General features: G+C 41.1%; 52 protein-coding genes and 4 pseudogenes (2 of these 56 running past the window's edge). 30 read left to right on the forward strand and 26 right to left on the reverse strand.

Going from position 1 to position 57671, the window contains the following annotated elements; translation table 11 throughout:
* The 4 genes and pseudogenes from LZZ98_RS00545 to pgaD all read left to right on the forward strand — a co-directional run.
* Window positions 1-1762 carry the 3' portion of a diguanylate cyclase domain-containing protein gene (locus LZZ98_RS00545; protein WP_442862676.1) on the forward strand. Its footprint begins 101 nt before the window's first position, so 1762 of the gene's 1863 nt are visible here — the last part of the coding sequence; its start codon lies beyond the left edge, outside the window; its stop codon occupies window positions 1760-1762.
* Between the two features lie 376 nt (window positions 1763-2138).
* Window positions 2139-4031 (forward strand): annotated as a pseudogene (pgaB, locus tag LZZ98_RS00550) (poly-beta-1,6-N-acetyl-D-glucosamine N-deacetylase PgaB); the annotation flags it as partial.
* An 11-nt stretch (window positions 4032-4042) separates the two neighbouring features.
* Window positions 4043-5335 (forward strand): poly-beta-1,6-N-acetyl-D-glucosamine synthase, encoded by a 1293-nt coding sequence (gene pgaC, locus LZZ98_RS00555; protein ID WP_237786203.1) that lies wholly within the window; start codon window positions 4043-4045, stop codon window positions 5333-5335.
* Window positions 5325-5738, forward strand: a complete 414-nt coding sequence (pgaD, locus tag LZZ98_RS00560) for a poly-beta-1,6-N-acetyl-D-glucosamine biosynthesis protein PgaD (RefSeq protein WP_237786204.1) — start codon at window positions 5325-5327, stop codon at window positions 5736-5738. The genes pgaC and pgaD overlap by 11 nt, the downstream gene beginning before the upstream one ends.
* 79 nt (window positions 5739-5817) lie before the next feature.
* On the opposite strand, the gene LZZ98_RS00565 is transcribed toward pgaD, so the two are convergent.
* Window positions 5818-6768 (reverse strand): DMT family transporter, encoded by a 951-nt coding sequence (locus LZZ98_RS00565; RefSeq protein ID WP_237786205.1) that lies wholly within the window; start codon window positions 6766-6768, stop codon window positions 5818-5820.
* 74 nt (window positions 6769-6842) lie between these two features.
* A complete protein-coding gene (locus LZZ98_RS00570) occupies window positions 6843-6986 on the reverse strand; it encodes a hypothetical protein (protein WP_237786206.1) in 144 nt (47 codons plus the stop codon).
* Between the two features lie 270 nt (window positions 6987-7256).
* Here LZZ98_RS00570 and LZZ98_RS00575 point away from each other — a divergent pair, with 270 nt between their 5' ends.
* Window positions 7257-7586 (forward strand): hypothetical protein, encoded by a 330-nt coding sequence (locus tag LZZ98_RS00575; RefSeq protein ID WP_237786207.1) that lies wholly within the window; start codon window positions 7257-7259, stop codon window positions 7584-7586.
* A 183-nt stretch (window positions 7587-7769) separates the two neighbouring features.
* Here LZZ98_RS00575 and LZZ98_RS00580 read toward each other — a convergent pair whose 3' ends face one another.
* Both LZZ98_RS00580 and LZZ98_RS00585 read right to left on the reverse strand, forming a co-directional pair.
* Window positions 7770-7910 (reverse strand): hypothetical protein, encoded by a 141-nt coding sequence (locus LZZ98_RS00580; protein WP_237786208.1) that lies wholly within the window; start codon window positions 7908-7910, stop codon window positions 7770-7772.
* Between the two features lie 106 nt (window positions 7911-8016).
* Entirely contained in the window at window positions 8017-8802 is a 786-nt protein-coding gene (locus LZZ98_RS00585) for a crotonase/enoyl-CoA hydratase family protein (protein ID WP_237786209.1), read from the reverse strand.
* Between the two features lie 215 nt (window positions 8803-9017).
* On the opposite strand from LZZ98_RS00585, the gene pnuC reads away from it, so the two are divergent.
* The 3 genes from pnuC (at window position 9018) to LZZ98_RS00600 (ending at window position 10528) form a co-directional block, all read left to right on the forward strand.
* The gene (pnuC, locus tag LZZ98_RS00590) at window positions 9018-9602 is read left to right on the forward strand and encodes a nicotinamide riboside transporter PnuC (RefSeq protein WP_237786210.1); all 585 of its coding nucleotides are present in this window, start codon (window positions 9018-9020) and stop codon (window positions 9600-9602) included.
* A gap of 16 nt (window positions 9603-9618) precedes the next feature.
* Window positions 9619-9894: a hypothetical protein gene (locus LZZ98_RS00595; protein ID WP_237786211.1), complete on the forward strand. Its 276-nt coding sequence runs from the start codon at window positions 9619-9621 to the stop codon at window positions 9892-9894.
* A gap of 136 nt (window positions 9895-10030) precedes the next feature.
* Window positions 10031-10528, forward strand: coding sequence for a DUF2505 family protein (locus tag LZZ98_RS00600; protein ID WP_237786212.1), 498 nt, complete (start codon window positions 10031-10033; stop codon window positions 10526-10528).
* A gap of 38 nt (window positions 10529-10566) precedes the next feature.
* Here LZZ98_RS00600 and LZZ98_RS00605 read toward each other — a convergent pair.
* Window positions 10567-11884, reverse strand: a pseudogene (locus LZZ98_RS00605) (MFS transporter).
* Window positions 11885-12021: 137 nt separating this feature from the next.
* Entirely contained in the window at window positions 12022-12225 is a 204-nt protein-coding gene (locus tag LZZ98_RS00610) for an amino acid transport protein (protein WP_237786213.1), read from the reverse strand.
* Window positions 12226-12444: 219 nt separating this feature from the next.
* On the opposite strand from LZZ98_RS00610, the gene def reads away from it, so the two are divergent.
* From def to LZZ98_RS00630, 4 genes and pseudogenes are all read left to right on the forward strand, one after another.
* Complete coding sequence (def, locus tag LZZ98_RS00615; protein WP_237786214.1) at window positions 12445-12924, forward strand: peptide deformylase; 480 nt, start codon at window positions 12445-12447, stop codon at window positions 12922-12924.
* 84 nt (window positions 12925-13008) lie between these two features.
* Window positions 13009-14217, forward strand: a complete 1209-nt coding sequence (locus tag LZZ98_RS00620) for a GGDEF domain-containing protein (protein ID WP_237786215.1) — start codon at window positions 13009-13011, stop codon at window positions 14215-14217.
* Between the two features lie 23 nt (window positions 14218-14240).
* Window positions 14241-14438 (forward strand): hypothetical protein, encoded by a 198-nt coding sequence (locus tag LZZ98_RS00625; RefSeq protein WP_237786216.1) that lies wholly within the window; start codon window positions 14241-14243, stop codon window positions 14436-14438.
* An 89-nt stretch (window positions 14439-14527) separates the two neighbouring features.
* Window positions 14528-14644, forward strand: a pseudogene (locus LZZ98_RS00630) (DUF559 domain-containing protein); the annotation flags it as partial.
* 60 nt (window positions 14645-14704) lie between these two features.
* On the opposite strand, the gene LZZ98_RS00635 reads toward LZZ98_RS00630, so the two are convergent.
* Complete coding sequence (locus LZZ98_RS00635; RefSeq protein WP_237786217.1) at window positions 14705-15838, reverse strand: hypothetical protein; 1134 nt, start codon at window positions 15836-15838, stop codon at window positions 14705-14707.
* Between the two features lie 365 nt (window positions 15839-16203).
* A complete protein-coding gene (metH, locus tag LZZ98_RS00640; protein WP_237786218.1) occupies window positions 16204-19893 on the reverse strand; it encodes a methionine synthase in 3690 nt (1229 codons plus the stop codon).
* Between the two features lie 469 nt (window positions 19894-20362).
* On the opposite strand from metH, the gene LZZ98_RS00645 reads away from it, so the two are divergent.
* Window positions 20363-21982 carry an inorganic phosphate transporter gene (locus LZZ98_RS00645; protein WP_237786219.1) on the forward strand — a complete coding sequence of 540 codons (1620 nt, stop codon included), beginning with the start codon at window positions 20363-20365 and terminating at the stop codon, window positions 21980-21982.
* A 216-nt stretch (window positions 21983-22198) separates the two neighbouring features.
* On the opposite strand, the gene LZZ98_RS00650 is transcribed toward LZZ98_RS00645, so the two are convergent.
* Both LZZ98_RS00650 and LZZ98_RS00655 read right to left on the reverse strand, forming a co-directional pair.
* Complete coding sequence (locus LZZ98_RS00650) at window positions 22199-23749, reverse strand: hypothetical protein (RefSeq protein ID WP_237786220.1); 1551 nt, start codon at window positions 23747-23749, stop codon at window positions 22199-22201.
* A 237-nt stretch (window positions 23750-23986) separates the two neighbouring features.
* Window positions 23987-24604, reverse strand: coding sequence for a rhomboid family intramembrane serine protease (locus tag LZZ98_RS00655; protein ID WP_086176224.1), 618 nt, complete (start codon window positions 24602-24604; stop codon window positions 23987-23989).
* 158 nt (window positions 24605-24762) lie between these two features.
* Here LZZ98_RS00655 and nfuA point away from each other — a divergent pair, with 158 nt between their 5' ends.
* Complete coding sequence (gene nfuA / locus LZZ98_RS00660; protein ID WP_237786221.1) at window positions 24763-25401, forward strand: Fe-S biogenesis protein NfuA; 639 nt, start codon at window positions 24763-24765, stop codon at window positions 25399-25401.
* Between the two features lie 52 nt (window positions 25402-25453).
* Here nfuA and LZZ98_RS00665 read toward each other — a convergent pair whose 3' ends face one another.
* Window positions 25454-26461, reverse strand: coding sequence for a hypothetical protein (locus LZZ98_RS00665; protein WP_237786222.1), 1008 nt, complete (start codon window positions 26459-26461; stop codon window positions 25454-25456).
* Window positions 26462-26479: 18 nt separating this feature from the next.
* Window positions 26480-27508: an alpha/beta fold hydrolase gene (locus LZZ98_RS00670; RefSeq protein ID WP_237786223.1), complete on the reverse strand. Its 1029-nt coding sequence runs from the start codon at window positions 27506-27508 to the stop codon at window positions 26480-26482.
* Window positions 27509-27809: 301 nt separating this feature from the next.
* On the opposite strand from LZZ98_RS00670, the gene LZZ98_RS00675 reads away from it, so the two are divergent.
* A complete protein-coding gene (locus LZZ98_RS00675) occupies window positions 27810-28424 on the forward strand; it encodes a carbonic anhydrase (protein WP_086176220.1) in 615 nt (204 codons plus the stop codon).
* A gap of 34 nt (window positions 28425-28458) precedes the next feature.
* Here the strand turns inward: LZZ98_RS00675 and LZZ98_RS00680 are convergent, their stop codons facing one another.
* On the reverse strand, window positions 28459-29043 hold the full coding sequence (locus LZZ98_RS00680; RefSeq protein WP_442862678.1) for an arylesterase: 585 nt from the start codon (window positions 29041-29043) through the stop codon (window positions 28459-28461).
* 56 nt (window positions 29044-29099) lie between these two features.
* Between LZZ98_RS00680 and LZZ98_RS00685 the strand changes: the two genes are divergently transcribed.
* A complete protein-coding gene (locus LZZ98_RS00685) occupies window positions 29100-29828 on the forward strand; it encodes an ABC transporter ATP-binding protein (protein ID WP_237786225.1) in 729 nt (242 codons plus the stop codon).
* 1 nt (window position 29829) lies between these two features.
* Window positions 29830-32310: an ABC transporter permease gene (locus LZZ98_RS00690; RefSeq protein ID WP_237786226.1), complete on the forward strand. Its 2481-nt coding sequence runs from the start codon at window positions 29830-29832 to the stop codon at window positions 32308-32310.
* 403 nt (window positions 32311-32713) lie between these two features.
* Here the strand turns inward: LZZ98_RS00690 and LZZ98_RS00695 are convergent, their stop codons facing one another.
* A complete protein-coding gene (locus tag LZZ98_RS00695) occupies window positions 32714-33526 on the reverse strand; it encodes a rhomboid family intramembrane serine protease (protein WP_237786227.1) in 813 nt (270 codons plus the stop codon).
* A gap of 79 nt (window positions 33527-33605) precedes the next feature.
* Between LZZ98_RS00695 and mtgA the strand changes: the two genes are divergently transcribed.
* Together mtgA and ppk1 are read left to right on the forward strand one after the other, a co-directional pair.
* Window positions 33606-34280: a monofunctional biosynthetic peptidoglycan transglycosylase gene (gene mtgA / locus LZZ98_RS00700; RefSeq protein WP_086176215.1), complete on the forward strand. Its 675-nt coding sequence runs from the start codon at window positions 33606-33608 to the stop codon at window positions 34278-34280.
* 115 nt (window positions 34281-34395) lie between these two features.
* Complete coding sequence (gene ppk1, locus LZZ98_RS00705) at window positions 34396-36477, forward strand: polyphosphate kinase 1 (protein ID WP_237786228.1); 2082 nt, start codon at window positions 34396-34398, stop codon at window positions 36475-36477.
* A gap of 91 nt (window positions 36478-36568) precedes the next feature.
* On the opposite strand, the gene LZZ98_RS00710 is transcribed toward ppk1, so the two are convergent.
* The 5 genes from LZZ98_RS00710 to rubA form a co-directional block, all read right to left on the reverse strand.
* The gene (locus LZZ98_RS00710) at window positions 36569-37198 is read right to left on the reverse strand and encodes a response regulator (RefSeq protein ID WP_237786229.1); all 630 of its coding nucleotides are present in this window, start codon (window positions 37196-37198) and stop codon (window positions 36569-36571) included.
* A 617-nt stretch (window positions 37199-37815) separates the two neighbouring features.
* A complete protein-coding gene (oxyR, locus tag LZZ98_RS00715; protein WP_237786230.1) occupies window positions 37816-38721 on the reverse strand; it encodes a LysR family transcriptional regulator OxyR in 906 nt (301 codons plus the stop codon).
* Between the two features lie 6 nt (window positions 38722-38727).
* Window positions 38728-39672: an esterase EstB gene (estB, locus tag LZZ98_RS00720; protein WP_237786231.1), complete on the reverse strand. Its 945-nt coding sequence runs from the start codon at window positions 39670-39672 to the stop codon at window positions 38728-38730.
* A gap of 56 nt (window positions 39673-39728) precedes the next feature.
* The gene (locus LZZ98_RS00725) at window positions 39729-40907 is read right to left on the reverse strand and encodes an NAD(P)/FAD-dependent oxidoreductase (protein ID WP_237786232.1); all 1179 of its coding nucleotides are present in this window, start codon (window positions 40905-40907) and stop codon (window positions 39729-39731) included.
* A gap of 73 nt (window positions 40908-40980) precedes the next feature.
* Window positions 40981-41145: a rubredoxin RubA gene (gene rubA / locus LZZ98_RS00730; protein WP_005179369.1), complete on the reverse strand. Its 165-nt coding sequence runs from the start codon at window positions 41143-41145 to the stop codon at window positions 40981-40983.
* A 524-nt stretch (window positions 41146-41669) separates the two neighbouring features.
* Here rubA and LZZ98_RS00735 point away from each other — a divergent pair.
* The gene (locus tag LZZ98_RS00735; protein WP_086176209.1) at window positions 41670-42212 is read left to right on the forward strand and encodes an adenine phosphoribosyltransferase; all 543 of its coding nucleotides are present in this window, start codon (window positions 41670-41672) and stop codon (window positions 42210-42212) included.
* A 42-nt stretch (window positions 42213-42254) separates the two neighbouring features.
* Here the strand turns inward: LZZ98_RS00735 and LZZ98_RS00740 are convergent, their stop codons facing one another.
* Entirely contained in the window at window positions 42255-42761 is a 507-nt protein-coding gene (locus LZZ98_RS00740) for a YqiA/YcfP family alpha/beta fold hydrolase (protein WP_237786233.1), read from the reverse strand.
* 355 nt (window positions 42762-43116) lie between these two features.
* On the opposite strand from LZZ98_RS00740, the pseudogene LZZ98_RS00745 reads away from it, so the two are divergent.
* From LZZ98_RS00745 to LZZ98_RS00755, 3 genes and pseudogenes are all read left to right on the forward strand, one after another.
* Window positions 43117-43496 (forward strand): annotated as a pseudogene (locus tag LZZ98_RS00745) (SRPBCC family protein).
* A 137-nt stretch (window positions 43497-43633) separates the two neighbouring features.
* A complete protein-coding gene (lysS, locus tag LZZ98_RS00750) occupies window positions 43634-45163 on the forward strand; it encodes a lysine--tRNA ligase (protein WP_237786234.1) in 1530 nt (509 codons plus the stop codon).
* A 135-nt stretch (window positions 45164-45298) separates the two neighbouring features.
* Window positions 45299-46744, forward strand: coding sequence for a capsule assembly Wzi family protein (locus tag LZZ98_RS00755; protein ID WP_237786235.1), 1446 nt, complete (start codon window positions 45299-45301; stop codon window positions 46742-46744).
* Window positions 46745-47148: 404 nt separating this feature from the next.
* Here LZZ98_RS00755 and trpS read toward each other — a convergent pair whose 3' ends face one another.
* Complete coding sequence (trpS, locus tag LZZ98_RS00760) at window positions 47149-48162, reverse strand: tryptophan--tRNA ligase (RefSeq protein ID WP_237786236.1); 1014 nt, start codon at window positions 48160-48162, stop codon at window positions 47149-47151.
* Between the two features lie 199 nt (window positions 48163-48361).
* On the opposite strand from trpS, the gene LZZ98_RS00765 reads away from it, so the two are divergent.
* Window positions 48362-49288: a DUF808 domain-containing protein gene (locus LZZ98_RS00765; RefSeq protein WP_237786237.1), complete on the forward strand. Its 927-nt coding sequence runs from the start codon at window positions 48362-48364 to the stop codon at window positions 49286-49288.
* A 49-nt stretch (window positions 49289-49337) separates the two neighbouring features.
* Window positions 49338-50243, forward strand: coding sequence for a KPN_02809 family neutral zinc metallopeptidase (gene ypfJ / locus LZZ98_RS00770; RefSeq protein ID WP_237786238.1), 906 nt, complete (start codon window positions 49338-49340; stop codon window positions 50241-50243).
* Window positions 50244-50300: 57 nt separating this feature from the next.
* Here ypfJ and LZZ98_RS00775 read toward each other — a convergent pair whose 3' ends face one another.
* Window positions 50301-50858, reverse strand: coding sequence for a hypothetical protein (locus LZZ98_RS00775; RefSeq protein ID WP_237786239.1), 558 nt, complete (start codon window positions 50856-50858; stop codon window positions 50301-50303).
* A 235-nt stretch (window positions 50859-51093) separates the two neighbouring features.
* Here LZZ98_RS00775 and LZZ98_RS00780 point away from each other — a divergent pair, with 235 nt between their 5' ends.
* Both LZZ98_RS00780 and LZZ98_RS00785 read left to right on the forward strand, forming a co-directional pair.
* Entirely contained in the window at window positions 51094-52593 is a 1500-nt protein-coding gene (locus tag LZZ98_RS00780) for a cation:proton antiporter (protein WP_086176202.1), read from the forward strand.
* A 204-nt stretch (window positions 52594-52797) separates the two neighbouring features.
* Window positions 52798-53136 (forward strand): MGMT family protein, encoded by a 339-nt coding sequence (locus LZZ98_RS00785; RefSeq protein ID WP_237786240.1) that lies wholly within the window; start codon window positions 52798-52800, stop codon window positions 53134-53136.
* A 61-nt stretch (window positions 53137-53197) separates the two neighbouring features.
* Here the strand turns inward: LZZ98_RS00785 and LZZ98_RS00790 are convergent, their stop codons facing one another.
* Complete coding sequence (locus LZZ98_RS00790) at window positions 53198-53638, reverse strand: universal stress protein (RefSeq protein WP_086176199.1); 441 nt, start codon at window positions 53636-53638, stop codon at window positions 53198-53200.
* A gap of 320 nt (window positions 53639-53958) precedes the next feature.
* On the opposite strand from LZZ98_RS00790, the gene LZZ98_RS15545 reads away from it, so the two are divergent.
* Both LZZ98_RS15545 and LZZ98_RS15550 read left to right on the forward strand, forming a co-directional pair.
* Window positions 53959-54504, forward strand: a complete 546-nt coding sequence (locus LZZ98_RS15545) for a P-loop NTPase fold protein (protein ID WP_330848182.1) — start codon at window positions 53959-53961, stop codon at window positions 54502-54504.
* Window positions 54505-54529: 25 nt separating this feature from the next.
* Window positions 54530-55384 (forward strand): KAP family P-loop NTPase fold protein, encoded by an 855-nt coding sequence (locus tag LZZ98_RS15550; protein ID WP_330848183.1) that lies wholly within the window; start codon window positions 54530-54532, stop codon window positions 55382-55384.
* A gap of 4 nt (window positions 55385-55388) precedes the next feature.
* On the opposite strand, the gene LZZ98_RS00800 is transcribed toward LZZ98_RS15550, so the two are convergent.
* Together LZZ98_RS00800 and LZZ98_RS00805 are read right to left on the reverse strand one after the other, a co-directional pair.
* Window positions 55389-56009, reverse strand: a complete 621-nt coding sequence (locus tag LZZ98_RS00800; protein WP_237786241.1) for a CatB-related O-acetyltransferase — start codon at window positions 56007-56009, stop codon at window positions 55389-55391.
* Between the two features lie 116 nt (window positions 56010-56125).
* Window positions 56126-56515, reverse strand: a complete 390-nt coding sequence (locus tag LZZ98_RS00805) for a RidA family protein (RefSeq protein ID WP_237786242.1) — start codon at window positions 56513-56515, stop codon at window positions 56126-56128.
* A 139-nt stretch (window positions 56516-56654) separates the two neighbouring features.
* Here LZZ98_RS00805 and LZZ98_RS00810 point away from each other — a divergent pair, with 139 nt between their 5' ends.
* Window positions 56655-57242, forward strand: a complete 588-nt coding sequence (locus LZZ98_RS00810; RefSeq protein ID WP_237786243.1) for a TetR/AcrR family transcriptional regulator — start codon at window positions 56655-56657, stop codon at window positions 57240-57242.
* An 81-nt stretch (window positions 57243-57323) separates the two neighbouring features.
* Here LZZ98_RS00810 and greA read toward each other — a convergent pair whose 3' ends face one another.
* Window positions 57324-57671: the 3' portion of a transcription elongation factor GreA gene (gene greA, locus LZZ98_RS00815; RefSeq protein WP_237786244.1), read on the reverse strand. The gene runs 129 nt beyond the window's last position; only the last 348 of its 477 coding nucleotides appear in the window; its start codon lies off the right edge, out of view; the stop codon is at window positions 57324-57326.

Here is a 57671-nt window from a genome sequence, read left to right on the forward strand (position 1 = left end):
CGCGCCTGAATCCTATTATTTACATCAAAAATCCTTGAATGATGTTGAGTTTACCGAGAATAGTTCTATCCCGTTAAAAGGGACATGGCAGTATTATCCTGAGCAGTTTATTACTCAACCCAGTTCTGTTTTAAAATCTGACACGGTGAGTTTACCGGCCTCATTTAAAGACATCACCGGAACCAATCAAACCTACGGTACATTTGTTGGTCATTTTAAAATACCCAAGCAATTTGTTGGGCGCCGTATTGCGATTTTTATTCCAAATCAATATGGTGCTTACAGGCTGTATTTAAATGGTGATTTTGTCCTTCGGATGGGTAAAGTGGGAAAAAATGAAAGCAGCCATCAAACAGAAAATACCCCTAAAATTGCTTTTTTTGTGGTAGAAAAAGAATATTTCACTATTGCTATCCAAGCGTCCAATTTTAATCATCTGCATGGCGGACTGGAGAATCCGATGCGGATCGGGGTAGGGACGACCATTAGCCGCCAGTTCCAGCAGTTGATGATGAGTATTGGTTTGGTCTGTGGAGCCGTACTGGGTGTGGGTATCTTTACCCTTATGTTTTCAGTATTTCAACAGGCGATTGGTCGCGGCAGTATCCGCGTATTTGTGTTCGGTATTTTTATCTTATTCTTGGCCTTACATAATTTATTTTCAGCACCTTATGCCTATACCACCTTTACCAATGTTAGCTGGTTATGGGGAGTGCGCCTGGAATATCTCTTTACATATTTGGCAGTTGTCTTTTTTATCAGTTATATGTTTTTACTCAACCGGCGCTATTTACATCCGGTTGTTTATGGTCTTGCAATGCTTATATTGAGCATTGATATGGTCGTGACCTTGTTTACTGTACCTGAATTTTCTCAGCGTTTTGCTTTTTATAGTTCCCTCATAAGTCCGATTGTAATTCTAAATTTTGCTCACGGTTTTTATCTGACTGTGAAATCGAAAGAGCAATATTCAAGCATTAATTTATGGGCGGTGATTTTATTATGCGTCACTTTCTTGCATGATTTCTTGTTAAGTCTTAACTTTATTGATTCCTTTAATCTCTCATTTATTTCAACCAGTTTCTATGCCTTGCTGATTATGTTTCAGCAGTCAAAAAATTATGCCCACCATACTCATCATATTCAGCAATTGAACCATAATTTATTTGAGCTGAACCGATCTCTGGATCAGAAAGTACAGGAACGTACTTCTCAGTTGCATCAGCTTAATGAACAGTTGGAACGACAAATTCAAATTGATGCATTAACAGGCGCCTTTAACCGGCGTGCATTAAATGCCGAAATTCAGCGATTATTTACCTTGACAAAAAACCACAGCACCAGTGCTTTGGCATTTGCCATGTTGGATGTCGATTATTTTAAAAATTACAATGATTATTATGGGCATTTGAAGGGTGATGTGATCTTGCAGGATTTGGTCAAGGTTATCCAAAGCGCCTTGCCGCCGTCTGCTTATGTGGCTCGCTATGGCGGGGAAGAGTTTGCCATTGTATTGCATAATGTGCCGGGTGAAGTGGTTTTAAATGTATTGCAGCAGGTTTTAAATGCGGTAAGAAACAGCCAGTTTGAACATTTAAACCGGCCGGATCAAAAACAATATGTGACTTTAAGTATGGGTGTAGCCTGGATGGATCGTCATCATCAATACGCTGATATTCATGAACTGATGAAAGCTGCCGATATCCAGCTTTATGCAGCCAAGGATGCCGGTCGGGATCAATATCAGCCCTCTGCAACTTAGTTTAAATTTTGTGGATATTTAGCCTTTTTTTAGCTCTTTTGACTAACATAAAAAGCAGGTATGTCACTTAAAATATGATAATCTTGGTGACAGTTCTTTTATTTTTAAATGTTTAATTTTCAAAAAACTATTATTTTTTAAGCTTTATTTCAGCTTGATTGGATAAAAAGACAGATTGAGAGTTCTGAACGTCGTAAATCATGAAAAGGGTAGTTTTCTATTGATCAATGATGCTGCGTGTTCAGAGCATAAAATGATTTTTGAGCACCATTCAATGAAGATTCGCTTGCTATCCACCTTGCTTTCTGCTTCTCTTTCCGCCGTGTTATGTCAGATGCCTCATTTAGCCTGGAGTAAAACACTGCCAACCCACAATCCCACCCTTACGGTGATTGGCTATCATGAAATTACCGATGGTAAATCGGCACTCATTCCAGATTATTCAGTAACGACTCAGCAGTTTCAGCAACATATTAGCTGGCTTAAAAATAATGGCTTTCATTTTATTAATGTCGATCAGTTGATTAAAGCACACCAAGGCAAATACCATTTACCCAGCAAGCCGGTTTTAATGACGGTTGATGATGGCTATGCTTCATTTTATAAAAATGCCTATCCGATTACCAAAGCCAATAAAATTCCAGTTGTGCTGGCAGTGGTGGGTTCATGGCTAGAGCCTAAGGCAGGGAAAAGCATTGACTTCTCAGGCGAGAAAATTCAGCGCAATCAAATGTTGTCTTGGGCCGAATTAAAACAGATGCAAGACAGTGGCCTGGTGGAAATTGCCAGTCATAGCTATAACTTGCATCGCGGCATCTTGGGCAATCCGCAAGGCAATATGGAACCGGCGGCAGTCACCCGCTTATATGATCCTAAATCTGCAAGCTATGAAACCGATCGCCATTATCAACAACGTATTCACAATGATTTAAACAAGAATAATCAGTTATTGAGTGCTCATGGCTTAAAATCACCTCGCGTGATGGTATGGCCTTATGGGCATTACACCATGCAAACTGTGAAAATTGCCAAACAGTTAGGTATGCCGGTAGCGATTAGTCTGGACGATGGTGCAGATTCGGCTAAAGATTCATTGGGGCAGCTCAACCGTATCCTGATTGAAGGCAATATGACCACGGCGGATTTGGCTCAGGAAATTCAAAACCGCCAGGAACATTTAGGCGACAATAACCGTCCGCAAAAAATCATGCATATCGATCTGGATTACATTTACGACAAAGATCCAATTCAACAAGAACGCAATCTGGATCACTTGCTTGACCGGATTGTGGCGATGAAAGTCAATACTGTGTATCTGCAAGCCTTTTCCGATCCGGATGCTAATGGTTCTGCGGATATGGTGTATTTCCCGAACCGTTATTTACCCATGCGTGCCGACCTGTTTAACCGTGCTGCCTGGCAAATTCAAACCCGGACTCAGGTCAGCCGGGTCTATGCCTGGATGCCGTTATTGGCCTGGGAACTGCCTAAAAATAATCCGGTGGCTAAAGATGTGGTGGTTACCCAGCAAGCCAATGATTCAGAACATCTGAATATGGGTTATCACCGTTTAAGTCCTTTTTCTGCCGATGCGCGTAAAACCATTGCCGGTATTTATCAGGACCTGGCCAAATCAGTGCCATTTAACGGCATTTTATTCCATGATGACACCACTTTATCTGACTATGAAGATGCCAGTCCTGAAGCCTTGCATGCTTATGCTTCTATCGGCTTGCCTACAGATCTGGCCAAAATTCGTAATAATGATGCCGAGCTGGAAAAGTGGACTGCTTTTAAGACCAAATATATTGATGACTTCGCCATGCAACTGGCGCAAGAAGTCCGTCAGTATCATCCGTTCTTGCTGACTGCACGTAACTTATATGCACAAGTTGCCCTGAAACCTTATGCGGAAAACTGGTATTCACAGTCTTTGGAACAGTCGATTAACCGTTATGACTTCACTGCGATCATGGCGATGCCCTATATGGAGCAAGCGACAGATAACGATGCCTTTTATCGCGATATCGTCAATCGCGTGAAGCAATATCCGAATGGCATGAAAAAAACTGTCTTTGAATTACAGTCGGTGAACTGGCGAACCAATCAAAGAGTCCCTTCAGATGAAATGGCCAAAACCATTGAGTCTTTATATACCCAAGGTGTGATACATGAAGCGTATTATCCGGATGATCCAATTCAGGATTATCCAGATACTCACGTATTACGCAAAGCCTTTGATTTGAAATCAAGCAAACTTATTCCTTAAAGGAATTCTATATGTCAACGCTGCAGCAATTTTGGCATTCTGCATTGCACTTTGTTTTTTATTATCCATTATTTATGTCGTATTTATGGATGATTGGTGCACTGATTTTCTATTGGAAAGAGCGACAGGATCCGCCGTATCAGCAGCCTGCAGCTTTGCCTGAATATCCTAAGGTGGCAGTGCTGGTACCTTGTTTTAACGAGGGTGACAACGCTGAAGAAACACTCAGCCATGCGCTGGCACTGGATTATCCAAACTTTGAAGTCATTGCGATTAATGATGGCAGTTCGGATAACACCGCGGCCGTGTTAAACCGTCTGGCAGATCAGCACGAAAAATTGCGTGTGGTGCATTTGGCCCATAATCAGGGCAAGGCTATGGCATTACAGGCTGGAAGCCTGCTTACCGATGCAGAATATTTACTGGGCATCGATGGCGATGCCTTGCTTGATCCGCATGCCGCGACCTGGATGCTACGGCATTTTCTGCAAGATGAAACCGTGGCTGCGGTTACAGGAAATCCACGAATTCGTACCCGTTCTACCCTGATTGGTCGTATTCAGGTGGGAGAGTTTTCTTCCATTGTCGGCATGATTAAACGGGCACAACGCAGCTTTGGCCGACTGTTTACCGTCTCTGGCGTGATTACCGCCTTTCGTAAAAGTGCCGTGCATGAAGTGGGCTACTGGTCCCCTAACATGCTCACGGAAGATATCGACATTACCTGGAAGCTGCAACGTGCGGGATGGAATATTCACTTTGAACCGAATGCCCTGGTCTGGATTTTAATGCCAGAAACCTTTAGTGGCTTATGGAAACAGCGCTTGCGCTGGGCCATGGGTGGGGCACAGGTACTGATTAAAAATATAGATGTGCTGTTTCAACCAAAACTGAATTTTTTATGGCCCTTGCTCTGTGAATTGATCCTGACACTGATCTGGTCTTATTTAATGCTGTTTATGGCTATCATCTGGTTAGTGCATTTTGTTGTTCCACTGGATATATCGGGCATCAGTTCGCCATTTTTACCTTATGGCACCGGTTTGCTGTTAGGCATAACCTGCCTGTTACAGTTTGCCATGAGCAAATGGATGGACAGCCGTTATGAACATTCACTGGGCAAGAATTACTTCTGGATGATCTGGTATCCATTTGTATTCTGGCTGATCACCCTGACGGCCAGTATTGTGGCATTTCCTAAAGTTTTGTTACGTGGTCATGGCCAGCGCGCACGCTGGGTTAGTCCAGACCGGGGTATACGTAATTCCACGCTCAATAATGAGGAAGTCACCCATGAAAAATAATCCTTTAATTATTGATTTACGTCATTGCTTGCCGTGGCATAAACGTTATGCGTCGCATACATCTACCGCCATGATGTGGGCGGTATGGCTGTTGTTATGGCGTCCGTTACTGATTGTGATGGGTGTCTTGAGCCTGCAAAAAAATCATGTGTTTCATCACCTTTTTTCTGCTTTCGGCTTAGGTATAGAGCATGGCGTGAGTGCATTATTGGCCTGTGCCGTGGGCTTGCTGCTATGGTCGAATTTTGTTCCTGCAAAAACAGTAAAGACTACGGCTGCCAAAAATATCTCCGATTATGGGCAACATTTTGGTTTGGCTGTTGAAGAAATAGAAGAAGGACGCCAGAAAAAGGTCACCGTGGTTCATCATGATGAACACGGCAAAATCATTCATATTGAATAAAAGATTTTTATCTGTATCCAGAACCAAGAAAATCCCGGGTCGGCATCAAGCCCGGGATTTTTCTGTTTTATTTTATCGGTTATTTGCCCGGTACGCGTAAAGCATAGCAGGCTAAACCTGAACAGAGTAACAACAGCCCCAAGATGAAATGCGAACTTAGAGCTTCATGATTAAGCCATGTGCCCCACAGTGTGGCAAGGACAGGTGTAATGATGGTAATCAGCATTAGCGTGGTTGGATTGACTTTATTGAGCAGCTGATAATAAAAAATCATCGCCAGTACCGATGAAAAAACTGCACTATAAACCAGTGCAATATGGGCATGGAATGAAGGCAGCTTATCGGGCATCTCTGACCAGAAAAATGGCAGCAAACAGCAATAACCCAGCCATGACATGATGGTGGCACCGGTCATCTGGCTGATCGGATGGATCTTTGCAGCAACCGCACGCACTGCAAATGCAGAAAGCACATATAAAAGCATGGCCACAATTTCCAATGCAATGCCAAGTCGATTGAGTAGCAGGTCTTGCGCGTTTAAGCCCAGCGCGAAATATAAGCCCAACATACCCAATAGCAAGCCCAGCCATTGATAGGCACTAAACTTTTCACTGCGAAAAATATAAATGGCCACTAAACCCGAGACAAAGGGAGCACTACCATAAATGATTGAAATCACCGTGGAAGGCACCTTGGATGCGCCCATGTAGCAAAAGGTCATGGATGCAAACAGGCCGAGAGCACCCGCGGCATAACTGAGCAAAGCTTGCGGGTGCAAGGGTAGTTTGACCTTGAAGCAGGCCTGACAGGCTAAGGCAATTGGAATGGCCAAGCTAAATCGGATAAATAAGCCCCACGCCCAATGAATTTCATGCACTGTCCAGACGGCTGAAAGCGGAGTGAGTGACCAAATCAGCACAACAGTTACAAATTGACCGGCTGTAGCGAAGCGTGAGTTTTGGTTAAGAGGGGCTACAACCGGCTCGGACAGTGGCGAGGGGAAGTCATTATTTTTGATTGGATTATTCATCAGTTTTTTCCTTGTTTTTAGGCAATAAAAAAGGCCGCTGTTGAGGCGACCTTGGGGTATTTATTGGGTGGTGATTATTCTAAATCATCATCATGGTACAGATTCCAAGGCACCTCATGTAAAAACTCCACACGTCGTGAACTGGCCTTATTGACCTGAAGATCCAAAGCGAAGCAAGTGATAAGCGTATGTTGAGCAGATGAAGAAATAGGGAACATGAGTAAAATTCCTTGGTATTCTTTTTTATAACATAAAATTTTAAAAATCGTATAATTTTTATTCAAATTGTTTATATAATATAAAAATAATAATTATTTATTCATGAGAGTGACGCTATGCTGAAAATACTCTTGGGGTTATGTCTTTTTCTTGGGCTGATAGTCCTTTGGAAAATATTTTTTAAAATTCAGATTAATCAACATACTCAGCAATTCAGAATCAAGCAACTTACCGATTTAATCAAACCTGATGCGACCTCGGCACAGTCTTTGTCTATACCGAAAGCACGGGTAGATGAGGTAGAAGAGTATGAACAACAGCTGTTTGATGATGTTTGCCAGATATTTTTTGAACGCCATCTGACTGAACGTAATTTAAGTCAGGCTATTGTAGTTCAAGAAGGAATTCTAAAAAAACTGCCCGCCAAGGCACAAACCCGGATTCGTAAGCTGGATTTAGGCGAGTGGTCGATTTACTGGACCTTCTATGACCAGTCTTTAGAATATTATGTCGGACGTTATGGCGTGTTTTATACCCATATTGACCGTTTTGGCTATGAGCATAAGTGTGAATTCAAGGAGCAGCCGAATCGCGTTTGATTCAAGCCGTTGCCCGAATTGCTTATGTAACTGTTAATATTCAACTAAAGCATCCTGGGTTTTTATTCAAGTGCTCACTATTTTAACCCACTGCTTTAAGATGCATTGCTTCAGCTGATCCAGATAAAACAGCTCATCATTCAGGCGATACATCAAAATTGCCCGTTTATAATCGGCCAGCCTTTATTTTTCCAAAATTTTAGCTTCATTTTCTGCCAGCTGGATTTTAAATAATGGATAAAAAGCCATTTCCCAATCCTGAAAAGTAACGCAAATTTTTTCTAGAATCTCAGCAGACTGATAACGTACTTCAATTGAAATCATCCGATTAAACAGCCTTTACTTTTCTTCATTACTGAAAAACCGGATGGCACGTTCATGCATCTGTTCAAACTCATGTTCTTATTGGATTTAAACGGTAAATTTTTAATTATCGACCCTTAAATTCAGGTGTACGGCGTTGCAGCATTGCCATCACACCTTCTTGTACATCCTGAGTTTTGAGCAAGGGCGTGAGGTGTTGCTGTAAATTGGCAAAGGCAGTTTCGGCTCCCTGTTCAGCAGCTTCTTTGGCAGAGGCCAGTGTTGCCTGAACTGCCAGTGGTGCGGCTTGCACAATATGTTCAGCCAGTTCGATCGCACGTTGTAGTGGGGCGTCTGTAGTAATTTCAGTAATCAGGTTTAAATCCAGTGCCGTTGTTGCATCAAAGGGATCGCCGGTCAGTAAATAACGCATGGCTTTAGACCAGCCAGCAGCTTGCACAAAACGCACGGTTGCACCGCCAAAGGGTAAAATGCCGCGCTGCACTTCCATTTGTGCAAATTGGCAATTGTCCTGCGCAATGACTATATCGGCATTTAGCATCAGTTCGATGCCTGCGGTATAGCAAATCCCTTGTACGGCCACAATCACCGGTTTCTTGCGTGGTCTTGAAGTGGTGCCCCAAGGGTTAATTTGCCCGGGTTCAAAATCAAACACGCCTGTTTGCAGTTTGGCTTGTAACTCGACCAGATCCAGTCCTGCAGTAAAATGATCACCATGGGCAAAAATGACTGCACAACGTAATTCCGGATCATCTTCATATTCAGTTAAGGCTAGCGACAAGTCATAAATCATATGGCTATCAAAAGCATTTCTTTTTGCAGCCCGATCCAGGCCAATTAAAAACAGAGACCCGCGAATTTCCCGGCTGACTTTTCCTTGTTGTTGCGACATTGTTATTTTTCCAGATGGATTGTTTCTTAGATTTTAAAACGATGATCCGACAACCGTTAAATTTAACCAATCAATTTTTTGTATACTGATATAAAACTATAGATTAAACAGAGTGGTTGATTGTCTGATTAAGTTAGGTGATTGGTACAATTTTTCTTGCGTTCAGGGCCATTTTTTTCATAATAGCAACACTATTTAGCGGTTTGATTATTGCCATGTCACCTTTAGAAATTGTTGCAGTTATTATTAGTCTGATTGGGGTGACACTCACCATTAAACGCAATATGTGGTGCTGGTGGTTTAACTTTGCAGCCTTTGTCTTGTATGCCTATCTTTTTTATCAATTTAAGCTCTATGGTGAAACCATATTGCAGTTCTTTTTCATGGTAGTCAATTTTTACGGCTTCTATCACTGGCTGAAGGGCAAACAGCAAGATCATGAAATTCGCATTGAGCCGATAGCCAAAAAAACTGTCTTTTTCCAGATGCTGTTAGCCGCTGTGGGTGGGTTGATTTTTGGTTTAACACTGAAACATTTTACCGATGCAGCCGTGCCAATGCTGGATTCACAACTGGCCGCGTTTAGTCTGTTGGCCACTTATTGGACCAGTCGTAAACATATTGCGACCTGGGTGCTGTGGGTGTTTGTCGATATCATTTATGTCGGCATGTTTATTTATAAGGACTTATTCCTGACTGCCGGTTTATATGCCGCTTTTGTGGGGCTGGCTGCTTTTGGCTGGTGGCAGTGGGAACAGGTGAAAAAGAAACAGGCTTTGACACAGTTCAAAGGCGTTTAAGCTTGAGGAGAGAGGGATGCTTATTGACTTTGTTCAACACCAGTTGCAAAAGTTTGATGAACTGGCATGCCAGATTCAAGCCGAACCAGAAAAATATATCACCTTCGACTCAGTCTCTGACTTTTATAAAGCGGTCTGGTTGCAGGATTTTCCCCAAGGCACAACCTGGACTGCCACAGGTCTGGATGATGGTGCGGAACAATTTGATGCGATCATTGAATATCGTGGGCATTTTCTCAGGATTAGCTGTACTGGGAAAATTGCAATTTATTGCAGTATATGTGCTGAATAGTTTAGTATAGAGCCTCAATGCCAACAGCTTTAAAATTCAATTAAATAAAGAGCTATAAAAATAGGCTAGATCAGTGATGATCGAATGGTTTGGAAATATTTAAAACGACCACTAGAAAAACAAAGGATTAGAAAATATGGCACATCGTTTTACTGTGAATTCTACAATTCAGGGTGTTTCAATTGATCAGTTCAAACAACTTGTAGCAAATACGGCCTTACACGAAGCGGTATGTAGGCGCATCCCTGGTGAAAAATTAGAAATTATTGAGTCTAAAATGAGCGGTGATATTTACACTTTACGCCGTGCCTATAATTTGGATGTCAATCTACCGGATATGGCAAAAAAATTCCTTAAAGATGCATTTCGAGTCAAGCGTACCGATGTTACAGATTTAGCTGCTTTAACTTCAAACATCACCTTGGGCGCAAATATGCCTTTAGAAGCGAACTGCGAGCGTCTAGTGACAGGAGATAAGCAGCAAATTCACATTAGCCTGAATTGGCATGTCAAAGTTAAAGTTCCTTTGTTTTCGGGTATGCTGGAAAAACATGCCGAAACTGAAATCCGTAAATTTAGCCAGCTGGAAATCCAGATTGTTGAAGATGAATTAAAGAAAAATTTAACTGCTTAATTCATAAAAAGCCCTTCAACTGAAGGGCTTTTTTATCGCTAATCTTTCAGTGCATTTGGTGCTGGGGTCATGGCAGATATGCCGCCATGTTTTTCAAACTTGGCTCTATAAAGCAGTGCGGTAAAGAATGCGACCGCACAGACCACGCCTATATAGTACATAGCGCATCTTGCTATATAAGCTTAACCATTGCACCAATGGTAGCGTAATGCCACCTGCAATGGCATAGGCCACGTTATAGGAAAATGAAATACCCGAGAAGCGAATCTGGGCCGGGAACATTTTCACCAAACTGTAAGACACCATACCGACTGTATCTGAGAACAGTCCAAGCAACATATACAGCATAAATACGGTCGCAGAAGAAACATGTCCCAAGCTGTTATAGAAAATGGCGGCAATCACGGCAACAGCCAGTGAACCCCATATAATCACTTTGCCTGCACCCAAGTGGTCTGCCAGTAAGCCTGCAACAATACAACCGAGCATTTGCATAATGATGGCTGCACTCTGCATTTTAAAGGCATCGGCACGCTCGAAACCAAAGGCTCCTGTGAGCAGATTCGGCATAGCCAAAATGAGTACCACTACACAAGCAGTAATGAACCAGATAAACAGCATGCCAATCACGACAGCAGTTTTATGTTCTGCCAACACCTGTTTCACCGGCATTTCGGTCGCCAGTTGTTTACGTTGCTGCATGGCTTTGAATACAGGGGTTTCTTTTAAATAACTGCGCAGATATAGCGTAATTAAACCGAAGATACCGCCTACAATAAAAGGCATACGCCATGCCCAGTCGTGAATTTCTGCCTCGCTATATTTTAGCGAAATAAACAGCGACATTAAGGCACCGAGCAAGATGCCCAACGAAAGCCCGGCAGAGAGTAAACCATTGCCCAAGCCAATTTTAGTTGAAGGTACATGTTCGGAAACAAAGGTTCAAGCTGCAGGAATTTCACCGCCAATCGCAATGCCTTGAACCACACGCATCAGCAATAACAATAACGGTGCAGCATAGCCAATGCTTTCAAAGGTCGGCATCATCACGATCATTAAGGTAGGTAAGGCCATCAGTAAAATGGACAGGCTGAATAAACGCTTACGTCCAATCAGGTCACCAAAATGCGCCATCACCACACCGCCGAGGGGACGGAAGAAATAACCCGCTGCAAAAATGCCATAGGTATTCAGCATGGCTCAGAACGGACTTAAACCGCTAGGAAAAAACAGTTCTGAAATGATTTTGGCGTAAAAGACATAAATCACGCAGTCCTAAAATTCGAGTGCTCCGCTTAAAGATGAAAGTCCCAGCGTGCGTTTATCTTCACTCGTTAAACGAGGTTTTGCGTCCATGCTTCAGGTTTCCGTAAGTCAGCAAAATGGATCAGGTATCTTTTAATTGTAATATTCTGTTTTTAGATGAAAAATAAATCTTTCTTTTGAGTGTATCAACTTAATTTTATGAATAAATCAACATGATTTGTCACTAATTAAAGCCGAATAAAGTAAGGTGCAATAGAGAGAAGGATACCGATTGTGGTTAATATGCCAGTATTTTCTATAAAATAGGGAAAAATCATCAGGACTAAGCCACAGATCCAAGGCACAATGATTTTTTGCTTTTTTCCATACAAGAAATAGCCAAAGCCTATAGAACTAAAAACAACGCCGAGAAGAAGCTGAGCCGTATTCATATTTTTTATTGATAAAGAAATTTGGCAAATAATAAGCAAGCAAAATTAAAAGCGGCTTAAAATATTGAGCCTTTTAAACTGCCTGAATCATTCATAAATATGCAATATAAAGGTTAAAACTGAATATGACTGAGTATTTTTTAAGGTTAATATTTATACAGGATTTTCAATTAAAAAAGATATTGAGCCTGGTGTTATCGCTAGGTAAGGAAAGAATTGATGAGCACCATTTTACCTGTGGCACAGCGTGGTGAACGCATTTTGACTGCAACAGCAGCAGAAGTAGCAAGAACTGAGTTAAATAGTCCATGGCTAAAGGAACTTGCAGCAGCTATGTATGCCACCATGCTGGAACGAAACGGTGTGGGAATTGCTGCACCTCAGGTTTATGTGTCTAAACGGGTGATTATCGTCGCCTCACGTCCGAACTCGCGTTATCCCGATGCACCTGAAATGGACGCGCTGGTCATGGTAAATCCTGAAATTCTAGAAAAGTCTGAACTGACTGTTTTGGGTGAAGAGGGCTGTTTAAGTGTATCGGATGAGCGTGGACAAGTTGCACGTGCTCAAATGATTAAGCTGCGTTATTTAACTTTGGACGCAGAAGTAGTAGAAACCAGCTTTAGCGGTTTTCCTGCCCGAATTGTGCAACATGAGGTGGATCATTTGGATGGGGTGCTGTTTATCGAGAGGATATAAGTACGTATTGTTTAATTTTTGTCCTATTGGTATGCTATTGAGGCAATAAAAAAATTTATAAATTATAAAGATATTCATAAAGAAATGAGCTTTTTTAGAAAGATACCGCTGCTGATTTTTCATTATTGGGGCAGGTTCAAGTTTCATTTACTTGAATCAGATAACTTAATTATTAACTGGTCCAATTTTGACAAGGGTGTATTGCTGTGCTTTTTTGGCGCCTTCTGCCAACTCAGTGCACTTAAATGGTATCTGTTTAGTTGTTATTCAGAAGAAAATCGGGTCTGGATTAATCATGACTTTTTTATAACCCGTATTACTACTCTATTTATCACTTTAGGCATTTTTATTGGCTTAATTGCGCTAAGCCACCGATATAAAAGGAATGAAAAATTCCGTCAATTTATTACCTATTTTTCACCGATGTTTTTTGGTGGCGTGATGATTTATGCAGGTTATACCGTGGGTATGTTTAGTCCTGCAACCATCTCTGGTTTTATCAATATTGTGCTGATTGGCCTGGTCTATTATCCACGCAAAATCATTTATAGCATCGCCGTTTTTGCTTCTATTTTTACCATGATTATTAGTTACTTAACTTTTAATGGGGTAATTCGTTATGCACCTGTGTTCAGTGATGCCCTGACGCATAGCGAATTTTATCATAATCCTTTCTGGATTAAGAGTATGGCAGAGGTCTATCTGCCGATCTTGCTGGTTTCGTTTTTGTTTTTTGAAATTTTGCTGTCACAGTGGCGCCGGCGTGAAATGGAGATTAAAAAAATGAGTCAGACCGATGCGCTGACCAATGTATTTAATCGTCGTTATATTGGTGAAGAACTCAGTAGCCTGGAAAGCAAGAAAAAAGCAACCTATGCTGTGGTGTTGCTGGATTTGGATTATTTTAAAAAAATTAATGATGATTATGGTCATGAAACCGGAGATGCTGTTTTGCAGCGTGTGGCCACCATTTTATGTACCACCACACGGATACAGGACGTGGTCGGGCGTTTTGGTGGTGAAGAGTTTATTTTGATTTTAAAGGATCAAAATTTGCAACAGGCAATTGAGATTGCAGAGCGTTGTCGTAAAATTATTGAACAAGAAGAATTTGAGCTGGAAACAGGAGAAATTCTAAAAACCAGTGCCAGTTTTGGGGTCGCCCTTTCTCAAGCCAATGCCAAAAAAGAACACACCATTCGTATGGCAGACCGGGCTTTATATCTGGCTAAACAAAAGGGACGTAATCAGGTGCGGCATTATCTGGAGCTCAACTTAAAGCCTGCTGTTTAAGTTGTGCATGCGGGTATATGGTTATGGATCTTATGCAATTTTCTTTAACGCTCGATGCCATTCGGGTTGAAATGAAGAATGAACAGTCATTTGAAATTGCCAAAGGGACGATTTTTACTGTATATATTCTTGAAATGAATCCCCCTAAATTCCCCTTTCTTACGCTGCAACTTAAAGCAGTGCTTAAGTCTTGCTCAGGGGGACTTTGTCATGTGATTTAAATGAATTACGTGACAGTCCCTCCCTTTCTTAAAGGTGAGCCATATATGGTGCAAGAGGAGGGATGAAAGAATAAATTAGTAGAATAAAAATGAAAGCCTACAATAAAAACCTAAAACAAGCCTCGCGTGACTTGCGCAACAACATGACTGATGCTGAAAAGCTGTCGTGGTCACGACTTCGAAATAAGCAAATTTTAGTTTTACAATTATGTAATAAATTAATCAAAACCTTATGCACTGGTTATTATTTTAACTCTGAATAAATTTCAATATAAAATAAAAAATTTACTAGGATGTTCATCTTTAAATCTACTAAATAAAAGTTCATGACCTTCACTATCAATTTTAATGTATACAGTTTTCTGATTGAGTAGTAGTTGCTCTACGTGTGGAACAAACATTTTAGATATTGAATACATCTTAGATGATTTTAGATCAATAAAAACGTGATCGCATTCATCTACATTATTTAAAATATGAGGTTTTAAATAACATTCATTTGGAATATTTAAATCATCTTGCATTATATTGAAAGTAAAACAATACTTTCGATCTTTATATTCATAGTTGATTTTTTCCGTATTTAGGTATTTTTCTTCTAATAAAGACCAAGCAAGTTTTCCACCACCATCATTTTCAGAAGTTTTGATGTTGTAAAAATCAATATTATCTTTGAGTTTTATTATATTTTTATTAAAGAAAATTGAAACTGATTTTGACTGTCCATGAAAAATGGAGTTTTGTATAAATTCGAGTAAAAATGTAGCAAAAAGGTCATTACAATTTTGATCTTTATGTATAAATGTAAAATTTTCAAGTCTAAATTGGATTAAAGGATGAATTTTTTCATTTAGATATTTTGATATATCCTCTTTTGTATCATTTATTTGTATATTGGTAAAATCAATTTTTATCTCATTACCGAGATTAAAATTTTTTAATTTTAGTGATTGATTTGTGAAATCTATATCACTAAATTGATCCGAATTTTTTAAGTGATTGATTATTAAATTAAGAGCATTAAGTGCACAATTTGTTGCTTCTGATTGAGTACTTCGAACAGTATTATCATCTGCAAAATCTGATACAGCTTTTAGAATAATCCATGGTACTTGAGTTCTTCTTGTTATAAATGCCCATGCTTCCATTTCACCTCCAAATACCTCTTGGTGATCTTTCAGAATAAGTTCTCTCAATGTTTCACAAGTTGTGAGGCTATCATAGCTAATTAACTTACTAAATTTTATATATGGATTGTCGCTGATAAGAGATTCGAAAATTGAAAGTTGATTTAAGCTACTAGAATGGTTAATAGCCCTACCGATTATGTTTCCCTGTGCTAGTCTAATTTGATTGGCAGACTCGATTTCAGTGCAAAGGATTACATCGTTTAAATTCACATGTTTAGGATTTCCCCAACAAAAAACCAAATAATATTAGAAGTTTAGGTTGAGGTATTGAGCTATTTAATAAGTATTCATTTAGTAGTCTTCCGATTGAGTTATCTGAAGATCCACCACTTTCCCCATGTAAATGTACAACAGTAATATCATCTAAAAAACCAAGGTATACATGTATGTGATTATCTAGCACTATAAATTTTTTAGAGAACTTTATACTGTTTCTTATAGCATCACGCTCTAAACTATTAGAGGTAGCAATTAAGATGTAGTTTGGGGGTAAGTATTCTAAAAATAGGTTTGATATCATTATATGGAATCACTTCATGAATAAGGGAGGCAAAAGCCTCCCCCTAAAAAAACTTTTAATTAATCGAATCATCCAGATTCGGCGCTAACCAGCGTTTCGCCTCATCCAGTGTCCAGCCTTTACGCTTCGCATAATCCTCAAGCTGATCGCCTGCGATTTTACCCACGTTAAAGTACTGAGACTCTGGGTTGGCATAGTAGAAACCGCTGACAGATGAAGGCGGCCACATTGCAAAACTAGAGGTCAATTGCGTGCCGATCTTATCGCTCGAACCTAACCAGTCAAACAATGGTGCTTTTTCAGAGTGCTCAGGACATGCAGGGTAGCCCGGCGCAGGACGAATACCGACATACTTTTCTTTAATCAACTCTTCATTGCTTAAAGTTTCAGCTGCCTGGTTGCCCCAGAATTCTTTACGGATGCGCTCATGCAAGTGCTCCGCAAAGGCTTCGGCAAAACGGTCACCTAACGATTGCGCAAGAATGGCAGAGTAGTCATCGCCTTTGGCTTTGTACTCATTCGCCATTTCTTCTGCACCGAAGATCGACACGGTGAAGCCGCCTAGGTAATCTTCAGCTACCCCTTTAGGCGCAACAAAGTCAGCCAATGACAAGTTCGGTTTGCCAGTCACTTTGTCAGACTGCTGACGAATGTGGTGGAAGGTATGTGTTACCGATTGACCATCTTCGCTATACACTTCAACCGAGTCAGCCGCTGAACGGTTGGCAGGGTAAATGCCGAACACCGCACGCGCATCAAAACGCTTATTTTCGATGATGTCTTTCAACATGGTTTGCGCCTGATTGTACAAGTCAGTCGCCGCTTCACCCACCACTTCATCTTTAAGGATTGCAGGGAATTTGCCAGCCAGACTCCAGGAAATAAAGAACGGTGTCCAGTCAAAATATTCAACCAAAGTTTCTAGAGGATAATTGGTGAATGTTTGCGTACCAATGAAGTTTGGTTTCACAGGTGCATTGGCTGCAAAGTCAATTTTCAAGCCATTTTCAACCGATTCTGCATAAGACAGTTTGGCTGCTTTCGGCTGTTTGTTGGCAATACGTTCACGCACTTTTTCATATTCAGCACGGGTTTCTTCAACAAACTTCGGCTTCATTTCTTTAGACAATAACGTCGTTGCAACACCCACCGCACGTGATGCATCGGCAACATAAATCACTGCATCATTTGAATATTGCGGGTCAATTTTCACTGCTGTATGTGCTTTAGAAGTAGTTGCACCACCAATCATCAACGGTACATTAAAACCTTTACGCTGCATTTCTTTAGCAACAAACACCATTTCATCCAGAGACGGAGTGATTAAACCAGACAGGCCGATGATGTCTACTTTCTCATCAATCGCAGTTTGCAGAATTTTTTCTGCAGGTACCATCACGCCAAGGTCAATGATGTCATAACCGTTACAGCCCAGTACCACTCCCACAATATTCTTACCGATATCGTGTACGTCGCCCTTTACGGTCGCCATCAACACTTTACCTTTAGACTGTGCGCCTGTTTTTTCCGCTTCGATATACGGGTTTAACCAGGCTACGGCTTGTTTCATTACACGTGCAGATTTCACCACTTGCGGCAGGAACATTTTGCCCGAACCAAACAAGTCGCCAACCACGTTCATGCCGTCCATGAGCGGGCCTTCAATTACGTCCAAAGGACGTTTGGCTTTTAAGCGAGCTTCTTCGGTATCTTCGTCAATAAAGGCAGTGATACCTTTCACCAACGCATGTTCAAGACGTTTTTCTACCGGTTGATTACGCCATTCAAGATCTGCAACCTGTTTTTGTGCAGCGCCTTGACCACGGTATTGCTCAGCAACTTCTAGCAGTTTTTCAGTGGCTTCCTGACCGCTTTCACCCTGGTTTTGGTTCAGGATCACATCTTCAACCGCAGCTTTTAGCTCTGCATCGATATCATCGTAAATCGCCATTTGACCAGCATTCACGATACCCATGGTCATGCCTTGCTTAATCGCATGGTACAAGAACACCGAGTGAATCGCTTCACGCACAGGCTCATTCCCACGGAAAGAGAAAGATACGTTAGATACACCGCCAGAAATCATCGCATGCGGCAAGTTCTGCTTGATCCAGCCTGTTGCTTCAATGAAGTCCACCGCATAGTTGTTGTGTTCTTCAATCCCGGTGGCTACCGCAAATACGTTCGGGTCAAAGATGATGTCTTCAGCAGGGAATCCCACTTCATTCACCAATACATCGTATGAACGCTTACAGATTTCACGCTTACGTGCTGCTGTGTCTGCCTGACCATCTTCATCGAAGGCCATCACAATCACGGCTGCACCGTACTGACGGCATAGGCGTGCTTTATGGATAAACTCGTCATAACCTTCTTTGAGGGAAATCGAGTTGACGACCGGTTTACCTTGTACGCATTTCAGGCCTGCTTCAATGATTTCCCATTTAGATGAGTCAATCATGATTGGCACGCGTGAAATTTCAGGTTCAGACGCCACAAGATTCAGAAAATGCACCATCGCACCTTGCGAATCGAGCATGCCTTCATCCATGTTGATGTCAATCACCTGTGCGCCTGCAACCACTTGTTGTAGCGCAACATCTAAAGCTTCGGCAAAGTTTTCTTCACGGATTAAACGCAGGAATTTTTTCGAACCGGTGACGTTGGTACGTTCACCAACGTTTACAAACAGTGATTCAGCAGTAATGTTAAATGGCTCTAGACCACTTAAACGGCAAGCAGGTTTGGTTTCAGGAACTTGACGCGGCTTGATGTCTTTTACCGCATTGTAAATGGCACGGATATGATCAGGCGTTGTACCACAGCAGCCGCCGGTGATGTTGATCAGACCGCTTTCAGCGAATTCTTTAATAAATGCAGCGGTTTCTTCCGGAGTTTCATCATAACCACCGAAGGCATTTGGCAAGCCCGCGTTTGGATGGGCAGATACAAAAGTATCGGCTACATCGGAAATGGTTTTCACGTGCGGACGCATGGCATCTGCACCCAAGGCACAGTTAAAGCCGATCGACAGCAAATCGCCATGACGGACAGAGTTCCAGAAGGCTTCTGCTGTTTGACCGGTCAAGGTACGGCCAGATGCATCGGTAATGGTGCCTGAGATCATCAATGGCAATTCATAACCAATTTGATTGAACACTTCTTTGACCGCAAAGATTGCAGCTTTACAGTTCAGTGTATCGAATACAGTTTCGATCAATAGAATGTCTGCACCACCTTCAATCAGGGCATGTGCAGCTTCAATATAGTTTTCTTTTAAAGCATCAAAAGTGATGTTACGGAAAGCAGGGTCATTGACGTTTGGCGAGATCGAACAGGTACGTGATGTTGGCCCAAGCACACCGGCAACAAAACGTGGTTTTTCTGGGGTTGAATATTTGGCACAAGCTTCTTTGGCAATACGTGCAGCTTCACGGTTAATCTCGGGAACCAGATCTTCCATGTGATAGTCAGACATTGAAACACGTGTGCCGTTAAAGCTGTTGGTTTCAATAATGTCGGCACCAGCCTCAAGATAGGCTTCGTGAATACCCTGGATAATGTGCGGTTGCGTCAACACTAAAAGGTCGTTATTGCCTTTGAGGTCAGATGCCCAGTCAGCAAAACGCTCACCACGGTAGTCAGCTTCTTCGAGTTTGTGACGCTGAATCATGGTGCCCATAGCACCGTCGATAATCAGAATCCGTTGAGCGAGCAGCTCTTTTAGGGTGGCAAGCGTGGACATAAATAACCCCAATCCGATGGAATATAAAATCGGCATATATGTTAGCAGAAATCAGTTCATTTTTACTGATATTCAGTTTATTTACTGAGCGCAATGATTGGCTTGCTGAATAAATAGTCGGCTTGAATTCAAGGTAGCCCGTTGAAAGTTCTGTAATAAATCCTTCATCAAGCTGTAATGAATATGCATCATGCTGTGTTATATGTCCGTATGACAGCGTCTGGCTGTCTGATATTTTATGCCTTGTAACATTATTGGAAATGGCTGAAGTACAAGGGGAAATTGATGAGATTTGATTATAAGTATATGATTTTTATTGTGTAAGTCGACTGTTTATCTCGGGATTCTAGCGAGAAATGTGGCAAATAAAGTATGAAATATTGCTTTATATGACAGCGCTTTGTCATATAATTGTCACAATTAAATTGAAGAATATAGGGGATTTAATTATCCCCTTTGAACCGTCTGCATGAATTCTAATATTCCTCCCGTCCAAGATCAGGTGCAGTCAGCACCAACGAAATCGACGAATGTGCATGTTGCTACGCCGAAATTTTTTATGCCGGTGTTTTTCACGGTTATTATTTCTACTTTAGCGTATATCGGTTTTCAGCTTTCCACCGATTTGGCGCATGTTCCGACATTAAGTTTATATTCCGTTATTCTTTTAGCGACTGCGTTGTTAATTGCTTTAGGCTTTGAATTTGTTAATGGTTTTCATGACACGGCCAATGCGGTAGCTACGGTCATTTATACCAATGCTTTATCTGCCCCTGTTGCCGTAATGTGGGCAGGCTTCTGTAATTTCCTTGGGGTGATGGTGGCAAGTGGGGCAGTAGCCTACGGCATCATTGCTTTATTACCTGTAGAACTGATTATGAATGTCGGTTCTGGAGCAGGCTTTGCCATGGTTTTTGCCATGCTGATTGCTGCGATTCTCTGGAATTTGGGTACCTGGTTTTTGGGTATTCCGGCATCGAGCTCACATACTCTAATCGGTTCGATTTTAGGTGTGGGTATTATGAACTACCTGCTTCATTCAGGCGCTGGCGCAAGCGGCGTAGATATGGAACAGGTGATGAAAGTGGGTAAAGCACTGCTGTTTTCTCCACTGATCGGTTTTGCTTTTGCTGCTGTCCTGTTTTTACTGGTGAAAAAAATCTTCCGTAAACAGTTGGAGCTCTTTCATCCGCCTGAAGGTAACAAGCCGCCACCACCTTTAATTCGTGCGATTTTGATTTTCACTTGCACTGGTGTGAGTTTCGCGCATGGTTCAAATGACGGTCAAAAGGGCATGGGCTTGATTATGCTGATTTTGATTGGTTGTGTACCATTGGCTTATTCTTTAAATAAGAATTTAGACAATGCACATATTCAGTCTTTTGAGCAATTGTCTCAGCAAACGGCTACTGCTATTTATCCGCAGCATGAAAATATTACGGATGCTCAGGCACGTGCTGTTATTACCAAATATATTCAAACCAAAGAAGTGAACCCTGAAGTGGTTCCTGCTTTAGCGGGCTTGACAGATCATTTGGGACAACGTGTTGCCAAATATGGTGATATTCACAATATTCCAGAGGCTGAAGTTTCTGCGATCCGCAATGATATGTATCTCAGCACGACTGCATTTAAGCGTTTAGATAAAGCTGAGCAGCTTCCTGCAATGTCAAAAGATCAAAGCAAGTTAGTTAAAGAATATCGTAAAAACCTTGATTCATTCCTTCAGTACATTCCAACATGGGTGAAAGTGGCTGTTGCCTTGGCATTAGGTCTGGGTACCATGGTGGGCTGGAAACGTATTGTGGTAACTGTAGGTGAGCGTATTGGTAAAAATCATATGACTTATGGTCAAGGCATGTCAGCCGAACTTGTGGCTATGACCACTATTGCTGCAGCAGATGGTTTGGGTATGCCTGTATCGACAACCCATGTTTTGAATAGTGCAGTCGCAGGTACCATGGTAGCCAATAAATCAGGTTTGAATTTACAAATGGTGCGTACGATTTTATCGGCATGGATTTTCACTTTACCAGCGACCATTTGTTTATCTGGTGGTTTGTACTGGTTATTCTTACAGTTTGTTTAAGATATCTGCTTGAAACAAAAAACGCTGCAATTGCAGCGTTTTTTATGCTCATTCATAAAGTCCTCGCCCTGAATAAGCTTAAAGTTGTGCTTTTAGTGAAATACCAGAGAGGATGTGCGAGAGGGGGTAATTAATAAAATATTGACCTCTCCCTTGCGTACTCAGAATATATTCTGAGGATCCTCATCTCCTAGAAGGAGAGGGAAAAATCCACCCTTATTTCTTAAATTTGCCTAACACTCGCTTAATCGGCAATTTTTCGTTGGCAAAGCCATACAATGCGGCAAAAGGCAGAGCGGTGCGGGCCAAATAAGGTACACGCCACAATCCGCCATGGTTGGCGCCTTTCATCATCAGTTCCAGTGGATGATCCAGATGGGTTTCCGGATTAGCGACTGACTGTGGATGGCGCAGGTCATAAATCCATAAGGCAGCCATTAAGGCATTGGTGGTTTCAGGGCTAAACGATTCCACATCGAACAGGCTGGCACCATTGAAGGCCGCTTTCAATAACGGATTTTTGGTCACTGAATGGGTCGTGGTAGAAGGCGCAATGTTAATACTGACGCGTTGTCCATAATGACGTGCCAGTGTTGCGCGCCATTGCTGTATACGTTTTGCCAAGGCATAGTTTGGACCTTGCTCGACCACCAGACAGTCAGCAATGCCATATTCCTGACCATTGTCGGAAGGAATGAGCATATGTAGGTTCTGCTGGAAAAAGCGCTTGGCGGTAACGGTTGAAATGCCTTTACTCATAAGCCGCCGGACTTTGGAACGACATTGGAACTTGTCATAAGAGGCTTCGACTACTTCCTTCGGAATGGCATAGACATCGGTTGGCGTGCACATGAACATTAAACTGGTATCGGATTTTTGCTCACTGACATATTCCATGATGCTGTCCATGGCCATGGCAACACGGACATGCTTTTCACCATCGAGATAGGCAATAGCAGCCAGGTCAAGCTGACGTTCACTTTGGCTTAACCAATGTGCAATTTCAGGGGTTTGGGTCAGTAAATCTGCGCCTAATTTTTCTTTCAGCACTGTACTTGAGGTATCTTCTGCCAATTTTTCCGTGCAAGGCGCATAAAGTGTGGCATTGCCTTGCTGAATGGTGTTGAGAATTCTGTCCCACACCCGAGTATTGGGTAAATCTACGGCAATAATATTGGCTTTCCATCGCGCCAGCCAGGTCAGCGGGCCAGCTTCAGAGCCTGCACCAAATAACACCATGGTACGGTCTGAAAGGTCAAACCATTCCGGATGCGCCTGTGCGGTACGCAAGGCATCTGCATGACTGCATTCGATAATGCCTGCATCTTGCCAGGTCTGGATTTGATCCAGTAAAGCCTGGCCTTGTAACTTTTGCCCTTTATAAGGGACGTACCATTCTGGTGCAGCATCACTTTCACCTTTGAGCTGAATGGTATATAGCGCTGAGGTATCGACATCTTTCATGATGTCTTTGAGTAAATAGCGTTGACCATCACGATAAAAGTCAAAGCTATGATGCGCTTTATGTAAGCCTTGTTTGGCAATGGTAATAGAGTTGTTGATGGTGCGAATACCTTGTTCTACCAAGGCTTTGAAGTAGATTGGGTAGTGCTTGCGCCAATTTTTTTCAGCAAGTGCATCCATGGATGCCTTGTTGTCAACAATAGACAGAGCTTCAGCAATAATTTCTTTGCCTGTTTGGGAGGTACTGGCTTTTTTGCTGTTGGGATTGATCGGGAATTGAAGACCATTTAATGAAGTAGACATGCAAAAGATCTCTTTTTCTTGCGCATTTATATACAGATGTCTACATTATCTATGCCAAAATGAATTGCGGGTTGGCATTTAATGACAAAATTATGTAAATATTCATTTAGAAATAGAGAATGAAAAAGGAGCATGCTGCTCCTTAACATTTGAAACATCAACAGTGCGCTGTATTGGGCAAAGCCTGCAAATTTTTTTAAGCATAAATGCAGGGTTATGCCATCATCCACAATATTATTAGAAAGGCAATTGCATCAACTTATTCAAAAAGTGCGGAATAACACGAGGTTCAATAATAATCGTCATGATTACCCCATAAGCCGCGCCCCATAAATGCGCACTATGGTTGATGTTGGAGTTGCCACGTTTGCCTGACCAGATGCTATAAGCTACATAAAGCACAGCAAAAATAATGGCTGGTACAGGAATAAAAAACACAAAGATCAATTTCCACGGTTCAAACAAAATATAGGCAAACAGTACTGCAGATACTGCACCAGAAGCCCCCAAACTTGCCCAGCGATGATCATTTTTATGTTTTAAGTAACTTGGAATAATCGCTGCAATCAACCCGCCCAAATAAAACAGCACAAAGCCTAAATCGTACATATATTGCCGATAAAAACTTTCAATCACGCTGCCAAAAAAGAACAGGGTAATCATGTTGAATAACAGGTGAGCCCCATCTGCATGCACAAAACCATGGGTAATAAAACGATCATATTGTCCACGCTGCATGGCAGGAGGCCAGAAAATTAACCGGTTCATAACATTCTGGTTTGAAAAGGCAATCAGCGAGATAATAACGGTAATAAGAATCAGGGTAACGGTGTGGTTAAAAGGTAAATCCAACATAAAAGCAAGTTCTACATTTCAAAATCTATTGCTCATAATGCCATTAAATGACAGCTTAAGTGGAACTTTCACAATAAATCCGACAATTTTAGTTGAATTTCTGAAATTACCCCACATCTTCAGTTAAAATGGCAACTTCAGCTTGAGGAAATATTGTGATGTCGACTGAGAACACCAGCACTGCAGTTGCAGAAGAGATTCCAAACTTATTGATTACTCCGACTGCTCAAGAGTATTTAAAGGATTTGTTAGAAAAGCAAAACACGCCAGGCATTGGGGTGCGTGTGTTTGTGGAAAATCCTGGTACGCCACGTGCTGAATGTTGTATGGCATATAGTGCACCTGATGAAGTTGTCCCAACTGACTATAAACAGGATTACCCGGATTTTCCTGCATTTATTGATACACCGTCTATTCCATATTTATTAGATGCGGTGATTGACTACAATAAAGACCGTTTTGGTGGTCAATTAACTTTCCGTGCACCAAATTCTAAAGTGCCACGCGTGGGGCCAGATGCATCAGTCGAAGAGCGTATTACCTATGTGCTTCAGTCTGAAATTAACCCGGGACTTGCAGGTCATGGTGGTAACTGTGCACTGGTTGAAGTAGTAGAAGATGAAGAACACGGTTTAACTGCGGTGCTTAAGTTTGGTGGCGGTTGCCAAGGCTGTTCATCGATTGATTTGACCTTGAAACAAGGTGTAGAAACAACCTTAAAACAGCATGTTCCTGAATTGGCACGTGTGGTTGACCAAACTGACCACAGCAACACTGAAGGCGCTTATTTTAAATAAGACCCGCTCAGGTAAAAAAAGCCGCTTAATGCGGCTTTTTTATTGCAGGGATTTAAGGCTGAATATTTAAAATATTCTGTGCTGTTTCAGCATAATAAAATTTCTCTAAATATGCTCTAGCACGGCTGCGTAAATATTCAGAGGAAATTAATTTTTGTACAATTGGCGTTAACAATTGCTGCAATTCATGTTGAATCAAGGCTTCATCAATATTCAAGTCACGTAATAACAAATCAAACGGACGTTCCTGATTACGGATGTACCAGGCATATACGCCATCATGAACTTGCTGTTTTAAATAGTCAGTCTGACGGATATGATCCCAAATTTCATGGCCCAGATTTACCGTATTAGACAGGTCCTGAACTTCAATATAATTCTTTAAAACATTTAAAGGCATATCTTTAATTTTATGCCAAAGATTGGCCTGAAAATGATAGAGCTTTTCATCATCAAAATGCTGATTTAAAACATGCTCACTCATTTGACTCAGTTTTAAAATGTTCTTCTGCAGATAATGGGCAACCGTTTCATCCAGATTTGAATCGGTTACGGTTTCTAAAACAGATTTGCCCATTTTCATAAAACGGGATACACCAGGCACCCGTTTTGCCATGACTGAATTATCCACATAGTCTTGAATAGAATGCTGGATCAGCTGGGTAATCATGGCAGAAAAGGCAGGATTATTAACCACGGTTTTAATTAAACGCTGACGGTGAGCACTTTTGCTTGCCACATATTGAGCAATCTTGTCGATGGTTAAAACAGGAATAACATCCGCTATTTTAGTGCTGTCATTGAGCGGATGAACCAGGGCAAAGCGCACATGTTCAGTGATCTGTTCAATCAGAAAATGGCTGGCAGGCGTAGCCAGAATCTGTTTTTGTAACAGTGCATTAATCTGCTCAAATGACCAGACCTGTTGCAGCGTCTGTTTTCTAAACCATTGATAGAAATTTAGGAATTCAGTTTCAATAGTCGCAGTATGTGAAAACTCTTGTTCTAAAAAGTCAAGATGAGCTTCAATTAACTGCTCAATCATTGGATGTTTCTGCATACTGTCTCGAAAAAAAAATTAATTGAGTGGAATAAGTTTATCCGCAAGCGGATTTTTCATTTTTTGGGTTTTGGCAAGAAAGGGTAAATAATATGCGGCCACTTCCTGCTCTGCTTCCAAAATGGGCATGTGTCCTACATTGTTGAGAATGACAGGAGCCTCAGCATGTTTCAATAACGATTTTAATTCATTTGCCACTTCAACATTAATGATTTTATCCTGCTTTCCCCAAAGAATCAGTGTCGGTGCTTCAATTGTTCGTGTCAGTCGGGCAAAGGATTCTGGCGTATAAATACGGTTCAGGGTCACCAGTTGATCAATCAGTTTGCAGTTATTTGCTGCCTGAGTAATCAGATATTTTTCTTGTGCTGACCTTAAGGCCTTGGGCAGGGTGGGTGGATTTTGCATGACTCGATGCATCACCTGTTCCAAGTCACCAGGTTTAGACACAATCAGCTGTTTAAGGTTTACAGGGTCTTTAGAATAACGGGTATTGGCCTTCGTATAAATACCTGCACTATTCAGCAAAAATAAACTTTGCGTATCAAACGGATATTGTGATGCATAGACGGTAGCAATGGATCCTCCCACAGAATGTCCTGCAACATTCAGTTTATCTTCTACATCGATGGCTTCGACAAAACGGCGCAAGCTCTCTGTCACATTGGGTACAGAATCATCAAAATTTTGCGGAGTTTTGGTTTCACCATTGTTGGGTAAATCGGGAATCACTACATGATAGTAGGGTGTTAAAAAATGGGCCACACGATTCCAGTTATCGCGATTTCCGGCTAAGCCATGAATGAGCAGAATAGTGGGTTTCTGCCTTGAGCCGCCCTCATTATATGCCCAGCTAATCTCGCCCACTTGAATGGTTTTAGCCTTTAAACCTGCTGCATTGCGTTGCTGAACCAGATAGTTTTGCAAATTTATTTGTTCAGTATTGGGTTTATTGCTTTGCGCCAAAGTAATACTGCTAAAACAACAGGCTGTAATAAAACAGAGCTTGCGTACAAATTGAGCAAAATTTGAACCAGACTGTGTCATTGATGATCATCCTTGAAGACTCATGACGATGATATTTTTAGGCAAAAATATCTAATTTTAGACAGCATTTAATTTTTTTAAAATGTCTGTTGTTTATTGTAAATATTATTGAATAAATGTCACTGAATTGTTTCTTGAAGTAAGTAGCTGTGAGCTGAAAAACTGTGAGCTAAGTATTATTTTTAGGGCAAATAAAATATTTTGTAACCTTAGATATAAATTAAACAGCTATTCTTTTTGCAAGTGACTTTCAGTTTTTATGGCATTAAAATATTGCAACTTAAAACATTGGAAGACCAGCATGCTAACAGCAGAAGAAGCTTTAGATCGTTTAAAAAAAGGGAACCAGCGTTTTGTAAATGGTGAAACGACGCACTCTACACTTATGACTCACCAGCAACGTGCTGAAATGGCAGATAACCAAGAGCCGTTTGCAATTGTTTTAGGCTGTTCAGACTCGCGTGTACCTGCCGAAATGGTGTTTGACCAAGGCTTGGGTGATCTGTTTGTCATTCGGGTTGCAGGTAATATTGTTGCGCCATCACAAGTGGGTAGCGTGGAATTTGCAGCAGAAAGCTTTAGCTGTCCAGTGGTGATTGTATTGGGGCATACACACTGTGGCGCGATCCATTCCACCATTGAAGCATTAACTAATCCAACGGCTCCACCATCTGCAAACTTGATGTCAATTGTGAACCGTGTCCGTCCTTCAGTTGAAATTTTAATGCAAACCGAACTGAAAGATGATTTGGATAAACTGTCTAAACATGCGGTACGTTCTAACGTTTTTGCATCTGTAAATCAGCTGCGTCATGGTTCTGCCGTATTGGAAAACCTGATTGCCAAAGGCAAATTAAAAGTGGTTGGGGCAGAATACTCGCTTGAAACCGGTGAAGTGACTTTCTTCGATTTTTAAAAGAGCAGATATTTTCAAGTTCAAAAAAGGCGCTTTATAAAGCGCCTTTTATATAGGGATATACATTGTTCAATAAGATGCTTTGCGCTTGAGCAGTAGGATGCACCAGATCTGCTTGCATCAGGCTGTTCTTACCGGCAACGCCTTCCAAAAAGAACGGCAGCAATGGTACATGATGCTGCTGACTGACAATTTTATAATTTTTTTCAAAAGCCTTGCTATAGGCTGTACCGTAATTGGGCGGAATTTTCATGCCCAAAACAATCACCTTGGCATTTGCTTTGAGACTGTGCTGCACTAAAGTCGCCAGGTTTTTTTGAATCAATAGCGGTGGTTGACCGCGCAAACCATCATTACCACCCACTTCAATCACCACAATATGCGGTTTATAGGTTTGCAGTAATTTGGGTAAGCGTGCCACAGCGCCACTGGTGGTTTCCCCACTGACACTGGCATTGACCACTTTATGCTGTTTCGGATACTGTTGGTCTAGACGTTTCTGTAATAATGATACCCAGCCTTGCTGTGCCTGTATGCCATAACCCGCACTAATACTGTCACCTACAATCATAATGGTTTTAGCAGACGCTATGACTGGAGTAACACCCAGACCGAGCATGGCCAAGCAAGCAAATACAAAAGTTTTAAGATTGCGATTTTGCATATAGGGATTTTATGACCCAAGTTAATAGCGACTATTCCATCATGCCACAAGTGATTATTGCTGCACAGCAGCTTAGCCAAAAGATAAAATTTGCGCAAAAAGAGCTGAGCATTTTTGAAAATCTGACTTTTGATATTCATAGCGGCGAACAGGTAGCGATTACCGGGCGTTCGGGTTCCGGCAAATCAACCCTGCTGGGTATTCTGGCCACTTTGGATCAGGCCAGCTCAGGAAAATTACAGGTCTGCGGGCAATCAATTAGCGAATTGAATGAAGAACAGCGTGCACTGGTGCGCTTAAAACATATCGGGTTTGTGTTTCAATCCTTTCAGCTGTTAGCGCATTTAACAGCGCTTGAAAATGTGATGTTACCGCTACGTTTACAGCAGAGTTTTAACTTTGCTGCTGCTGAAAAAAAGGCCTTGGCCTTGCTGAAGAAAGTGGGTTTAGAACGTCAGGCTATGCAAACCCCTAAAGTGCTTTCTGGCGGTGAACAACAACGGGTGGCCATTGCACGTGCCTTAATTAGTGATCCACAAATTATTTTTGCCGATGAGCCTACCGGTAATCTGGATGCTCAAACGGCCAAGGAAATTGAACAACTGCTGTTTCAGCTGAATCGTGAGTTTGGCACCACCCTGGTACTGGTTACCCATGATTCAACTTTGGCCCAGCAATGCCAACGGCATTTTGAATTGCGTGATGGTCATTTGATTGAACATGCTTCGGGAGAGGGCTGAAATGAATCCACTGTTTCGGCCCTTGCTGAGCCAAAGCTTTAAAAGCACCGGTATTTATCTGCTGATCATTGCCTTGACACTGGCGATTAGTGCAACCACGGCGCTGAAATTTAGCAATGAACAGATTCAAAATGCCGTGGCCTTACAGGCCGCAGAAATGCTGGCAGCGGATCTGGTGCTTACAGACAATCAGCCGCTGGAAAAAAAGTGGCACGACCAGGCCGAACAATTAAAACTACGACAATCCCAAGTCACTGCATTCAGTTCGATGGCACATACTCAAGATCAGTTTGTCATGGTCAATGTCAAAGCCATCGACCAGGCATTTCCCTTGCGCGGGGAACTTCGGGTACTGCCAGCGGCCAAAACTATTTGGTCCGGTGAAGTCTGGATGAGTCCACGGGCCATGGATTTATTGCATGTAAAAGTGGGGGATAGGGTCAATATCGCAGATAGTCAATTTAAGATCACCGCAAAAATTGCGCATGACTCCAATCAGGAACTGGGTTTTTCCGGCTTTTCGCCAACGGTGATGATTTCTCAGGTTGATGTGGCGAAAACCAATGCCATTCAGGTGGGTAGCCGTGCCGAATATCGTTTATTAATGGCGGGAGATGCACAGCAAACGAAGCAGTTTGAACAGAATTTTAAGCAACAGCAGCACGCCACGTTGCCGAAAACAGCGCAAGATGCGCAAATGCTGGATGAGCAAAATAGCCTAAGATTACGCAATGCCAGCGAAAGCAATACCCGTTTAATGAAGCCGATTGCCAATCTGGATACCTTCCTGCAGCTGAGCAACATTCTGACCATTTTACTGTGCGGAATTGCCATTGCTTTGACCAGCCAGCGCTATGTGCAACAAAATCAGGACAATATTGCATTGATGCGTTGCATCGGTGCGACACGAGGGCAGATTCTCAATGCCTATCTGGCCTTACTGGCTGTGGTACTGTTGGTCGCGATGCTGATTGGCAGTCTGGCTGGGGTGGCGCTAGGCTATGGTTTGTTGCAACTGATGCTACAGCTGATTCCCAATTTACAAATGGAGTTTTCTGTATGGGAGATGTTGCTGCGGCCATTACCAGTGGCCATGCTGACCAGTGCCGTGGTGTTACTGGGATTTATTGTTCCCAGTTTATGGCAATTACTCAATACCCCGCCAATTCGTGTGATACGTCAGCAGGAAAAATCAGTGCAATCCATGCTCTGGATGTTATTAATGGGCACAGCCAGCTTGGCGTTATTCAGTATCGTGCTGACAGAAAATATTCTGCTGACCGCCTGGGTGATGGGGGCAATTGTACTGCTGTGTACGCTACTCTATTTATTGATCTGGGGTTGTTTAAAATTCATCAAAGGCTTGAAAGGGGCGATTTCAGCCTATGTGCGGGTGCCGTATCAAACGGCTTTTCAAATTACTGCCTTGGCACTCGGCCTGAGTCTGATGACGGTGTTGACCGTGTTAAGAACAGACTTGCTGGAGCGCTGGCAGCAACAATTGCCTGAAGGCACTCCCAATCAGTTTGTTTATGGCCTGCCGCCCTTTGATATGCCTGCTTTTAAGGCACAGATCAAGCAGCACGGTTGGCCAAGTACGCCTTTATATCCGAATATTCGCGGTCGCCTGGTGGCCAAAAATGATCAGCCCTTTGCAGCTGATCTGGTCAAAAGCAATAATTCATTACGCCGTGAACTGAATTTAACCCAGACCACGGAATATCCGGAAGACAATAAAATTGTGCAAGGTACAGCAGTACTCAAACATGCTGGCGATGTATCGGTTGAAGCCAAAACCGCGGCAGAGCTGGGCATCAAAATCGGAGACCGGCTCACTTTTAGTCTACCTGAAGGCCAGATTCAAGCTAAAGTGGTGAACTTGCGCAGTGTGGAGTGGGAAAGTTTTAGTCCGAATTTTTTCTTTATTTTTGCACCTAAAACCATGGATGAAAATGCCGGCAGCTATTTAGGCAGTTTTTACGTGCCAGAACAAGATAAAAACCAGATGGTGGCAGTGATCCAGCAATTTTCCAATACCGTTTTTATTGATGTCAGCCTGATTCTGGATGAAGTCAAACGCCTGGTGAATGTGTTGGTACAAATTGTCAGCATTCTGGCACTGTTGGTCAGTGTTTCTGGGATTCTGGTGTTAATTGCCTGCTTAAACCTGTTGATGGACGAACGTAAACGTGAAGTGGCTTTGCTGCGGTCATTCGGCAGCTCCAAACAAAAGCTTAAACAGATGATGACCTTGGAAATTGGCTTTATGGGATTGATGGCAGGAATTGTATCCTGCCTGTTTGCAGAAGTGATCAGTGCCATTGCCAGTTATAAAATGAATCTGATCATTCAGGCACATTGGCAAATCTGGATTATTTTACCGATACTCATGACGCTACTGTGTGCCCTGATTGGACGCTATCGTTTGAGTTATCTCTGTGATATTCCACCGCTGCAAAGTTTGCGCGAGATGAATCAATAATGGATTAATCTTCAAAAGAAATAAGTGAGAATATAAAAATGGAGATTAGATAATTTTCATGAATTATTTTTTAAGACTAATAAGTTGTTTGTTTCACCAAAATAATCATAAATTTTGCCAGGTATTTGATTCATGAGTGTGGCATGGAGGCCACATGTTTCTCATCCCTTGCGCTGCATTTTAAAGCAGTGCTTAAAACTGGCTCAGGATGTTGTGTATGGGAAACAAAAGGTTTTTCTTGCGGACTCAAAATATATTTTGAGATCCTCATTTTGACCTTTCAAAAGTAGAAAGCTTACCTACACGAAAACATAAAAATTTAAACAATCAAATGAGGTAGTGCTGAGTTAGAAAAACTAATATTGAATGTTGTGATTTATAAAAGAAGTCTATTAAAGAAAATCTAAAAATGTAGTTGTGCCCGCATGGCGGCCAATATTTGCCGCCAAACCGGTTCCAGAATCTGGACTTGTTGCATGCAGTAAGCATAGAGCAGATAACAGCTGATTATGCCCACCGCCAGGCCCACAACTATGGCCAAATTCGGTTTATGTATTCGTTGTCCCATATACCAAATCGCTGTGAGCACGGCACCCATCAGCATGCCGCCAATATGTGCGGCATTGTTAATTCCGCTCATGCTAAAGCCGATCAATAAATTGATGCCCATAATCATCAGCAAGGTTTTCTTATCTAAAATAAAGCGTTGCTTAGGTAATAGAGGCAATAGGGATAAAACCGTCAATGCACTGCCTATGCCCATGACTGCACCCGATGCACCTGCACTCACGGTGGGAAGCAGGCTGGCATCATTGCTGCGCAGCAGTTCAAAGGTATTATGAATATCGATCAGGCCACTGAGTAAACTTCCCATCAGGCCGGCAAGAATATAAAGACCCAAATAATAGAACCGGCCTAAAAGCTGTTCTGCCACGCTGCCAAAAACATACAGCGCCCACATATTCAACATTAAATGAATCAGGCCAAAATGAAAAAACATGCTGCTAAACAGGCGGGTGGGTTCCTCTAAAAAGGTTAAAGGTGCATAATCAGCTCCCCAATGAATAGCATCGACCAGGCTTGGAGCAGTAATATTCACTCCGCTCAGGACTTGCCAGAGAAACAAACCGACATTGATGGCAATAAAAACTGCTGTCAGCCACCAAAGCTGGATATCGAGTTTGCTTTGAATAGGAGGGGGAGAAAGTTTGGCCATGCTATTCTTTTATAATCTTTGCTATATTCAGCCTCAAGCTTAGCACGAAAAAAACAGATTTTTGGAGTAACTCACTGACATGAAAGCTTTTATTGTTCGTAGTTTGTTAATACTTGTCAGTTTAGTGCTTTTGGTTCAACTTTGGATTTTTGCAAGTTTAATGTGGTGGCGAACTCATCCGGTCGATACCACCATGATGATGCGTCTGGATTACTGGTCCGACTCTTCGAAACCGATTCAACACCAATGGCGTGATTATGATCAGATCAGTGATTATATGAAACATGCCGTGGTTGCCGCGGAAGACGGGAAATTTTTGCAGCATAAAGGTTTTGACTGGGAAGGCATGCAATTCGCCTTAGAACGCAATAAAGATAAGGGCAAAGTGGTTGCGGGCGGTTCAACCATTTCTCAGCAATTGGCCAAAAACCTGTTTTTATACAATAAACGTTCATTCCTGCGTAAAGGCCAGGAAGCAGTTGCAACCTGGATGATGGAACGGATGTGGTCAAAACAGCGCATTCTGGAAGTGTATCTGAACTCGGTCGAGTTCGGTGACAATATTTATGGGATAGAAGCGGCAACCCGACATTATTTTGGCAAGAGTTCTAAAAATTTATCGCGTGAACAGGCGGCATTTATCGCTGCCATTTTACCCAACCCTAAATATTATCAAGATCATCGTGATGATAGAAAACTGCAATATCGTAAACGTATGATTCAAAAATATATGCGCTATAGCCATATTCCCTAATTTAGGATTTATTTTAAAAAAGCCCAGTGATTTGGGCTTTTTTTATGAAATTGTCATAAATTTGAAGCATACTTATGAAGATACGGACTACTTTCGAATAATCATAGGTTAGGGTATGAATACGGCTGCTAATACGACTCCGGCGCAAATAGAATATGCATATAATGATCGCTACATTAATCGTGAGCTTTCTATTCTCGACTTCCATTTGCGGGTATTGGAACAAGCGGTCGATCCTTTGCATCCTTTGCTTGACCGGATGAATTTCCTGCTTATTTTTTCCCGTAATCTGGATGAATTTTTTGAAATTCGTGTTGCCGGGATGATGGAGCAACTGGATTTAGGTAATGAGAGCCATACGCCGGACGGTCTAACGCCTAAGCAGGTGCTGGACAGTATTTCCAAAACTGCTCATGATGCGATTGAGCGCCAATACCGTATTTTAAATGAAGAAATTCTGCCGAAACTGCGTGAAGAAGACATCTGTTTCTTGCGCCGTGGAGAACTTACACCTGCTCAATCTGCCTGGATTAAAAAGTATTTCCAAGAGCAAGTGGCTCCTGTACTCACCCCAATCAGCCTTGATCCGGCCCATCCTTTCCCGCGCTTGGTGAACAAAAGCCTAAACTTTATTGTCACGCTGGAAGGTAAGGATGCCTTTGGCCGTCAGATTGATTTGGCTGTAGTTCCTGCACCGCGTTCATTGCCGCGTGTAGTACGCTTACCGGATGAACTCACTGATGGCAAAGAGCATCATGTGATGTTATCCGCCATTATTCATGAGCATGTTTCAGATTTATTCCCCGGTATGACGGCGACAGGTTGCTATCAATTCCGTGTTACGCGTAATGCAGATTTAGCTTTAAATGAAGATGTCGAAGATTTAGCCAAAGCCTTAAAAGGGGAATTGAACTCGCGCCGTTTTGGCCGTGCAGTACGCTTGGAAGTGACTCAAAATTGTCCCGAACATATCTACGAATATTTGCTGGATGAATTCGATCTCGACAAAGAACAGCTTTACAAGGTAGCAGGTCCGGTAAACCTTGCCCGTTTATTGTCGAATTTTAAACGTCCACATTTACGTTATGACTCGCATACGCCTATTATTCCTAAAGTCCTGAAAAAATCTGAAAATATTTTTTCTGCCATGCAGAAGCAGGATATTTTACTCCATCATCCCTTTGAATCTTTTGCCCCAGTGATTAATTTGCTGCGTGAAGCAGCACGTGATCCGCAAGTGCTCGCGATCAAGCAAACTTTGTACCGTAGTGGAGCAGATTCTGAAATTGTGCAGGTATTGGCAGAAGCAGCACGTAATGGCAAGGAAGTGACGGCCGTGATTGAATTGCGTGCCCGTTTTGATGAAGAGTCCAATATTGAAGTAGCCAATGTGCTGCAAGAAGCAGGGGCAGTGGTGGTATATGGCATTGTTGGTTATAAAACCCATGCCAAAATGATTCTGGTGGTACGCCGTGAAAACAATAAGCTGGTGCGCTATGTGCATTTGGGTACCGGTAACTATCATGCAGGTAATGCCCGTATCTATACCGACTATGGTTTATTAACCACAGATAAAGAACTATGTGAAGATGTGCACCGCATTTTTCAGGAACTGACCGGTATGGGGAAAATGGCAAAACTGAAAAAGTTATTGCATGCTCCTTTTACCCTGCACGCGCAGCTGGTTAATTTTATTGATGATGAAATTGCCAATGCCAAAGCCGGGAAACCTGCGCAAATTATTGTCAAGGTCAATGCCTTAACGGAAATGCAGCTGATTAATAAATTATACGAAGCCTCTCAAGCCGGGGTGAAAATTGATTTAATTATTCGTTCCATCTGCTGTTTACGTCCTGGTTTGGCAGGTTTGTCGGAAAATATCCGGGTACGTTCCATTGTCGGACGTTTCCTTGAACATACTCGTGTCTATTACTTCTTAAATGGTGGTGATAGTCGGATTTACTGTTCAAGTGCGGACTGGATGGACCGTAACCTGTTCAACCGAGTGGAAGCATGTTTCCCGATTGAAGACTCAGTATTGAAAAAACGTATTTACCAACAAGGTTTACTGAATTATTTAAAAGATAACCAGCAAGCATGGTTGCTGCAAAGTGATGGCACCTGGTTACGTGCGCAAGTCGCCGAAGGGGAAGCAGCACATAATGCACAGCGGATATTATTAGAGATGATCAAATAATTTAGACCAGCCTTGGTAACATCAAATCAAGGAGTCTTTGGACTCCTTGATTGTTTTTAATCTAAGGACAAATCCTTATAAATTTAAAAAATTAATGTTCCAAGCTGGCAATTTTTCTGTAGGTGTTTTTAATATTACCTTCAATCTTGTACAGAGGAATATTGGTTTGATCTGCTACTTGCTGTGAATTTAGACCTGCCGATACCAGATTTAAAATTTTATATTCAATGCTGGTTAAGGCGAGTACGGTCTTTTCTTCAAGCTCGGATTTGTTTTCACTATATTTAGTCTGACGAGACAAAATATATTGGGCTAAATTGTGATGAAGAGGAGCACCTCCACGTAGAATGCTTTTAATATTATTGATCATTTCTGCTTCAGTATGATGATGAAAAACATAGCCTTGTGCACCCGACCGAATGGCATCGAAGAGTAATGCGGTGTACTGTTCAGTTAATATTGCAATTACATAGCTATCTGGATGGATTTGTTTCAGCTGTTTTATAAAGCGTAGCTTTGCTGGGGAGTTCAGTTCCAGATCAATAAAAATCAGGTTGGGCAAATGCTGTTGCAACAATGCTTCAGCTTCGGCAAGATTTTGGGTACTGATCATTAATTCTGTCGGATAGCCCAATCCCATTAGAATCATTTCTAATCTATGCTTAAAGGTAGGTTGATCCTCGATCATCATGATGGGAACGGGTAATGTTAGTTCACCCACAAGATTGTACTCACACTGGTTTTGTATTTTATCTGGTCACTTTGCTATAAAATCAATGAAACGACTATCCCCAAAACTAGTGAATTTTTATCATTAAAGTAAATTTAAGTATATGTACAATATGGAATATTTATATAAGACTACTACTATATTTGGATTTTTTTGATTTTGAATTGTATTTAGGATATTTAAATTGAATAAAAAATACTAATGAGACAGATTTCAATATTCTAAGTTCTCTTTAATTTATTGACTGTAACAAGTGAATTCTTAATTTTTTTATATATTCCTTATTGTTTGTGATGGTATTTTGCTCAATTTTTTATTTTTTAGTATAAAAATACCTATTTTTAGGGATATAAAGCACATGAATAATGATTTAAAGTCATCTCACTTTTTATTACCTCATGTAGTAAAGAAAAACATTACTTTTTTTGAGGTTAATTTTCAGTACATCCATGTATGATGAAAAGGCATCTTTAACTTCGCAGGTTTACCATTTTTTGGTAAACCTTTTTTTATGAAAAAAATAAGGCATGACATAGGAAAATGAGCCTGGATACTTTTATTCGAGCATAAAAAAAGGAGCAGTTGCTCCTTTTCATCGACTGAATCTTTTAATGAGGATTTTGCGTGATTTTTTGCAAAATCTGCAGCAGTACATCGAACTCGCTTTGCAGCGGCGTACTCTTACGTGTCAGCAAGGCGAGGGTACGACTTGGTGCTGCTTCTATCGGTTTCACCACTAGATCCGGATTGGCTTTAATCATATTGGTATGAAGTGCAATTTCAGGAAGCAGGGTAAAGCCCAAGTCTGAAGAAACCATTTCTACCAATGTAGGTAATGAACTTGCTTTTAAGCGATGATCATTTTTACGTTCACCAATTGGGCAGGCACTTAATACATGATTGCGCAAGCAATGGCCTTCTTCAAGTAATACTAAGCGGGATAAATCCAGATCATCTAAACTGCGGGCATTCTGGGCATTCTGGTCAGCTTTATGGTAAACCAAATACAAGCTTTCTTTAGAAATTTCGGCAACTTTTAAACCACGCGTGTCAAAAGGCAATGCCAACACGATCATGTCTAAATTGCCGTGTTCTAGTTTTTCGACAATTTTTTCACTTTGTGCTTCGTGTAAGTGCAGCTGAATTTTAGGAAGCTGCTTATGCACTTCATCTAGAAGTTGCGACAAAATAAAAGGTGCAATCGTAGGGATAATTCCTAAATGTAAATCACCCGTTAAAGGTTCGCTCATTTCACGACTTAAACGCATCAGGTCTTGTGCATCTGCCAATAGAACACGGGCTCGGGCAACAACCTGTTCGCCAAGCGGAGTTAAACGTACATTTTGGCGGTCGCGTTCAACGAGGACTCCACCTAACAAACGCTCTAATTCCATGATCCCGCCTGACAAAGTCGACTGGGTCACAAATGAACGGCGCGCAGCTTCAGTGAAATGCAGCGTTTCAGACAGTGTAACGAGGTATGACAGCTGTCTTAAAGATGGTAATGCAGCCATAGTGTCCTAATGTTTTGATTTAAAGTGATCAGCAAATAATCCGCTCAGATATGGAATAAAATGCGGTGGGATATCATGCCCCATTCCATCAATTAATTCAAATTTCGCATCAGTAATTGCCTTTGCAACTGCTTTGCCATGACTCGGTGGCAGTAAACGATCACGAGAGCCATGTACCACCAGGGTAGGTTGCTGAATTTGCTTACTCAATTGTAGCAAAGAACCTGTACATAATATTGCTAAAAACTGTTGAAGTACACCCGCTGGGTAATAACTTCGTTGATATAATTTGCGCGCAGTCTGAATAATTTCCAGTTGGTTGATATATCCAGGGGAACCAATAATGTTAAATACTTTTACGCTATGATTCACAATGCCTTCTTCGTCAGTCGATTCAGGTCTGCCAATCAGGCTAAACAGCTGTTTGGGAAAAGGCGGCGGTAACAGCGGTTGGTTGTTACTGGTAAACATCAGGCCCAGATTACTGACTTTCTGCGGATGTTTGGCTGCCAGAATCTGTGCAATCATGCCGCCCATGGAAGCGCCAATCACAGAGACTTGTTCCAGTCCCAAACGATCAATCAGTAGCGCGGCATCTTCTGCCATATCATATAAGTTATAAGGTGCACCCTGATTTTCCAGACCTAAGACAAAACGACCCATCAATTTCAAGGTGTTGAGTCGTGGTCCTGAATGACGGATTTTAGAAGATAGTCCAATATCCCGATTATCAAAACGAATCACCCGATAACCCTGATCAATCAGTGATTTGCAGAAAAAATCAGGCCAAAACAACATTTGCGCACCTAAACCCATAATCAGCATAATTGCCGGATGTTCAGGATTTCCCCCCATTTCAACATGCAGTTCAACACCATTGCCCAGATTGACTCTGGTTTCATGCATAAATGAAGTATAGGGAGAGCCGGTAAAATTGAGTGCGCTATTCATTGTTGTTTTCCTAAAAAAGGACATTTTGCTGAAAAAATGTCCTTGGTATTAAAACCTTAAACCGCAGCAGGAATCAAGTCAGGAACTTGCTTGGTCAAAGCTAAACGCTGTTTTGCTGCAGTCGCGCCCAATAAGACAAAACCACGCAAGGTGTTTTGACTGTCCAAGGCTTTGGCAATCATGCCATCTTCAAGTTCTTCAGTTTCCCAGGTGACTTCAACGTCTACAGGTGCAGGAAGTACCGTCAGGGGAGCCGCAGGCGTTTTTACCGCAACTGGCATGGCTGGATAGTGAACATGGGTTTTTTCACCGTTCAAGGTTTTCGCTAAAGCGCGTGCTTGCTGCATGATGGGCATAACATAAGGCAGCAGCAAACCATTCACTTCAGCACAGTCGCCAATCGCATAGATATCAGGCTGACTGGTTTCCAGATGACTATTGGTCAAAATGCCGCGGCTGCAATGAATATCCGCAGTTTTTGCCAATTCCAGACTCGGGTGTAAACCAATCGCAGAAAGTACAATATCGGCAATTACCGAATGACCATTGGCTAATGTAATTTGATAATCGCCATTTTCAACTTTCAGTACTTTTTCAACGGTAGTACCCAATTCAAAGTGAATACCAATATCTTCAAGTTTTTCCTGGAAGGATGTTGCAACATAGCCTGGCAATAAGCGACCCAAGGGCAGGGGTGCCAAATCAATCACGATCACTTTGTGGTCGGTATTTTGCAGGTCATTGGCAAATTCGCAGCCAATCAGACCGGCACCCAGAATCACCACACGTTTGTCGTGATGTTGATCCAGATTCTTACGGAATGCTTTGTAGTCATCTAAATTGTTGACCACATGAATGTCATTACTGCCATCACCTGCAATGGCTACGCGAACCGGATGAGCACCCACTGCAAGAACCAGCTTGGCATAAGGCTGAATACTTTGTTGGCCATCTTTTTCTACAATAAGCTGATGTTGTACCGGTTGGATTGCTTTCACCCAGGTATTGGTTTCAATACGCATATTCAGTTGCGTTGCCATTTTAGCTGCATCGCCCAAGGCAATTTGCTCAGGTGCCTTGTTGCCCACTAAGGCATTTGAAAGCGTCGGTTTGGCATAGTTTACCGCATCATCTGCACAGATCATGACCAGCTCATGCTTGGGATTAAGCTTGCGAAATTCACGTGCTGCGGTATAGCCGGCCATACCAGAACCAATGATGACGATAGGATGCATATTATTCTCCAGACTGTTTTTCTTTAATAAGACGTAAAAAAAGACCATTCACTATGGTCTTTAGTATCAATAATTAGATTTCTACCATTTCAAAATCAACTTTTGATACACCACAGTCTGGGCAAGTCCAGTCATCCGGAATATCTTCCCATTTTGTACCCGCGACAATGCCATCTTGTGGCCAACCTTCAGCTTCGTCATAAATCCATCCACAAACGATGCATTGATATTTCTTCATTTGACTCTCCAAAACACTGACTTTTCAAAAATATGCCGTCAGTAAAATTTTATATACAGCATGAACCGATTGATATGACTTTCGATGTACATATTCAAGCAAATTTTTACGCAGTTCTATTGCTAATGTAAAGCGAATATCGGAGTTTAAGGGCAGAATTTGAAAGCAGAATTGCTGAGGAGGACAAAACTTGTCTTTAAAATAAGGAAATAAGCGTGAGTTTAGCAATATAAGTCATTCATCCAGATCAATATATGGCTAAATGAGGGCTGTGCAGCGGAGTTTGTGCAAAGTGAAGGGATTAGTCTTTTTAGACTAAGGTCGTGCAGAAAAAAAATACTGTATTTGTTATTATATTATTGAATAAATCTATACCTATTATTTATTTAAAAAATTAACTCAATAAATCAGTAGGTTATAATTTTGTGATTATTTTTATTATGGCTTAAAAGTAAGCGCTGACTGGTCATAGGCCTAATAAAGCGTTAAAATTCATATATTCTCTTTTAAAATACTTTTCTCCCATGAGCAATCTGTCTACAACTTTGTGGTCTAACATTCGTACTGTTCAGGATTTCCCTAAACCAGGTATTTGTTTTTATGACTTGACTCCATTATTTATGGGAAACATTGAGTTATTAACTGATGCTTTAGTTGCCAGTATTCCTGCTGAAAAATTGGCAGAAGTCGACAGTTTTGTCGCGGTTGAAGCACGCGGTTTTGTACTTGCAAGTTTATTGGCGCAACGTTTGGGTAAAGGTTTATTGCTGGTTCGTAAAGCAGGAAAATTACCACCACCAGTGGTTGGCGTTGGTTATAGCCTGGAATATGGCATGGACCGTCTGGAAATGTCGGCTGATGTCCAAGCGCAAAAAATCATTATTGTGGATGATGTATTAGCCACTGGCGGTACGCTAAAAGCAGTCAAACAGTTAGTGAATAAATGCAAGCATGAAGTTTTAGGGGCAAGTGTTTTTCTGGATTTGCCAGATTTGCATAATGACCTGGGCTTAGATATTTGGTCGGTATTAGATGAAAAATCGCAGCCGGAACAAGCTGTTGCTTAATTAAGCGGATGTAAAAAAAGCCTTGGTTATTCCAAGGCTTTTTTATTTTTTCAGAAAATATGTCTGCATATGCTGAAGCAGACCATTGATATTTTCTGGACTGGCTAAACGATGGTGTCCACCTTCGACCGCCTGAACCTGCATATAAGGTTCAAGTTGCTGTTGTACAGCATACATATCCAGTTCTTCATCACCTAATTCCAGATAGGCAATTTGCGCAATATCGTGTTCCAGATCATCTTCATTAATAGGTGGATAATCGGCACGAAAATCTGGACTTAGGTTGGGATTGGCGATAATTGCTGGAATTTTATATAGAGCTGACATTTTAAGCGCCCAGTAAGCGCCCAAGCTATGACCAACCAGGATTTCAGGTTGAATTTTGGCAATAATTTCCCGGTAAAAATTAGCGACGGTTTGAAAATTCAGGTTACGATAATCTACGTCGATACAATATTTATGATCGGCGTTAATAGCATGGAATCTGGCTGATTCACGCGAAGAATCGAGTCCATGCAAAAATAGGATTTTTAAAGGGCATGTCGTCATTTTTTTAGTTCATACTTTCTTTATTCACAAAGATAGACACAGTCGAATAGATTACTTTTCAACTATTTTTCTTGAATCTATTGTAAGGGACTTGGCTGAACAAAGAAGTTAGCTTTTGGTCTAAGGTGTATTTCAGATCAATCTAATAAATTCAATTACAAAATAAATTTTTTATTAAAAATAAATACTTAGAGTTGTTAATTGTTCAACTCAGTATTCAATAACAAAATGTAGCTATGATGTAAAAAATGGTTTTTCTACTTTCATGGACAGCATGTTTTAGAGAGTTGGCCACTCTATGGAAACATTAAATTATGCAATTTTAATTGCAGCCATCCCTTAAAAAGTACGGCAGGTGCTATGGAACCCAGATAACTATAGCCAATGAACCTATTATTTTTGCCCAGTTCCAGCATTCATTCGGATTGGAAGGTGAATGGTAAAACACTATTTCTGGATGCTGACAGGAATGGCATGGTGTCTACCATTGAGCAGATGGAGGAATTTAAAGCATTGATCTTTAAAGATTTAGGTGTGCTTCGAGAGGGTGTTGAAGATTTAGACGGTGCAGAAGTTAAAAAATGGAGCGGGAGTTTGGAAAAGTATTTTCTGGAATATTTACACGGAAAAACCAGATTGAGGGTGGAACTGGAAAGTCCTAGAGAATATAGGGAAATGATGGGTAACGGATTTAAGAAGGGCTTTGAGATTGTTAAACAATTAGCAGAAGCTTAAAAATGTGCCTCAAAATATAAGTGAAAGGAAGTGTTTTTAGCAAATCAATGCTTTTGAGTGGCAATAAGTCATTCGAAATTTATACTAAATCTGCTATGCTATGCAACTTCCGTTTTTTACACATATTCGAGGCAGAGATGACGCAACATAACGCTCAATCGACTTCTGAACAACACATTTCCGAAAACGATTTAATTGCACAGCGTCATGCCAAGTTAAAGCATATTGAAGAACATGCTCAGGAAAAGGGAACTAGCCCTTGGCCAAACACCTTTAAGCGCGAAGATTACGCTCAAGATTTACAAGTACAATTTGCTGATAAGTCTAAAGAAGAAATTGAAGCTGGCGAGCAGGTTCATGTCAAAGTAGCGGGTCGCGTGATGCTGAACCGTGGTTCATTCATCGTGATTCAAGACATGACTGGACGTATTCAGCTTTATGTTGCACGTAAAGAACTTGCACCTGAAGTACTGGAAACCATCAAGAGCCTGGACCTGGGTGATATTATTGCCGTTGAAGGTTATATTGGTCGTTCAGGTAAGGGTGATCTGTATGTTCATATTGAACATTTTGAACTGTTGACCAAATCTTTACGTCCACTTCCAGACAAATTCCACGGTTTAAACGATACCGAAGTTAAATACCGTAAACGTTATTTAGACTTAATCGTAAACGAAGAAACACGTAAAACTTTTGAAATTCGTGCCAAAGTAGTTGCAGGGATTCGTAACTATTTAATTAATGAGCGCTTCATGGAAGTGGAAACGCCGATGATGCATGTGATTCCAGGTGGTGCATCTGCGCGTCCATTTGAAACCCATCACAATGCTCTGGATATGCCATTGTTCTTGCGTATTGCACCTGAGCTTTACTTGAAACGCCTGGTGGTGGGTGGTTTTGAACGTGTATTCGAAATTAACCGTAACTTCCGTAATGAAGGTGTTTCAACACGTCATAACCCGGAATTCACCATGATTGAATTCTATCAAGCTTATGCAGACTATAAAGACTTGATGGAACTCACTGAAAAAATGCTTGAGAAATTGGCCATCGACATCTTGGGTTCTACCGATGTTCCTTATGGCGAAGAAGTGTATAGCTTCAAAGGTCCATTCAAGAAAATTTCAATGTTTGATGCCATTCTTGAACATAACCCGCAATTCACTCCAGAAAATGTATCTGACCGTGAATTCCTGGCGAAATTCATTCAGGAAGAACTGAAAGAACAAGTGAAACCTGGTTTTGGCTTGGGTAAACTTCAAACCATCGTATTTGAAGAAACTGTTGAAACGAAGCTTCGTCAACCAACCTTCATTACCGAATACCCAGCGGAAACTTCTCCATTGGCTCGTCGTAATGATACCAATCCGCATATCACTGACCGTTTTGAATTCTTCATTGGTGGTCGTGAATTGGCGAACGGTTTCTCTGAGTTGAATGACCCGATTGACCAAGCTGAACGTTTCCAGGCACAGGTTGCTGAAAAAGACGCGGGTGATGATGAAGCGATGCATTTTGATGCTGACTTCATTGAAGCACTTGAATATGGTCTTCCTCCAACAGCAGGTCAAGGTATTGGTATCGACCGTCTGGTGATGCTATTTGCCAATGCACCAAGTATCCGTGACGTGATTTTATTCCCACATATGCGTCATAAACATGCATAAATTGTGAATGAAAAGAACCCGCTTAAGTGCGGGTTTTTTTATAGATAATTACAACAATAATAAATTTGATCATTGCAAAAAATGCTTAAAGTAAATAAGGTACTTGTATAATTAAGTCATCAGAATGTAAAGCTAATGTTCGCGAAAAAAACACTATTTGTAACGACGCTGATAAGTGCATCTTCTAGCATTTTTGCTCAAGGTTTGATTTTAAATGATGAGAATTTGAGAACGGATTTGAACTGGCTGAATCAGCAGGGTGTGGTTCAAATTAGTACATCAACTTGGCCAATGAGCGGGGATGAAATTCAACGTGTGCTTGCCTCAGCCAAGGTTGTCAATAAGACCCAGCAGAAAGTGATTGATTCCGTTCAAGCTGCGTTAAAAGCAGATAATAATAAGTTAAAAGCGGGCCTATATGCTGAATCTGATGCAAAGAATATTCCTCAAAATTTTGCTGATAAAACAAAATCGCAATTTCAGGCTGCTTTGGAGTTTAATGCCGGCGGTGACAACTGGGATGCAAAAATTCGTGTTAATGCAGAACAAGATCAACAAATTAATAATGATCAAGACGTCAATGTAGAGGGTTCATACATTGCCGGAAAATTATGGAATCAATGGCTGATTGCGGGTCAAATACCGACCTATTGGGGGCCAGGACAGGATGGCAGTCTAATCCGTGGTGATGCAAGTCGTCCGGTGTATGGTTTTACCGCACAGCGTGCAGAACAGAAAGCATTTGAAAATAAATGGCTGTCTTGGGTGGGTCCGTGGCAATATCAAGCTTTTGCAGGTCAGCTCGATCACTATACTGCGGTGCCAGATGCCAAGTTAGTCGGGTTGCGATTAACGGCTCAACCCTTAGCATATTTTGAACTGGGGGCTTCGCGTGCAATTCAGTGGGGGGGGGAAGGACGTCCTGAAAGTCTAAGCTCGCTTTGGGATGCTTTTGTTGGCAATAAAGATAATGGGGGAACCGGTGAGCCCGATCCTTCTAACCAAATTGCCGGGTTTGATGCACGTTTGAATTTACAGCCACTGCTCTCTATCCCTATGAGTGTATATGGCCAGTATGTGGGTGAAGATGAAGCAGGTGGTTTACCCTCCAAAAAAATGTATCTAGCTGGTGTGGATTACTCTTCTAGTTTTAGAAATATGCCTTATCAACTCTATACGGAATGGGCAGATACACGTACCAATGGCGATGCACTTGGGATCTCTTATAATCATTCTACCTATAAGGATGGTTATTACCAGCATGGTTTCCCACTAGGTCATGCGATGGGTGGAGATGGTGAAATGATCTCTGCTGGCGGAAGTATTCGTTTTGACCTCATGAATCGCTTGAATGGTCGAGTTTTGCTGGCAAAAGTAAATCAGTCTGCACGATTGACCAATGTGGCTTTTCCTGAAAAAGATGAAATTAAAGCTTTAGATTTAACTTGGTCACATTACCTTAAACCGGATATCCCATTAAAAATCAATGGTTGGGTCAGTGATTCTGATGTGAAGGGTAGTGATGGTGGTGCATCTATTGGAATTGAATTCCCGCTGGATAAACATCTTTTTAGTTACTAAATTTTTTAAATCATCAAGTTTTTGAGCCATGAATATAAAACTCTCGCCAAGTCGAGGGCTTTATATTTTTAATTGTGATGCAATGTTGATCAAACAAGCAATATTTATAAATAGTTGAGTCTTTCAGACTATACATATTTCAGGCAAAAAAATACGCAATGATTGGGGTGATCATCGCGTAGAACAACGAATCTGTTTGCACAGTTCGGTTAAGGAGAATGTTAGAACTAGGGGTAGCTCTAAGCATTGAAGAAATCATAAAATGAATGGTGAGTCATTTCATGAGGCTTTCAGTTAAGTTGTGTTAATTCAGGTTAATAACCATAGGTTAGCGCGATTAATTGCTCATTTTTTGACTATAAAAAAGCCCTTGATGAAACAAGGGCTTTTTTATTTATAAGGGTTTAGAAATGGAACACACCCAAACCTGATTTGATTTCATCCAGGGTTTGCTGAGTAATGTCACGGCATTTATCAGTACCGGTTTTCAGAATGTCCATGATGTAGTCTGGATCTTTCTGTAATTCCATACGACGTTCACGAATAGGGCCGATCAGTTCTTTTAAAATGCCTTCAAGACGTTTTTTCACCGTCCCATCGCCTAAACCGCCACGACGATAATGTGCTTTTAACTCTTCAAGCTCTGCTTTATTGGTATCGAAGGCATCTAAGTAAGTAAATACCACATTACCTTCAACCTGACCTGGATCTTCGATACGAAGATGATTTGGATCGGTATACATGGCATTGACTGCTTTTTTGATATCTTTATCAGACGCATCCAGCACAATGGTATTGCCTAGTGATTTAGACATTTTAGCCTTACCATCAAAACCAGGTAAACGGCTGACATTGGAAAGCAGCGCTTTACATTCAGGCAAAATCTCATGACCAATCTGACGGTTCAAACGACGCACGATTTCGTTGGTCTGTTCGATCATTGGAATCTGGTCTTCGCCTACTGGCACTACGGTTGCTTTAAATGCAGTAATATCGGCTGCTTGTGCCACAGGGTAGCAAAGGAAACCTGCCGGAATATCCCGTTCAAAACCGCGCATCTGAATTTCAGATTTAATGGTCGGGTTGCGTTCTAAACGTGACACCGTGACGAAGTTTAAATACAGCATGGTCAGTTCATTCAAAGCTGGTAAGCATGACTGAACACAGATGGTAGTCTTGGTCGGGTCAATGCCCACCGCCAAATAATCCGTTGCTACTTCAATAATATTGCGGCGTACTTTTTCAAAGTTATCGGCGTTATCAGTTAAAGCTTGGGCATCAGCAAGAAGAAGATGTTGATGATGAGAATCCTGTAATCCTACACGTGAACGTAAAGAACCTACAAAATGACCTAAGTGAAGTTGTCCGGTTGGGCGGTCGCCAGTCAAAATAACAGGACGATTGTCTTGATTACTCATTATCTCTCTATTCCAAAGTAGTTATTAGCACTACACGTATATGCTGATGAATGGCCTTATTGTACGGCATAATGTTTTTGAATGGCAGGCACTATAAAAACAGATCATTGAAAAAATAAGAACAATTTAATGATGTTGATACAGTTTTTTTAAATATTTATCTTTAAAATACAGAATAGAAATTTTAGGGATAACAAGAATGGCGAGTAGTTTATTAATATTATTAGATGATATTGCAACTGTTTTAGACGACGTTGCTGTCATGAGCAAAATGGCTGCAAAAAAAACTGCAGGCGTATTGGGCGATGATCTGGCACTCAATGCCCAACAAGTCAGTGGTGTGCGTGCTGAGCGTGAACTTCCTGTAGTTTGGGGTGTTGCCAAAGGCTCTTTTGTTAATAAGCTCATTCTTGTGCCTTTGGCCTTGTTGATTAGTGTGGTTGCGCCTTGGTTAATCAATCCCTTATTGATGATTGGCGGTTTGTTTCTATGTTATGAAGGTGTGGAAAAGGTTCTGCATAGTCTTAAACATAAAAAAGCCACAACTGAAGAAGCGGCTGAAGCCGAGTTAACAGCAATCGAAACTGATTTAGCCACATTTGAAAAAGAAAAAATTAAAGGTGCAATTCGTACCGACTTTATTTTATCTGCTGAAATTGTGGTGATTTCATTGGGTACAGTAGCAACTGCTGCTTTTGCTACTAAAGTCATGGTGCTTTCAGCCATTGCCGTTGTCATGACGGTGGGTGTTTATGGCTTTGTCGCCATGATTGTCAAAATAGATGATCTGGGATTGTATTTAGCCGAGCAGGCATCGAGTTTCAAACAAACTGTGGGACGTGGTTTACTGGCTTTTGCACCCAAACTGATGAAAACTTTGACTATTGTGGGAACCATTGCCATGTTCCTGGTTGGTGGCGGGATTATTACCCATACCATTCCATGGTTTCATCATTTTACCGAAGATTCGGTAGATTATGTGCAGCACATGCCCACAGTAGGCAATATTATTGGTGCCGTAACGCCGACTTTAATTAATCTGGCAATTGGTTTTGTCGCCGGATTATTGGTCTTAATCGTGATTGCAATGATTCAGAAGATGAAGCCGAAATCAAAGCAGGCATAATCCAAAGGCTGGCTAAATAAGCTGAAAGCAAACTAGAAGGAATATCACTATGCGCTGGAAAGGACGTCGTATCAGTACCAATGTGGAAGACCGTCGTGGTGGAGCCGGAGCTAAAGCAGGTGGTATTAGTATTTTAGGGCTTATAGTTGCATTTGTGGCCTGGAAGTTTTTTGGGGTCGATCCGCAGCAAGCTTATCAAGCCACCAAGCAGGTGACTTCACAATCGCAACCGGCTGAAACCAAGGGACTGGATAATCCAACGCCGGAGCAGCAGGAAGCCATGGATTTCGTTGGTACAGTATTGGCGGATACTGAAGATACTTGGACTCAAGTGTTCCAGCAGCAATTGAATACCCAGTATGTTCCTCCTAAACTGGTGATGTTTAGCGGTGTGGTTAATTCCGGCTGCGGTACGGCGCAATCTGCAATGGGACCTTTCTATTGCCCATCCGATCAGAAAGTGTATATCGATACCACTTTCTTTAAAGATATGCGTCAGCAAATGGGTATTTCCGGTGAGCAAAACACCACCGAACTTTCACGCCAGGACCAGGCTGGAGATTTTGCTCAAGCCTATGTGGTGGCACATGAAGTCGGACATCATCTTCAGACCTTGTTGGGCATTTCAGCGCAAGTGCAAAAAGCCCGTGCCCAGTCGAGTGAAGTACAAGGCAATCAGCTTTCTGTACGTCAGGAATTACAGGCAGACTGTTTTGCCGGGATTTGGGCGCATCACAACCAGCAACGTACTCAGTTCCTGGAGCAGGGGGATATTGAAGAAGCCATGGATGCAGCGCATAAAATTGGTGACGACTATTTGCAGAAACGTGCGACTGGACAGGTGGTTCCTGACAGCTTTACCCATGGCAGCAGTCAGCAGCGCATGAAATGGTTTCAAACCGGTTTGAAGTCAGGAAATATCAACGATTGCGATACTTTCAACCAAGCCATTTGAACAGCTTAAATGCCAGGCTAAGATTGAAAAAGAGGATTTTAAAATCCTCTTTTTTATTTAACCATGGATAAATTTTTTAAAGTTTCGAATAATTCGAATCGACACATAAAGTGCTGCGCATGCAAACAACGCAATGCTTAACAGGCTGTATTTTAAACTTGAAATATCAGCCTGATAGAATTGCTGTATTTGTGGTTTGGAATAAGACCATTGTTGCTGCTTTTGAGTGCGACTATCTTGATAACTGACCTGCTGAATATAATGCTGCTGACCAATTTTTAATAACTCTAATTGCTTGATTTGCCGGGTATGCTGCTGGTTATAGGCATCGGTACAAATATCTTGCAGATAATGCTCACAGCTGAGTTTGGCAATATAACCATTATTGGCGATGACAATATAAATCGCCTGATCTGGTCGTTGATTGTTTGAGACCAGAACCAATTGTTCGCTAGGTGTAGATTTGAGTGAAATCTGCTTGGCTTGCTGGAACTGTTGATCTGCATTTAGAATTTCTTGGCTTTTTGAAAAAATACTCAAAAATAAAGCCACAGTAATCAGAAAAATTACTCCTGCAAAAAAAAGCCGAAATAGGGTTTTAACTGTTTGATGCATGAATAAATTCAACTTAAGGTAGAAATTAAGAAAAGGCTGGCTACACGAAATGTGCGGATCTCAGGCTATGTTAAATGATTGCCAAAAATATGTAAAAAAACTTAACTATTTTGTATGCCATAGCAAAAAATGGTTAAACTGATTCGGTTAATAAATGTTATTTAATTAAATATTTACATGGAAATGTTGGGATGCGTTCGCTTTATTTCAATGAATCGCTCGAATTGGAACTTTAATGGGAAATTTCTTTTTTCTTCAAGTCTTTACAGTTATTTTTGCGCTTTCAATTGCAACGACTATTTTTAATAAGCGTATTTTAGGTTTCCCTCAGGCGATTGGTGTACCCATTGTTTCGGCAATTTTTGTCTTTATTTTACAGTGGGGTGCCAGCCTGCTCAGTGGCAACCAGTTTATAACCATTAATATTCATAATATTGAAGAAGCGGTTCGTCATATTGATTTTTATGACTTTTTAATTAATGGGGTGATTTGTTTTATCCTGACATCTTCCGCTTTGAAATTTAAAGTTTCAGATTTAAAAAGTCACTGGAAGCCGATCAGCATCTTGGCCAGTATTGCACTGGTGCTGTGTGCAGTGTTTTTTGGTGTCACCTTATATGGCTATCAATTTCTGATTGGCAAGCATGTCGATTTACTGGTGCTGTTACTGTTAGGTGCTGCCTTGGGTGCAACTGACCCGATTGGGGTAAAAGGGGTGTTAAGTTCGGTACGTGCACCGCATCATCTGATTGTAAAGCTGGAAGGCGAATCACTGTTTAATGATGCCATGTGTATTGCCGTATTTATGACCTTGTTAAATGTATTGCAAGGTGAACACTTTACCATTATTGGCACTTTGGAAACCTTGCTCTATGAGATTGTGGTTGCGATCATCATTGGTTGGGGCTTTGGTCTGGGGATTTTAAGATTACTGCGTGGCAAGCACGAAATGGAATCTTTAATTCTCACAACAGCGCTGTTGGCTTGCGGTTCCTATCTAGTGGCCTTATTTGCTCATGCATCGGCACCTATTGCCTGTGTTATTGGTGGCTTGGTAGTAGGCAACAAATGGAAAGAGATTTTACAGGAACGTGAAATCCGCGAGGTCAATCATTTCTGGCATACCGTTGAAGGCATCATCAATTCATTCTTATTTACCCTGATTGGCCTTGAACTCTTTATTCTGGATTTAAGTATTAGCTTGATTCTGGGCGGTATCGTCGCATTCTTTATTCTGCATGCTTCACGCTTTGCCGCAAACTATTTGTCATTCGCATTTTTCCCGAACTTTAGAAATAAAAGCTATAATGGAAGTCTGGCAATTCTGTCATGGGGTGGGGTACGTGGCGGCATCTCATTAGCATTGATACTTGCCGTGGCGAATGTTCCACGACTAACTGAATACAGCAGTATTTTAATTGGCTATACCTTTATTTCGGTACTGCTTTCAGGCTTGGTCTGCGGACTCGGTTTGCCTGCGGTCATGAATGCCTTTTATTACAATCCGAATGAAGAAACTACGGGTTTTAAAGGCTGGTATCAACGCATGTGCCATAAAATGAATAAGAAAGGCTTCCAGTACATTGTCGGTGAAGATGCCAATGGCAATGAAACCATTACCGTTTACAACCCGGATGCGTTAATTGATGAGAAAGCCGAAGATGGTGTAGCAGTGATGCATAACCCAGAGAAGGTACAGGTAGTGAAACGTCTGGAAAGCCCAGATAATTTCTAATCATCGTAAGTAAAAAAGCCCCTTAGCGGGCTTTCTTATATTTTATTTCTTGTGAATGCTAGAGTAGAGAGATATCAATGATCTATGGGATATTCTTAGAGATGAGCCATCTTGATGATGAGTTGGAAGTCTTTTAAAGCGACCAGCTTGAATGCAAAAATCACGAAATCTCAAGGTTTAATAAGGATGATTTAAGGACAATATATGCCTCAACATTCCAACACGTCCAGTGATGAATTGGCACGGCAAATCCTGCAAGTGGTGGCTTTAATTCCCTACGGCAAAGTCGCTTGCTATGGACAGATTGCCAACATGGCGGGCTTACCTAAACATGCACGTTTAGTGGGTTATATTTTAAAGCATCTGGATTCAGAAGCGGAAATTCCCTGGCATAGGGTCATCAATGTTCAAGGAAAAATTAGCCTAAGCAAATTGAATGATCAGGGAGAAAATATCCAGCGATTAAAGTTATTGGCAGAAGGGGTAATGGTGATTGGAGATAAAATTAATTTAAAACAATATCAGTGGATGAATGCTTTATAAAAAATGTGTGTGAATCAAGCTTTTCCCACCTTTAGCAAAAGATGGGAAAGCCCATGGCCTATTATTGACGGACAATCAGTACCGGAACATGCGATTCGCTTAGCAGACTTTGTGCAACACTGCCCAAGAACAATTTTTTCAGACCTGTACGGCCATGTGATCCAATAACAATCAGATCGGCATGGGTTTCGTTAGCTGCATTGACAATTTCACGATGAATTACTTGTCCTTCAATAAGTTTGGTTTCAACTTCAAGACCTTGTTCATGGAATTTTGCTTTTGCTGCCTCAAGAGATTCTACAATCGCCGTACGAGCACGTTCAATCAAGTCATTGGTTTGATTGGCAGAAATATATTCTGCTGCAATATAGGGATCCAGCGCTAACACTTGAACTACAGTGACTTTACTGCCGAATGCTTTAGCAAATTCAATTGCTTTTGTTACAGCTGCATAAGCTGTTTCTGAACCGTCAACAGGTACTAAAATATTTTGATAAGCCATGTGTATTTCTCCTTATAATCCTTACTAGAAACAGATGCTTTAACCCTATGAATTTCTGTACATGGAACTGTTTGAAATTTGATACTAGGCGTTTTAAAATAAAACAAAACCTAGTAATTTCATAGGGATAATTAAATCCGCTAAATTTTTTTGTAATTTAATCTAACATGGATTGGATGGAAAATTAGTGGGTTTAAAACTAAAGTATGATGAAATTGTAAGCAGATTTTTTATTTGTAACTATGTGTAAAAATACCTGTGAACTGTTGCTTAGAATTGTCTTATTATAGATTTATTAACCTATTGATAATGAAATAGAAATGAATGAACATAATCAGCTCAATTGGGCAAAAGATAATTTTGAAAATATTACTGAAGCATGGAAAGGAGATCTGTGGGATCGCCGTCGTTTAGGGATTCAACTCACAAATTATGTAGATCGTTTGCAGTGTGGTGCTGTATTGGCATTGGATGCACGTTGGGGTGAAGGAAAAACATGGTTTGTACGTCATTGGGCTAAACATTTAGATGATTCAAATCATAATGTGATTTATTTGGATGCATTTGCAAATGATTATTTAGATGATCCATTTTTGACAATTGCAGCAGAGATTAGTCAAGCTTTTAAAGACTCCAATGAAATCGGTGCTGAAGAGATTGAAGACTTTAATTCAAAGACAGCTTCAGTATTAATTTCTTTAGCTTCGATTATTCCTATGATTGCTGCTCGTGCAGGCTTACATATGATTGGTTTAGGTGCTTTAGGTGAAGCTGCTCAGCAAACTTATAAGGAGGGGAAAGAACTATATGATTTATCAAGCGACCAAATTACAGAAAAAGTAAAAAAAAATAGAGGAGAAAATTAATAATCATCATATTGAGAAAGAAACGATTCAAGACTTTAAAAATGAATTAGCTAAACTCGCTGAAAAATTAGATAAACCTTTGGTATTTATAATTGATGAGCTAGATCGTTGCCGACCAGATTTTGCGATTCGTTTAATTGAGCGGATTAAACATTTTTTCGATATCCCGAAAATTGTATTTGTTTTAGTTATGAATAAGCCTCAACTATTACAATCAGTCAAAAATTTTTATGGTTATGATTCTGAGATGAATGGTGATTATCTCGAAAAGTTTGTAGATTTCACGATTCATATGTCTAGTGAAAGTGATACTTATGATTTTGAAGAGGTAATAAAACATCAGTTATTTAGGATTGGTGAGTTGAATTCTCTCGATGACAGAAGTGAATTGTTTTATTGGTTATTAGGATTACAGCTTGATAAAAAGCTAAATAGTAGAGAATTGATAAAAAATCTGAATAAATATGCTTTGTTGCGAACATCAAGTCAAAAGAAAAATTTAATTTTAATTAGTTTGATAATGGGACAGGAACCTTATGTAAATTATCATATTTTTATCAATTCAGTCGTTAAAAAAATAAATGAATATTTATGTACTGATAAACGCCGTTTTATGCAAAAACATAATTTGAGTACATGGGGTTCTAATGGAATTAGTGATATTCGAGAATCAGAGTGGTTTAGATTGATTTTGGAGAAGGACTGGGAGATTACAGATACATTTATTGATAAGCTTCTTGTTGCATATGAGAGTACTAAGAAGAGTAATGATCCTGAATATCAATTGATTAGTATATTGAAAGATGTATCAATTTCTGAACTGGATCATTCAAATAATTTTATTAAAGATTGGCAGTCATACATAGATAAAGGGCTTTAATCTATTATAGATTAAAATATTGAACTAATTTATCAATATCATCCGTCTGTACCTGCTCACGCATCTTTAAAAACTGCTTTTCATCCATGTCATATAGCTTGAGGGAAAATAGTTTTTCTATATCAGCTTCGGAAAAACGGAATTTAATAATTTTTGCGGGTACGCCACCGACAACAGCATAAGGTGGTACATCTTTGGTAACGACAGCACCTGTTGCCACAACTGCACCTTCACCCAGCTTAACGCCTTGCATAATCATGGCACGAGAGCCAATCCAGCAGCCATCACCAATCACTGTGTTGCCAGCAGGAACAAAACTGCGTGTATCAAATGGAAACGCTGAAATCCAGTCGGTACGGTGCAGTTGATTACCACCCATCATAATCACGCATTCTGCGCCAAAACAGACAAAGTTGCCGATATAAAGCTGGTCTATGGGTTTCTCAGGTGTCGCTGGCTTATCATGCAGATAACGCACCACACAACGTTCAAAACCTTGATCCCAATAAGCCGAGTAATAGCTGTAATTACCTTTGATATGAATATTCGGATTCTTCACCGTTTTCGCGATGAATTCGAACTCGCACCAGTGCTTTACAGGGGAATTAATCAACTTTTCAGCCATAACCGGGATACAACAATAAGGAATGCGCCATTATACCGAATTGATCTTTAAGCTGGCGAACAATCCAATTCAACAAATGAGCTGATTTTGAAAGCAAGTTTTTACATTGCCTGAGATCATTGAGGTATACGTGCAACCACTTTGATTTCAAAGTCAAAACCAGCCAGCCATGTCACGCCAATAGCTGTCCAATTTGGATAAGGTTTTTGCGTAAACACCTGATTTTTAACTTTCATAATAGTTTCAAATTGCTGTTCAGGATCGGTATGAAAAGTGGTGACATCGACAATATCATCGAAAGTACAACCTGCCGCTGCTAATGTAGCAGCCAAGTTTTTAAAAGCCTGTTCTACCTGTTTCTCGAAGTCCGGTTCAGGGCTACCATCTTCACGGCTACCGACCTGACCCGATACAAAGAGTAAATCTTCTGATTTGATCGCAGCAGAGTAACCATGTTGTTCATATAAAGTATGGCGATCTTGCGGAAATATTGCAGTTCTAGTCATGACTATTCTCACTCAATGTCTAATTTAAAAAATATTTTAAAAGTGGCTTAGGTTTTTACATACGTTTCGTATGTAAACATAATTGACATACGAGACGTATGTCAATTAAAATTTGTATATTGATGAGGTAATTAAATTAATGTCTGTTCGTGAACTAAAAATGGCGGAAACCCGTAAAAAACTCATAGAAGTGGCACGTCGCGCATTTGCTGAATATGGTTATGCGGATACTTCAATGGATAAACTCACCGCAGAAGCAGGGCTGACCCGTGGCGCGCTGTACCATCATTTTGGCGATAAACGTGGTTTATTTGCTGCTGTGGTCGATCAAATTGATTCAGAAATGGCTGAATATGCCGGGCAACATCTGGGGCAACCTCAGGATTTATGGGAAGGTCTAATGCTGGAAGGGCGCACCTATATTGAGAATGCCTTGAATCCTGAATTTCAGCGTATTGTGCTACGCGATGGACCTGCGGTACTGGGTGATCCGGCGCATTGGCCAAGTCAAAACAAATGCTTGCAGTCTACCCGTGAGTGCGTTGGACAGTTGTTGGCGATAAACCGGATTAAAACTGTAGATTCAGAAGCGGCTGCCGTATTTTTAAATGGGGCAGCCATGAATGCTGCATTATGGGTGGCTTCCAGCGAACATCCTGAGCAGGTATTACCAGAAGCCTTACATGCCTTTCAGCTCTTTGCGTCAGGATTCTTAAAGGAAGGATAGAGTAGGGTTATTTATAATCAATTGTCTGAATATAAAAACCCCTCATTAGGAGGGGTTTTTACAGCCTAAAATATCTAAGACTTAGAGATATTCAACTTTCACAATTTCGTATTCAACTTCGCCTTGCGGAGTAACGATTTTCACTTCGTCGCCTTCGTTTTTGCCCAACAGGCCACGTGCGATCGGAGAGTTTACTGAGATCTTGTTGATCTTAAAGTCTGCTTCGTCATCGCCAACAATTTTATAGGTCTTTTGTTCTTCAGTGTCGATATTTTCAATCGTTATCGTTACACCAAAAACTACACGGCCATTTTGCTCAAGTGTTTTTACATCAATTTCTTGAGCTGCGCCCAATTTGCCTTCGATGTCTTGAATACGGCCTTCACAGAAACCTTGCTGCTCACGCGCAGCATGATATTCAGCGTTTTC

It is taken from the genome of Acinetobacter sp. SM34, from assembly GCF_022012365.1.
In the GTDB taxonomy this organism is placed as follows: Bacteria; Pseudomonadota; Gammaproteobacteria; order Pseudomonadales; family Moraxellaceae; genus Acinetobacter.

Excerpts from the sequence above, each read along its gene's own strand:
- LZZ98_RS00580 (WP_237786208.1), bottom strand. The coding sequence starts at position 7,910 with ATGATTTCAATTGAAGTACGTTATCAGTCTGCTGAGATTCTAGAAAAA.
- pnuC (WP_237786210.1), top strand. The coding sequence starts at position 9,018 with ATGTCACCTTTAGAAATTGTTGCAGTTATTATTAGTCTGATTGGGGTG.
- LZZ98_RS00810 (WP_237786243.1), top strand. The coding sequence starts at position 56,655 with ATGTCTGTTCGTGAACTAAAAATGGCGGAAACCCGTAAAAAACTCATA.
- LZZ98_RS00680 (WP_442862678.1), bottom strand. The coding sequence starts at position 29,043 with ATGCTCGGTCTGGGTGTTACTCCAGTCATAGCGTCTGCTAAAACCATT.
- lysS (WP_237786234.1), top strand. The coding sequence starts at position 43,634 with ATGACGCAACATAACGCTCAATCGACTTCTGAACAACACATTTCCGAA.
- LZZ98_RS15545 (WP_330848182.1), top strand. The coding sequence starts at position 53,959 with ATGAATGAACATAATCAGCTCAATTGGGCAAAAGATAATTTTGAAAAT.
- trpS (WP_237786236.1), bottom strand. The coding sequence starts at position 48,162 with ATGAGTAATCAAGACAATCGTCCTGTTATTTTGACTGGCGACCGCCCA.
- LZZ98_RS00675 (WP_086176220.1), top strand. The coding sequence starts at position 27,810 with ATGCTAACAGCAGAAGAAGCTTTAGATCGTTTAAAAAAAGGGAACCAG.
- def (WP_237786214.1), top strand. The coding sequence starts at position 12,445 with ATGAGCACCATTTTACCTGTGGCACAGCGTGGTGAACGCATTTTGACT.
- LZZ98_RS00655 (WP_086176224.1), bottom strand. The coding sequence starts at position 24,604 with ATGTTGGATTTACCTTTTAACCACACCGTTACCCTGATTCTTATTACC.
- LZZ98_RS00610 (WP_237786213.1), bottom strand. The coding sequence starts at position 12,225 with ATGAATACGGCTCAGCTTCTTCTCGGCGTTGTTTTTAGTTCTATAGGC.
- LZZ98_RS00650 (WP_237786220.1), bottom strand. The coding sequence starts at position 23,749 with ATGTCTACTTCATTAAATGGTCTTCAATTCCCGATCAATCCCAACAGC.
- LZZ98_RS00595 (WP_237786211.1), top strand. The coding sequence starts at position 9,619 with ATGCTTATTGACTTTGTTCAACACCAGTTGCAAAAGTTTGATGAACTG.
- LZZ98_RS00570 (WP_237786206.1), bottom strand. The coding sequence starts at position 6,986 with ATGTTCCCTATTTCTTCATCTGCTCAACATACGCTTATCACTTGCTTC.
- oxyR (WP_237786230.1), bottom strand. The coding sequence starts at position 38,721 with ATGGCTGCATTACCATCTTTAAGACAGCTGTCATACCTCGTTACACTG.
- nfuA (WP_237786221.1), top strand. The coding sequence starts at position 24,763 with ATGTCGACTGAGAACACCAGCACTGCAGTTGCAGAAGAGATTCCAAAC.
- mtgA (WP_086176215.1), top strand. The coding sequence starts at position 33,606 with ATGAAAGCTTTTATTGTTCGTAGTTTGTTAATACTTGTCAGTTTAGTG.
- LZZ98_RS00780 (WP_086176202.1), top strand. The coding sequence starts at position 51,094 with ATGGGAAATTTCTTTTTTCTTCAAGTCTTTACAGTTATTTTTGCGCTT.
- LZZ98_RS00765 (WP_237786237.1), top strand. The coding sequence starts at position 48,362 with ATGGCGAGTAGTTTATTAATATTATTAGATGATATTGCAACTGTTTTA.
- ypfJ (WP_237786238.1), top strand. The coding sequence starts at position 49,338 with ATGCGCTGGAAAGGACGTCGTATCAGTACCAATGTGGAAGACCGTCGT.
- LZZ98_RS00685 (WP_237786225.1), top strand. The coding sequence starts at position 29,100 with ATGACCCAAGTTAATAGCGACTATTCCATCATGCCACAAGTGATTATT.
- LZZ98_RS00645 (WP_237786219.1), top strand. The coding sequence starts at position 20,363 with ATGAATTCTAATATTCCTCCCGTCCAAGATCAGGTGCAGTCAGCACCA.
- LZZ98_RS00565 (WP_237786205.1), bottom strand. The coding sequence starts at position 6,768 with ATGAATAATCCAATCAAAAATAATGACTTCCCCTCGCCACTGTCCGAG.
- LZZ98_RS00725 (WP_237786232.1), bottom strand. The coding sequence starts at position 40,907 with ATGCATCCTATCGTCATCATTGGTTCTGGTATGGCCGGCTATACCGCA.
- ppk1 (WP_237786228.1), top strand. The coding sequence starts at position 34,396 with ATGAATACGGCTGCTAATACGACTCCGGCGCAAATAGAATATGCATAT.
- LZZ98_RS00775 (WP_237786239.1), bottom strand. The coding sequence starts at position 50,858 with ATGCATCAAACAGTTAAAACCCTATTTCGGCTTTTTTTTGCAGGAGTA.
- LZZ98_RS00800 (WP_237786241.1), bottom strand. The coding sequence starts at position 56,009 with ATGGCTGAAAAGTTGATTAATTCCCCTGTAAAGCACTGGTGCGAGTTC.
- estB (WP_237786231.1), bottom strand. The coding sequence starts at position 39,672 with ATGAATAGCGCACTCAATTTTACCGGCTCTCCCTATACTTCATTTATG.
- rubA (WP_005179369.1), bottom strand. The coding sequence starts at position 41,145 with ATGAAGAAATATCAATGCATCGTTTGTGGATGGATTTATGACGAAGCT.
- LZZ98_RS00690 (WP_237786226.1), top strand. The coding sequence starts at position 29,830 with ATGAATCCACTGTTTCGGCCCTTGCTGAGCCAAAGCTTTAAAAGCACC.
- LZZ98_RS00625 (WP_237786216.1), top strand. The coding sequence starts at position 14,241 with ATGGATCTTATGCAATTTTCTTTAACGCTCGATGCCATTCGGGTTGAA.
- pgaD (WP_237786204.1), top strand. The coding sequence starts at position 5,325 with ATGAAAAATAATCCTTTAATTATTGATTTACGTCATTGCTTGCCGTGG.
- LZZ98_RS00735 (WP_086176209.1), top strand. The coding sequence starts at position 41,670 with ATGAGCAATCTGTCTACAACTTTGTGGTCTAACATTCGTACTGTTCAG.
- LZZ98_RS00620 (WP_237786215.1), top strand. The coding sequence starts at position 13,009 with ATGAGCTTTTTTAGAAAGATACCGCTGCTGATTTTTCATTATTGGGGC.
- metH (WP_237786218.1), bottom strand. The coding sequence starts at position 19,893 with ATGTCCACGCTTGCCACCCTAAAAGAGCTGCTCGCTCAACGGATTCTG.
- LZZ98_RS00695 (WP_237786227.1), bottom strand. The coding sequence starts at position 33,526 with ATGGCCAAACTTTCTCCCCCTCCTATTCAAAGCAAACTCGATATCCAG.
- LZZ98_RS00790 (WP_086176199.1), bottom strand. The coding sequence starts at position 53,638 with ATGGCTTATCAAAATATTTTAGTACCTGTTGACGGTTCAGAAACAGCT.
- LZZ98_RS00600 (WP_237786212.1), top strand. The coding sequence starts at position 10,031 with ATGGCACATCGTTTTACTGTGAATTCTACAATTCAGGGTGTTTCAATT.
- LZZ98_RS00785 (WP_237786240.1), top strand. The coding sequence starts at position 52,798 with ATGCCTCAACATTCCAACACGTCCAGTGATGAATTGGCACGGCAAATC.
- LZZ98_RS00670 (WP_237786223.1), bottom strand. The coding sequence starts at position 27,508 with ATGACACAGTCTGGTTCAAATTTTGCTCAATTTGTACGCAAGCTCTGT.
- pgaC (WP_237786203.1), top strand. The coding sequence starts at position 4,043 with ATGTCAACGCTGCAGCAATTTTGGCATTCTGCATTGCACTTTGTTTTT.
- LZZ98_RS00585 (WP_237786209.1), bottom strand. The coding sequence starts at position 8,802 with ATGTCGCAACAACAAGGAAAAGTCAGCCGGGAAATTCGCGGGTCTCTG.
- LZZ98_RS00665 (WP_237786222.1), bottom strand. The coding sequence starts at position 26,461 with ATGCAGAAACATCCAATGATTGAGCAGTTAATTGAAGCTCATCTTGAC.
- LZZ98_RS00805 (WP_237786242.1), bottom strand. The coding sequence starts at position 56,515 with ATGACTAGAACTGCAATATTTCCGCAAGATCGCCATACTTTATATGAA.
- LZZ98_RS00755 (WP_237786235.1), top strand. The coding sequence starts at position 45,299 with ATGTTCGCGAAAAAAACACTATTTGTAACGACGCTGATAAGTGCATCT.
- LZZ98_RS00740 (WP_237786233.1), bottom strand. The coding sequence starts at position 42,761 with ATGACGACATGCCCTTTAAAAATCCTATTTTTGCATGGACTCGATTCT.